Consider the following 57671-nt stretch of genomic DNA (forward strand, 5'->3'; position numbering starts at 1 on the left):
CAGGCTGCTGTTGCGATTGCCGGAGCGGGAAAACACCGGCGCTTCGCCCCAGTCGTTGCCACGCATGACCTGGCGTTTGCAGTTCTGCTCCAGCCACGGGCTGCCATCGGTGGGCACGCCGGCATAGTCTTCGCGATAGCAGTCGGCGACCCACTCATAAACGTTGCCGTGCATGTCGAACACACCAAAGGCGTTGGCCGGGAAGGTGCCGGCCGGGGAGGTGAAGTTGTAGCCGTCGGCGGCACCGTAGGTGTTGGCGTTTTTCGAGATCTGGTAGTCGGCGCCTTCATCGAACGCAAACGGGAAAGACCCGGTACTGCCAGCGCGGGCGGCGTACTCACGAATCGACTCGCTGGGCATGCGATAGGCATGACCGGTTTTCTTCGACAGCCAGGCAATGTAGCCCTCGGCTTCGGCCACGTTCATGCACACGGCCGGGTGGCGCGCGGTCTGTTTGAAGCTGGGTTTGCCGGCGGTGCAGCGACGGCCCGGGCGATCATCGAAGTCGGCGGGGGTGTTGCCGGTGGCGCGCACGTAGGCGTCCCATTCGCCGGCCAGTACCTGGAAGCGACTGATGGCGAAGGGGCGGGTGAAGGTCACTTGATGCAGCGGACCTTCATCGGGCTGGTGGCCGACTTCATCCTCTGGCGTGCCCATGGTGTAGCGGCCGGCGGGCAGCACGACCATTTCCGGACAGTCCTTGCAGTCCTTGAACACCTTGCCGGGGGCAGGCGGGTTCGCGGCCTGGGCGGTGCCGGGCAGCAGGCCGCCGAGCAGTGCGGTCAGCGCCAGGGCCGATAGGGTTCGCAGGGAAGAGGGCATAGGGAGGGTTTTCATAAGTCGTCTCGGTTAAAGGAAAACTGTGCCTCGCAGCGAAGGTTCATGCGGAGCGCTTTTTGCTCAGCACGTCGATAAAACGGTCCACCTCGGCTTCGGTATTCAGCAAGCCGGGGGCGGTGCGGATCACCGGGCCGACGTCGCGGCTGACTGCATCGCTGACAATCCGGTTTTGCATCAGGCGAGCAGCCACCGCATCGCCGTCCTGACCCTTGACCCGGAAGAAGCTGAACCCCGCCGAAAATTTCGGATCGACCGGGGTGACCAGTTCGACGCCCGGTTGCTCCAGCAAGCGCTGTTTCAGGTAGCTGTTGAGCTGATGGATGCGCGCCTGGACGTCGGCCTTGCCCAGTTGCAGGTGCAATTTGAACGCTTCGTCCACGGCCCAGCGATGTTCGAAAGCGTGATAGCCGCCCGGGGACATGGTGGTGGAAAAGGTCGTGGCTTCGGAGAAGGTCGGCACGCTCGGGCTGACGTACTTCAGCTCTTCACTGCGGCTGCAAACGATGCCGGTGCCGCGGGGGCCGAACATCCATTTGTGGGTGCCGGCAATGAAGAAGTCGCAGTTCATCGCCGGGAAGCTCAGGTCTTCGACGCCGAAACCGTGCACGCCGTCGACCACGTAAACGATCCGGTCCTTGTCGTCGCGCTGACGATTATGTTCATCGACGAGTCCGCCGATGACGCTGATCGGCAGCTTCACGCCACTGCCCGAGTGCACCCAGGTCATGCCCAGCACGCGGGTTTCGGGGCGGATGTTGCGGTTGATGGTATCCAGCACCTGATCGGCCGAGATCGACTGTGGCTGCTCGAACAACTGAATTTTACGCACCCGGGTGCCATCGCGCTGGTTGCGAAAATGCAGGATGTTGTTCGTGGAGTAATGCTCGTGAACCGTGGTGAGGATTTCCTGATCGGGGCGCACCTGTACGCCGCCATAAATCATCGCCAGGCCTTCGGTGGTGCTGCCTGTGAGGGCGATCTGTGTCGGTTTGGCCTGCAAATACCGACCGGCCCAGAGCCGCACGTTTTCTTCGCGCTGGTGGGTCACACCCAAGTCCCAGTCCATGGCCAGCCCGGGATTCAGATCGAGAGCGGCGCGGTGACGGGCGATGGCCTCGCGCACGGGTTTGGGGTGGGAGGTCACCAGAAAATTAGCGAAGTGGATGTAGTTCGGGTCTTGGTCGAACAAGTGACGCAATTGCGCCCATTTGTCCCGTGGCTGGGTTTGCATCTGCGCGGCGGCGACCGGTGAGCCGAGGCTGGCACCCAACGGCAGGCCGGCGGCGAGGACCCCGGCCTGTTTCAGAAAGGTACGACGGTCACTCATGGCTTGACCGGTTCCTGGCGAGAAATCAGCGTGGGCTTCGCGGCTTTTTGCACCTGTTCCCAGACTCGCAGGAAGTTACCGCCCCAGAGCTTGGCGATGTCGGCTTCGGAATAACCGCGCTGGATCAGTTCGGCGGTGACGTTGCGGATTTCACCGACATTTTCCCAGCCCTTGATGCCGCCGCCGTCGTTGAAGTCCGAAGCGATGCCGACGTGGTCGATGCCGACCTTGCGCACGGTGTAATCGATGGCGTCGCCGAGGTCCTTGAGCGTGGCCTTGGGCTCTTCTTCGAGAATGGCGTACAGACCGCTGGCGTATTGACCGAGCTTCTGTTCGGACCAGGCGGTAATGATCGGATCGCCCGGCATCAGCGCCATCGCCAGGTTGGGCAATGGCGGCAAATCGAAACGCGTGCGCAGGGCGTTGAGTTTGTCCTGTGTGTCTTGGGTCAGCGGTTTGAGGTATTGCGAGAAACCGACCACCTGCACCACGCCGCCGCTGTTCTTGATCAGCTGCAACTCTTTGTCGCTGAGGTTGCGCGGGATGTCCACCGAAGCCCGTGGCGCCGAGTGCGAGGCCACCATTGGCGTGCGGCTCAGTTGCGCCACTTGTTCCAGGCCCTTGGTCGACATCTGCGACACATCAATGATCACGCCCAGATCGTTGAGGCGTTGCACCGCTTGTTTGCCGATGTCCGACAGCCCATCGAGGGCATCGGGGGAGTCGTTGAAAAACGGCAGCGGTCGTGACGAATCGGCCCAGCTGTTGTTGCCGATGTAGCTGAAACCGAACATGCGCATGCCGCGAGCGGCCCACAGGTCCAGTTTGCTCAGGTCATTGCCCAGCGGGTAGGCGTTGAGCATGCTGATGAAAATCGCAAACTTGCCTTCGCCGTGCAGGCGCCGGAAGTCGTCGGGGGTGTAGGCGATGCCGACCTGATTGGGAAAATCGCGCACCAGGCCGGAGATGATTTTGTAGCGCACTTCCTGCTGGTTGCGTGCTTCTTCGACGAAACCGTCGGTGGGCCTGTGCGGCGCGTTCGGGCCGTTCCACATTTCCGGCCAGCCGAAGACTGTCAGGGCCGCGCCGGACAGTCGGCCACGGTTGGCCTTGATCAGGTCGAACTGGCCGGAACCGTCCTTGTCGGCCTCGTTGCCGTGGGCGCCGAAACTCAGTGGGACGGTGATGTGGCTGTCGAAGGAAAGGATCCGCCCCTGCAGTTCGGTGGCCTGTTTCATGACCTTGACCGGGTAGCCGGGGTTGTCCTTGAACCCGTAATCCCAGACCAGCCAGCCTGCGCCGGCACTGATCGCCAAGGCCAGTGGCAGGCCGAGGTACAGCGCTTTTTTCGAACGTGTTTTTTTCATCGCCATCTCAGTCAGGTTCGCCGCCCCGGTGCAGGCGCAGGGGCCTTTGCTATCTGGGAAGAACGAGTGACCGATGCAGGAATTTAGGTGGCCGTTGAAAAAATCGCAGGCTGCGCCAACTCCTACATTTGAAATGCGATCCCTTTGTAGGAGCTGCCGAAGGCTGCGATCTTTTGATCTTGATCTTTGGTGGCCCCGAAAAGATCGCAGCCTTCGGCAGCTCCTACAGGGGGCGCATTTAAATTTGTAGAGGCAACAAACGTTCTAGCTTGGATAAAGCCTGCTTCATGGCTGACACAGGTAGGGCAATGACGATTTCTCGACGCTGGTTCATGGCGGGCCTGGCGCTCACGAGCGCTGCGGTGCCTGCCGCTTTTTATGCACATCGTGAGCTGACCCGGGAAAAGGAACCGATCACGCCGGGGGAGGCCACGGTCGACCTCGCCAGCACCGCCGGCCAGCAACTCGCCGACAGCTTGCGCGGAATCTGGGACATTCGTTTTGTCGGCAGCGAGGCCGGGCTTGATGGCTTACCGCAGGACGGGCTGGAGCTGTTTCTCGACATCGCTCATCGCGGGAGAGGGTTGCGCGGTTGCCTGGACACCGGCACTCACCTGCGCGGGGAAGGCCAGCCGTGCTATCAGGTCATCGGCGATCTGGCGCCGGCCAAGGGCGCCGAACTGTACTGGCGACTGATGCGCACCGACGCCCCGCTGGTGGCGCCGGTGTATGAGTTCAAGGCAAAACTCGACGAGGTTTGGGCCGCTTTCGGCAACGCCGGCAGCGGCACGTTCAGCGGCCAGGTGCTGAGCCTGAATCGCCCATTGGGTTTGCCCGAACTCGACAACCGCTTTATCGCCATCAAGCGTCGGTTTCCGGAAGCGCGGGAGCGAACTGCCCTCAACCCGGCGTTTCTGGCGTGGCTGGTGTCCCCCGAGCATCGGCTGTTTCATCAGCTCTGGCACGCGTCCCGGGACAAATGGCACAAGCTCTCGGAGAAAAAACGCGAGGCGTTGCGCGGTATCGGCTGGCAACCCGGCCCACGGGACAAGGAGCGTGATGCCCGCGGGCCGCGCAAGGACCGAAACGGTTCGGGCATCGATTTCTTCTTCATGCACCGGCACATGCTCGGCATCGCCCGGTCCATGCAGGATTTGCCCTCATGGCCGGCGTTCCCCTTGCCGCAGCCGGAACTCGAGCGTGATCGCCAGGGCTTCGCGCGTTATTTCGACAATCACGATGGCAATGCCTTGCCGCCGACCTGGTTGACCGAAGGCGACGACGAGTACACCAAGTGGGTCAGTGATATCAAAGCCGCAGAGACCTATCACAGCAACTTCCAGGTCTGGGAGTCGCAATACCGGGATCCGCGTTACCTGTCGAAACTGACCCTCGGCCAGTTCGGCTCGGAGGTCGAGCTGGGCTTGCACGATTGGCTGCACATGCGCTGGGCGTCGGTGGCCCGGGACCCGTCCAACGAGATACCGGTGCCGATGGCCCGGGATCAGGCCGACTTCGCGGCACGCTGGTATGCCCCGGAAAACGATTTTCTCGGCGATCCGTTTTCGTCCCACGTCAACCCGGTGTTCTGGCGTTTTCACGGCTGGATCGACGATCGCATCGAAGACTGGTTCCGCGCCCATGAGCGTTTTCACCCAGGCGAACTGAGCCGCCTGGAGGTCAACGGTGTGCCGTGGTTTGCGCCGGGGCGTTGGGTGGAAGTGGGCGACCCGTGGCTCGGGCCGGACACCCACGGTTGCAGCACGACCCCGGGCCTGCAATCGGGGCGCTCGGTGGAAATGGACCCCGAAACCATGAAGCTGGCGTTGCGCATTACTTTTGGCGATGAAGACAACATGAGCGAGCTGTTGCGCAAAGTGCCGCGACGGCCTTGGTATGCGCGGCATTTGAAGGTCAAGGGGTGGTCGGTTTAATCAGGTAAACCGCGTTATCGTTCTTCGCGAGCAAGCCCGCTCCCACATTTGATCTCCATCGAGCACAAGGTTTGTGTACGACGCAGACCTAATGTGGGAGCGGGCTTGCTCGCGAAGGCGATCTCAAACTCACACTGAGCTAGAGCACCTGCCAGCCCCCACCCAACGCCTTGTACAGCGCAATACTGGCCTGCAACCGCGACAACCTCAGCTGCACATTCATATCCTGGGCGGCATACAGCGTGCGCTGGGTTTGCAGCACCGTGAGCAGGTCTTCGGCGCCGGCCTGGTAGCGACTCTGGGCGATGTCGAAAGCGGTCTGCGCCTGGCTCAGTTCTTCCCCTTGCCACTGACGTTGTTCGTCCAGCCCACGAATGCTGTTGAGGGCTTTTTCCACATCGGCGAAGCCATTGATGATTGCCCCGCGATAGGTTTCCAGCAGTTCCTGTTGGCGCGCCGTGGCTTTGTCGCGGGCGGCGCTGAGGCGACCATTGTTGAAGACCGGCGCCACCAGCCCCGAGGACAGGTTGTAAAAAGTCGTGCGCAGCAGATCCGAAGCGAGGTCGGCGCCGGTGCCCAGGCTGGCGGTGAGTGTCAGGGTGGGCAGCATCGCCGCGCGGGCGACGGTCACATCGGCCTGGGCGGCGGCGAGCTTGGCTTCGGCGCTGGCGATGTCCGGGCGACGACTCAACAACTCACTGGGCACGCCGCTGGCAATCTCCGGCCAGTGCAATTGATCGAACGGCTGCTCCGTCAGTGTCAGCGCCTGTACCGGTTGGCCGAGCAGGGTGGCCAGGGTGATCCGCGCTTCCCGGGCCTGTTGCTGCACCAGCGGCAGTTTGCGTTGCTGTTCGGCCACCAGGCTTTTTTGCTGAGCCAGTTCCAGTGCGGTGGCGCTGCCGGCGTCGTAGCGGGTCTGCACTAATCGCAGCACGCTTTGGGCGTTGGCCAGGTTCAGCTCGGCGATCCGTTGCTGTTCACGCAACGACAAAGCCTGGGTGTAGCTGTTGGCCACGCCGCTTTGCAAGGTCAGTGCCACGGTGGCCCGGTCGAACTCGCTGGCCTGCAAGCCGAGCAGGGCACTGTCCCGGGCCGCCCGTTTGCCGCCCCAGAAATCGATTTCGTAACTGGCGCTCAGTTCCGCATCGTAATAGTTCAGCGAGCGATTATCGGGGCTGACGTCCAGTTGGCTGTAGCCCTTGCCATGCATCAAGCGTTGGCGATTGGCGTTGAGGCCAGCCTTGAGTTCGGGCAGCAGCGGCGCGCCGGCGATGGTGGCGCTGGCTTGGGCCTGCTGCACCCGAGCGACGGCGGCAGCCAGGTCATGACTGCCCACGCTGGCTTGTTCGATCAGGCGATTCAGTTGCGGGCTGCCGAACTGCATCCACCATTGCCGATTGCTGTGTGCAGCGGCTGCGGTGTTCGGCGATTGCCAGGCGGCGGGTGGTTGCAAGCCGCTGTCGGGGCGCGGCGCAGGGTGACTGCAGGCGGCCAGCAACAGGCTGGCGGCCAGAAGGGTCAGGGGCACTTTCATAGGTCGATCATTCACTGGTAAGGGCCGTGACCGGATCGAGCCGGGCAGCCTTGCGGGCAGGCATGAAACCGAAGATGACGCCGGTGACCAGGGCGCAGCCGAAGGCGCCGAGCACGGCGAACAACTGGAACGCGACCGCGACATTGCTCAGCAGCAACACGCCACCGACCAGCAGCGCCAGGCCGATCCCGGCGACACCGCCGACCACCGAGAGCATCACCGCCTCGGTGAGAAACTGGCGCAGGATGTCGCGCTGACGGGCACCGGTGGCCATGCGAATACCGATTTCCCGGGTGCGTTCGCGCACGGTCATCAGCATGATGTTCATGACGCCGATGCCGCCGACCAGCAACGAAATCGCCGCAATCGAACCGAGCATCAATGACAGCGTGCCCTGGGTGCGGGCCTCGGCCTGAATCATGGCGGCGTTGTTGGTCAGTTCGAAATCGCGCTTGCCCTTGTGCTCGCGCAGCATCGTTTGTTCGATCGCTTGCTCGGCTTCCTTGACCTTGCGCGCATCCTTGGCGGCGATCACCACATACTCAGGGTTGCGACTGCCAAACAGACGCACGCTGGCGGCCGAGTAGGGCACGGCGATGCGGTTATCGCTGTCGGAGTCGCCGGAACTGGAACCTTTCTCGGCCAGCACGCCGAGCACCTGAAACGGCACGTTTTCGATCAGGATGTACTGGCCGATCGGGTCGGCCAGGTCTTTGAACAGCTTCTCCCGGACCTTGTGGCCGATCACCGCGACCGCGGCGGCACTGTCTTCATCGGCCTGGGTGAAATAGCTGCCTTGAACCACCGGCCAATTGAAAATGCTCGGGAAGTTGGTGTCGTTGCCGCCCACATAAGCGGTGTGATCGGCGTTGCCGAATCGCACGCCGGCCGTCGAGCCGTTGACCGGCATGATCCGCTGCACCTGGGGCAGGTTGGCGAGCGCGGCGACGTCGTTGAGGGTAATGATCCCGGGCGGCGTACGTGGATTGGGCGCAGCGCCGCTGAGGTAAATGATGTTGGAACCGAAGGCGCCCATCTGCGCCATCACCTGCCGCTTGCTGCCTTCGCCCACCGCCAGCATCACCACCACCGACGCGACGCCAATGACAATCCCGAGCAGCGTCAGGGCGGTACGAAAGCGGTTGATCCACATCACGCGCCACGCCGCCTGAACCGCGTCCACCAGTTCGCCTTTCCAGGCGCCATTGGGCTCGCTGCCGGCGCTCAGGCGCTGGCGCAGGTCCACGGCTTGCAGCGCGCCGGGAGGGGCCGAGCGCGGGGCACCCGAGGGATGTGTGGCAGTGTCGCTGATGATCAGGCCGTCGCGGATTTCGATGACCCGGTTGGCACGCTTGGCCACTTCGCGGTCATGGGTGATCAGGATCACCACGTGCCCTTGACTGGCCAGTTCATCGAGCAGGGTCATGACTTCGGCGCCGCTGTGGCTGTCGAGGGCGCCGGTGGGTTCGTCGGCGAGGATGATGTGGCCGCCGTTCATCAAGGCGCGGGCGATCGATACCCGTTGCTGTTGACCGCCGGAGAGCTGATGCGGACGGTTGCCGGTGCGCGAGCCCAGGCCGAGGCGCTCGAGCAGCACCGCTGCGCGGGCATGGCGTTCGTCCGCCGGAGTGCCGGCATAAATGGCTGGCATCTCGACGTTTTCCTGGGCCGATCCGGACGGGATCAGGTGGTAACCCTGAAACACGAAGCCGAAGGCCTCGCGCCGTAACCACGCCAGTTCGTCACTGCCCAGGCCCGCGACGTTTTCCCCGGCGAACAAGTAGTCGCCGCTGGTAGGGCGGTCGAGGCAGCCGAGGATGTTCATCAGCGTCGATTTGCCGGAACCGGAGGCGCCGACGATGGCGACAAATTCGCCAGCGTGGATCGACAGGTCGATGCCGCGCAGTACTTCCACCAAGGGGCTGTCACCACCGCCGTAGGCTTTGCGGATCTGTCGCAGGTCAATCAGGGGCGTTTGCATTCAGCCTCCGCTGCCGGTGAGCGGAGCGCTCAGCACGTGATCGCCTTCCGCCAACCCGTCGAGAATCTGCGTGCGCAGCCGGTCGCTGATCCCGGTGCGAACCTCGCGGCGTTGAACCTCGCCGTTGGCTGCCACCACTTGCGCCACTTGGCGATCCGCGGCGGTGCCGTTTTGCAGGGCTGCGGTAGGCACCGTCAGCACGTTCTGCGCTTGCCGGGCGACGAAAAATACCTGGGCGGTCATGTCCGTCATCAAGGCGTTGTCGGCGTTGTCGACATCCAGCAACACGGTGTAGAGCACCACTCGTTCACTGCCACTGCGACCGCTGGTGGGGCTGCCCTGCGTCTGTTCGAGCGGGCGCGGTGGCACTGGCAAAATCTGCCGCACGGTGCTGCTCCAGCGTCGGCTGCCACCGCTGAGCGTGGTGAACCAGGCGGTCATGCCGGGTTTGACCTGACCGATATCGGCCTCCGAAACTTCGGCCCATACGGTCATCGGTGACAACCGGGCAATGCGCAATATCAGCGGCGTCTGTTGTTGGGCGTTGAGCGTCTGGCCTTCCCGGGCGCCGACGGCGACCACCGTGCCGGACATCGGCGCGTAGATCCGTGTGTAACCCAGCTCCGCTTCGTCGCTGCGCAAACTGGCCTGGGCTTGACGAATCTGCGCCTGGAACCTGTCGATGCGCGCCTGGGTCGCCCGCACTTCGGCGCGGGCGGTCTGCACATCTTCTTCGCGGGTGGCGCCGCCGGCCTTGAGGTTCTGCTGACGCTGGTATTTTTGCTGCGCCAGGTCGTGCTGGGCGCGCTGCTCTTGCAACTGGGCCTTGAGGTTGTCGATGGAAAAACGTCCAGCGTCGAGTTTGGCTTTCTGGGTCGAGGGATCGATCTCCACCAGCAATTGGCCTTCCTTGACCTGATCGCCGGCCTCGACATGAATCTTCTGGATCTGCCCGGATGCCTGGGCGCCAACGTCGACGTAACGTCGCGGTTGTAGGGTGCCGAGGGCGGTCACGCTGTTTTCGATATCAGCGCGGGTCACGGCGGCGGTGGCAAGTTTCTCACGCCCCGGCGGGATCACTTGCCAGGCGGCCAGGGCCACGGCGGGGATCAGGCACAGGGCGACAAACAGGGCGCGTCGGGTGGGGCGGGGACGTTTCATGCGGGGTTCCAGCCGGAGAAAATCGGCCCGTCGCTCGGCGAGCGCGGCGGTGACCGGCGCCGCTGAACGCTGTCGGTGGACCGACAGACACGGGAAGCTGTCCTGTAAACGAGAACCCCGGAGCAGAATTTAAGCCTTGATACATAGGGTTACAGGACGGCAAATGAGGTTATTTCTCAGGCAAATGGATCCAGTGCTTTAAATCTATATGAGAATTACTATAAATTACGCCCCTTGCGCGCTGCCATCATCGTGCCGCCATCTCTTTATGGCGCACTCTTTATGGCACAGATTGGCCCAAGAACCGGGAGTCATGTTGGAAAACTACTATCGCGAGCTGGTGTGTTTCCTGAACGCCAAGCTAGGCAACCGTCAGGTGGCCGAAGATGTGGTGCATGACGCTTATCTGCGGGTGCTGGAGCGTTCCAGTGACACGCCGATCGAACAACCCCGGGCGTTTCTTTATCGCACCGCGCTCAATCTGGTTATCGATGACCACCGACGCAATGCCTTGCGGCAGGTCGAATCCCTGGACGTGCTCGACAGCGAAGAGCGCTATTTCACGCCATCCCCTCACAACAGCCTCGATCACGGCCAGCGTCTGGACATGCTCCAGCGCGCCCTGGCGGAGTTGCCAAGGTTGTGTCGCGAGAGTTTTCTTTTGCGCAAGATCGATGGCTTGTCGCACCCGGAAATCGCCGAGCAGTTGGGTATTTCCCGGGCGCTGGTGGAAAAGCACATCGTCAATGCCATGAAGCATTGCCGGGTGCGAATGCGTCAGTGGGATGCTCCCTGATCGACCTAGGCACAATGCCAGCCAGTTAAGCCGCGGAACCTGTGGGAGCGGGCTTGCTCGCGAAAGCGGTGTGTCAGGCGACATCAATGTTTACTGTGCCGCCGTCTTCGCGAGCAAGCCCGCTCCCACAGGAATTTCGCTTAACTGACTGGCATTGCGCCTAAGGGGCGTTAAATTTTTTTTCATTGTCCTCGTTCCTATTCAACAGACGATCTGCTGCCGCACAAGGCCGGTCAGGTCACCCAGGCTTTATCCCCGCTGGTCCGGGGTTCATCCAGAGGACACTGGAAATGACACAGGCAATTGCATCGCCCATCGTTCACGACCTGATCGGCGTCGGTTTCGGCCCTTCGAACCTGGCTCTGGCCATCGCCCTGCAAGAGCGCGGGCCGAGCCAGGGCGAGCTGGATGTGCTGTTTCTCGACAAGCAGGCGGACTACCGCTGGCACGGCAACACCCTGGTCACCCAGAGCGAACTGCAGATTTCCTTTCTCAAGGATCTGGTGACGCTGCGTAACCCGACCAGCCCATATTCCTTCGTCAATTACCTCAAGCACCACGGTCGTCTGGTGGACTTCATCAACCTCGGCACCTTCTATCCGTGCCGCATGGAGTACAACGACTACCTGCGCTGGGTCGCCGGGCAATTTACCGAGCAGAGCCGCTACGGCGAGGAAGTGTTGGCCATCGAACCGGTGCTGCACCAGCAGCAGGTCGAGGCACTGCGGGTGATTTCGCGTGATACGCAAGGCCAGCAGCATGTGCGCACCACCCGTTCGGTAGTGGTCAGCGCCGGCGGTACACCGCGCATTCCCGAAGCGTTCAAGGCACTCAAGGATGACGGCCGGGTGTTCCACCACTCCCAGTATCTGGAGCGCATGGCCAAGCAGCCGTGCGTGAACAACCAACCGATGAGCATTGCGATCATCGGCGGCGGGCAGAGCGCGGCGGAAGCCTTCATCGACCTGAACGACAGCTTCCCGTCGGTGCAGGTGGACATGATCTTGCGTGGCTCGGCCCTGAAGCCGGCCGATGACAGCCCTTTCGTCAACGAAGTGTTCTCGCCGGAGTTCACCGACCTGGTGTTCCAACAGGCCAGCAGCGAACGCGAGCGCCTGGTCAACGAGTACCACAACACCAACTATTCAGTGGTGGACATCGACCTGATCGAGCGCATCTACGGCATCTTCTATCGCCAGAAGGTCTCGGGCATCGCACGTCATGCGTTCCGTACCCTGACCACGGTCGAGAAAGCCACCGCCACCGAGCGCGGCATTGAGCTGGCGGTGCGCAACAACGCCACCGGTGAAGTCACGGTTCGCCATTACGACGCCGTGGTGCTGGCCACCGGTTACGAGCGCCAGATGCACCGCAAACTGCTGGCGCCGCTGGAACAGTACCTGGGTGATTTCGAGGTTGATCGCAACTACAAACTGATCACCGACGAGCGCTGCAAGGCCGGCATCTATATGCAGGGCTTCTGCCAGGCCAGCCACGGCTTGAGCGACACCTTGCTGTCGATCCTGCCGATCCGCGCCGATGAAATCGCCGGCTCGCTGTATGACCATGGCAAGTCGCGTGGGCATGGCCGGTCGGTGATGGATTTGTTGTTGGCGACTGCCAGCTAAATCTTCGGCGCCTGCCAGGCCGCTATCGCGGGCAAGCCCGCTCCCACAGTTTGATCTTCAGTCACCAAATCTGTGTTCATTGAAGATCCCTGTGGGAGCGGGCTTGCCCGCGATAGGCCCTCAAAAGCACCACACATCCAGAATCATGAACCCTCCTGAAGAATCCCGCGCTGCAACGGCGCGGTGAATCCCGACCCGTTCCCGGAGAACCACGTCCTGAAGGGATAAGTGACACAGTTTTTAGGAAAGTTCCTACAGAACGCTTCATGGGTCTTGCGTAGTCTTGCCGCCTCACTCATCAGGCATTGACCTGGAGGCACGCGATGACCAACAAAACCTTGCGTATCCTGATCGCCGACGAGCAGCATTTTCACCGGATGAAAACCGAACGGCTGTTCAATCAGCTCGATTACTACCGGGTGGCGCCGGTACAAAGCCTTGCGGAGATGCTGACCTTGGTCGAGTACGGCTGCGAGCCATTTGATCTGGTCGTCATCAATGCCTCACTGGCGGGTGGGGCATTGGACCTGCCTGGGTTCTTCCTCGATAACTGCCAGGTTCGTCACACCTTGATCTACGCTTCGGCGCTGCCGGATTTTGCATCAATTCAACGGCTGATGACGCTCATCGATCCGCCTGCGTGTGAAGCTGCACCCTCCTTGGATCAAGAGCGATATCGGCAACGGATCGGTTGATTTTCGGGGTTGCCGTTCGTCGGTACTATCACTTCTGTCAGGTACATTCTTTCTGCCTTCCGTGCAAAAGTCTTAGCGCAGCCGTTGCGTCCGGTTCGTCGTTATCCGGCGTGCATTGGTGCGCAATCGTCAGGTCTTTGCACAGGGAATTAACATGAAGTCAGTGCTGATTGTGGACGATCATCCGGTGGTACGCGCCGCAGTCAAAATCGTATTGGAGAAGGAGGGTTTCAAACGGATTTATGAGGCGTCCAGCGGTAGCGAGGCGTTGTCGATGCTCCGAGAGCATTCACCCACCCTGGTGGTGCTTGATCTGGTCATGCCCGAGGGCGATGGGCTGGATGTGCTGGACCGGATCAGGGCCAGTGATTGGTCATGTCTGGTACTGGTTTTCACGTCCCTGGATCCGCTGTTTTTTCAAGAGCGTTGCATGCGTGCCGGGGCCATGGCGTATGTCGCCAAGAGCAACGTCCTGAGTCAATTGCAAAAGGCCGTGCATGCGGTCATGACCGGTTACACCTATTTTGCGCGGCTGCCTTCGGGATCGCAGGACGCCCTGCAACGCAGCGAAAAACAGATGATCGACAAACTCTCCAACCGCGAACTGACCATTCTGCAATACCTGGCCCGGGGCACGAGCAACAAGGCGATTGGCGAGCTTATGCACTTGAGTCACAAGACTGTCAGCACCTACAAGACTCGCTTGATCGAAAAACTCGGGGTGAACGCAGCGGTGCACTTGCGGGATTTTGCCAAGCGCAATCATCTGATCTGAATGAGCCTGATCATGCGCATGTTGCTGTTGGCCTTGGCACTGAGCCTTTTAACGCAGTTGCCTGCGGCGATGGCCGACGAGCCACAGCGGTTGCACCTGCTGGGGCGCTCCACGGTGGATGGCTTTCAGGTCAAGCTGGATGAAAAGGACTGGCAATGGCTACGCGATAAACGGGCCCTGCGCCTGGGAGTGACGGGGGCGGATTACCCTCCGTTCGAAGTGACGCGCCACCGCGATGAACTGGAGGGCATCACGGCCGATTACGCCGCGCTGCTGGGGCAACTGCTGCACGTCAACATCGACGTGCTGCGTTATGCCACTCGTGAAGCCGCCATGGACGCTCTCAAACGCCAGGAGCTGGATCTGCTCGGGACATCGAACAACTTCGAGGCGGCCGACCCCGCGCTGACCCGGTCCCGAGCCTATGCCGAAGATCAGCCGATGCTGGTCACTCGACTGGACGAGAGAATGCCCGTCGACCTTGCCGGCAAACGTATCGCCATGGTCGATGACTATTTGCAGGCGCAGACGGTTGAAGAGTTTTATCCCGATGCAAGTTTGCAGCTCTATCCCTCGGCACTCGACGCGCTCGGAGCGGTAGCGTTCGGGCCAGACGATGTGTACCTCGGCGACTTCATCAGCGCCAATTACCTGATCAACAATAATTACCTGAATAACGTTCATCTGGCGGGGCCTTCCGGTCTGGATGCCAACCCGTTCGGCTTCGCCTTGGCGTTGGACAACCCGCGTCTCAAAGACATCATCGACAAGGCTCTGGCGGCGATTCCCATGGATCAGCGGCTGGCCATTGAGGTGCGCTGGAGTGCCGGAAAGGCCAATACGGCGGGTCAACAACAGGTGCGTTTGAGCCCCAGTGAACAACGCTGGCTGGACCGGCATCCGACGGTCACTGTCGGCGCGATCGACAACTTTGCCCCGCTGACGTTCTACGATGCCCAAGGCCGGCTCAGCGGGTTGACGGCGCAGTTGCTGACGCTGATCAGCCAGCGCAGCGGTTTGAGCTTTCAGGTGCAACGCGGACGCTCACTGGACCGGCAAATAGAGCAGCTCCAGGATGACGAGATCGACCTGTTGCCGGTGGTCACCCCCAGTACCGAGCGTGAAGACGCGTTGCTCTTTACCCGCGCCTACCTCAGCAATCCGTTTGTGCTGGTCAGTGCAACTACCCAAGGCAGCCCCAGGACGCTGGACGATCTGGCCGGTAAACGCCTGGCGATTTATCGTGGTCATCCGTTGTTCGGATTTATGCAGACCCGGGCGCCGCAGGTGCGCCTGGTCGAAGTGCAAAGCCCGGCCGAGGGCATGGAATGGGTGCTCAAGGGGCAGGCTGATGCGACGCTCAGTTCATTGATCGTCGCCCGTTACCTGATTGCTCGGCATTACCCTGATCGTCTGCGCGTCAGCAGCACCGTGGGCGATCAACCTGCCCGTATTGCCTTGGCCACCGATCGCGGCGCGCTGGAATTGCACTCGATTCTGAACAAGGCGTTGCTGAGCATTTCGCCTCAGGAAATGGACGACCTGGTGGCCCGCTGGAGCCATGATGTGGTGCTGGATGACAGCTATTGGCTACGCCATCGTCAGGGCATTCTTCAGGCCTTTGCCGCGGCTGGCGCCTTGCTGTTGCTCGCCTTGGGCTGGATCGCCTGGCAGCGCCGGCAGATCCGCCAGCGCCAGCAGTGGTTGCAGCAATTGCAGGATGCCAAGAACGAAGCAGAGGATGCCAACCGCGCCAAAACCACCTTTCTGGCGACCATGAGTCATGAGATCCGCACGCCGATGAGCGCCCTGATCGGCATGCTCGAACTGGCCCTGAAACGTGCCGACGAGGGCGTCACCGATCGGTCCGCCATTGAGGTAGCGTCCGATGCCGCACAACAATTGCTGGCGCTGATCGGTGACATTCTGGACATCGCCCGTATCGAGTCCGGCCATTTGTCCCTGACACCTGAGCGGGCCAATCTTCGGCGGCTGGTGGAATCGGTGTGTGGGGTTTTCGAAGGCCTTGCACGGCAGAATGAACTGGCGTGGCGCATCGATCTGGATGAACACAGCGACTGCGACGTGTTGATCGACCCCACCCGTTTCAAGCAGGTGCTGTCCAATCTGCTGAGCAATGCGATCAAGTTCACCCGGGAGGGCGAGGTCAGCCTGACGCTGCGGGCGACGCCCGTGACGCCGGGGCATCTGGCGGTCAGTGTGCGCATTGAAGACACTGGCATTGGCATCAGCGACGTCGACCGGCAACGGTTGTTCAGCCCGTTCGCCCAAGCCGGCAATAACCTGCAGTCAGCTCGCGGCGGCTCCGGGTTGGGCCTGGTGATCAGCCGCACCCTGTGCGAAATGATGGGCGGCCGGTTACAACTCGACAGCGTCCTCGGGCAAGGCACACAGGTCGACATCAAGCTTGAGCTGATCGCACTGCAACCGTTGCCTTCCATTGAGGCAGTGGATAGCGGGTTGCAGGTGCCGACGCGGCCATTGACGATTCTGGTGGTCGACGATCACCCGGCTAATCGATTGTTGCTTTCACGGCAACTGAGTCACCTGGGACATCGTGTTCTGGAGGCCGTAGAGGGTGCGCGGGGGCTTGAGCTGTGGCGCGAACATGAGTTCGATCTGGTGGTTACCGACTGCAATATGCCCAGACTCAGTGGTTATGAACTGGCGGGTGCAATCCGCGATGACGAGCGCGCCCAGGGATTGCCGTCGACGCTGATTCTGGGCTTTACCGCCAATGCGCAGCCCGAGGAAAAAGTCCGCTGCCTGGAGGCAGGTATGGACGACTGCCTGTTCAAACCCATCCTGCTGGCGGATTTGAGCGCATGGCTGTCGTCCAGATTTGTGAGCGAATTGCCAGAGGCGCTCGAAGAGCAATCCACGCCCGAGATGGACTTGAGTGGCCTGGAGCAATACGTCGGTGTGGACCGCACGCTGCTCGATCACCTGGTGCGCGAACTGGCGGTGACTAACCGCAGTGATCGGAAAAAACTGCTCCAGGCGCACGCCAATGGCAATCGCCCAGATCTGCAAGATTTGGCGCATCGCATCAAGGGGAGTGCGCGTATGGTCCGGGCGGTGCGTTTGATCGAGCATTGCGAGCAACTGGAGCGTGTCATCGATGAGGAGAACATGGTGCTGCTCGACGAAGCCGTCGATCAGCTGCAGCACGCTATGTCATCGCTGGACAGACACTTGAACCAAGGCTGAAGCTCAATCCCACTGCGGCGCAATGCCTTTGGGGCTGGTCAGCCGCTGACCGCGATCCAGGCCTGCGATCAGCGCCATGTCGGCGTCGCTCAAGGTCAGGGTGCAGGCCTGCAGATTGCTTTGCAGGTTGGCGCGTTTGGTGGAGGAAGGAATCACCGCGTGCCCCAGTTGCATGGCCCAGGCCAGCGTGACTTGGGCCGGTGTCGCCTGAAGGCGATCGGCGATCTGCTGGATGAGCGGATCCTTCAGCACTTCGCCGTAGGCCAGGGTCATGTAAGAGGTGATCTGGATGCCTTGGCTTTGGGCGAATTCGACAACCTTGCGATTTTGCAGGTACGGGTGCAGCTCGATCTGGTTGGTGGCGATGTTCTCGGCACCGATGGCAGCAGTGGCCTGTTGCATCAGGTCGACCGTGAAGTTGGACACGCCGATCTGTCGGGTCAGGCCCAGTCGTTTGGCTTCGAGCAGCGCGCCCATGAATTCTTCGACCGGCACCTGATCGTCCGGCGACGGCCAGTGGATCAGCGTCAGGTCCAGGTAATCGGTTTGCAGTTTTTTCAGGCTTTCTTTGAGGCTGTCGATCAACCGGTCTCTGGCAAAGTTGGCGACCCAGATTTTGCTGGTGATGAACAGTTCTTCACGGGCAATGCCACTGGCCGTGATGGCCTGGCCAACCTCGGCTTCGTTTTCGTAGATTTGCGCGGTATCGATGACCCGGTAGCCCAGCTCAAGACCGGTGCTCACCGAATCGATGACCACCTGGCCTTGCAGGCGAAACGTACCAAGACCGAATGCGGGGATAGACATCAATGACTCCAGGGGGTGCAGTGGGAATGAGCGGGAGTATCCCCGGCTCTACCCTTGAGAAAAACCGCTGGTTGGGCAAAGCACTGTTTACCGCAAGTCATGAATGGAGAATTGCTAAGCGCATAAGATCAAAAGATCGCAGCCTTCGGCAGCTCCTACCCGGGATTTTGTTCGACCGCGATATTGCGGCGTACATCGAATCTGTAGGCGCTGCCGAAGGCTGCGATCTTTTGATCTGCTGCTCTTAAGCAATATCACTACGGCTGAATTCCTCGCCCAGAAAGTCGATCAAGGTCCGCACCGACGGCAATAATCCGCGTCGTGAGGGGAAGATCGCATGCACGATCCCGCACTTGGGCGTCCAGCCCGGCACCAGTTCCACCAGTCGGCCGGCGGCAATCTCATCGCGCACCACCACACTCGGCAGGTGGGCGATGCCGATGCCGGCGAGCACCGCGTGACGCAAGGCCAGCAAATCGTCGGTGACCATCCGCGGGGTATGACGAATCAGCGCGCTGGCACCGTCGGCGCCGAACAATTCCCACTGATATTCACGCTGCGCGCCACCCCAATGCACGCTCGGCAGACCGCTGAGATCAGCCGGCGTGGCCGGTGATGACAAGCGCTGCAAAAACGCCGGAATACCCACCAGGCATTGGGTGCTGTTGCCCAGTACCTTCATCACCATGTCGGTGTTTTCCAGCGGTGGAAAGCGCACTCGCAGAGCGATATCGAACCCTTCGTGGATCAGATCGACCCGGCGGTTGGTGCTTTCGATGAACAACTCCACCAACGGGTATTTGAGCATGTAGCGGGTCAGCATCGGCCCGACCCAGGAATTCAACAGCGCGGTCGGGCAACTGATGCGCACCAGGCCCTGGGGTTCGGAGCGATTGCGTTCGATCAGTTCGGCGGCGCTCTCGGCTTCCACGCGCATGGCCAGGCAACGCTGGTAATACGCCTGGCCGATTTCGGTCAGCGAGCAATGCCGACTGCTGCGGTGCAGCAAGCGCACACCAAGGCGTTCTTCGAGCTCGGCAATGCGTCGGCTGAGCTTGGATTTGGGCATGTCCAGCGCGCGCCCGGCCGGGGCGAAACCGTGGTGTTCCACTACTTGGGTGAAGTAGTACAGGGTGTTGAGGTCTTCCACCATCGTTCTCCAAATAGAACGCTAAGGCTGATTTTTGCAGTCTAGCGCAGCAAAGGCTCCGGTTTTAAGCTTTGTCCATCGCGTCACACAACAGATTTGGAGGAAAAGATGAAAAACATCATCGGTATCTACACCAGCCCACGACCTCATTGGGTCGGCGACGGTTTTCCGGTTCGCACGCTGTTTTCCTACGACAACCTGGGTAAACACATCAGCCCGTTTCTGCTGCTGGATCACGCCGGTCCCGCCGAATTCACCCCGACCACCGAGCGTCGCGGCGTTGGTCAGCATCCGCACCGTGGTTTCGAAACCGTGACTATCGTTTACAAGGGCGAAGTGGAACACCGCGACTCCACCGGCAGCGGCGGCAAGATCGGCCCTGGCGATGTGCAATGGATGACCGCGGCCTCGGGGATTCTTCATGAAGAGTTCCACTCCGAAAGTTTCGCCAAGAGCGGCGGCACCCTGGAAATGGTGCAGCTGTGGGTCAACCTGCCGGCCAGGGACAAAATGGCTGAGCCCGGTTACCAGACGATTCTCGACGGTGACATCCCGAGCATCCCACTGAAGAACAACACTGGCAGCCTGCGTTTGATCGCCGGTGAGTTCGAAGGCCATAGCGGCCCGGCGCGCACCTTTACGCCGATCGACGTGTGGGACGTTCGCTTGAACGCCGGCAAATTGCTGACCCTGGATCTGCATGAAGGGCGTAACACGGCACTGGTGGTGCTGCGCGGCACGGTTCAGATCAACGGTGTGGAATTGGTTCGAGAAGGGCAGTTGGCGCTGTTCGAACGCGACGGTGATCAGCTCAGTCTGGAAGCCAATAACGACGCCGTGGTGCTGCTGCTCAGCGGCGAGCCGATCGACGAGCCCATTGTCGGCCACGGCCCGTTCGTGATGAACACCGAGCAGGAGATTCACCAGGCCTTTGCCGACTTCCAGTCGGGGCGCTTCGGCCGGATGCCCGGTTGAAATCTTTGTTGTAACGCTGTGGCGTGCCGGGCTTGGCTGACTACGCTTGCTTGGCCGCGTTTTAACGAAATATCAGAGTTCACTCACGCCGGCCCGTTCGGCATCGATAAAAAGCGAGGATTGACCCATGACTACTTCCTACAAACGTCTCGACAAGGATAACGCCGCCGTTCTGCTGGTGGATCATCAGGCGGGTTTGCTTTCTCTGGTGCGCGACATCGATCCGGACCGTTTCAAGAATAACGTGCTGGCCCTGGCCGACCTGGCCAAGTACTTCAAGCTGCCAACGATTCTGACCACCAGTTTCGAAACCGGCCCCAATGGCCCGCTGGTGCCGGAACTCAAGGCACTGTTCCCGGACGCGCCGTACATCGCTCGCCCAGGCCAGATCAACGCCTGGGACAACGAAGATTTCGTCAAGGCGATCAAGGCTACCGGCAAGAAACAACTGATCATCGCCGGTGTGGTAACTGAAGTCTGCGTGGCATTCCCGGCGCTGTCGGCCCTGGCTGAAGGCTTCGAGGTGTTCGTGGTGACCGATGCTTCCGGCACGTTCAACGAACTGACCCGTCAATCGGCATGGGATCGCATGTCATCCTCTGGCGCCCAGCTGATGACCTGGTTCGGCCTGGCCTGTGAACTGCATCGCGACTGGCGCAACGACGTGGAAGGCCTGGCGACTCTGTTCTCCAACCACATCCCGGACTACCGCAACCTGATGACCAGCTACAACACCCTCACCAACAGCAAGTAAACCCTGGCAGCACATACACACATATCCTGTGGGAGCGGGCTTGTGTGGCGAGGGGGCTTGCCCCCGTTCGAGTGCGCAGCGCTCGCAGGTCTTGGGTCCGCTGCGCGGCCCAACGGGGGCAAGCCCCCTCGCCACACAAGCTCGCTCCCACGGTGTTTTGTGTTGTTCTGAAGACATCAAATCCTCCTACACTGTGCCCATCCGTACTATTGCTGGAGTTGCTTGATGCTGTCACTGCTTACCGATCACCCGTTGCTCAGCGCGCTGATCCTGATCCTGATCGATCTGGCTTTGTGGCGTTTGATCGCGGCCAGCGGCAGCAACTGGAAACTGGCGGTACGGCTGGTAATTTTTTCGTTGTTCAGCGTGCTGCTGTTCAACGAAGGCTTGAACCCCATGGAGCCGGCGCCCTGGGCCGACAACGTGCCGTTGCACCTGGCAGCAACCGGTTTGCAAATTGGCTGGTGGCTGTTCGCCGCGCGCACCCTGACGGTGTTGATCGGTGCGGGGATGATGCAACGGGTCGGACACACCGGGCGCTTGTTGCAGGATCTGCTCGGCGCGGTGATTTTCCTGATCGCGGTCATCGCTGCCCTGGCATACGTGCTCGATTTGCCGGTCAAGGGCGTGCTGGCAACGTCCGGTGCGTTGGCGATCATCGTCGGCCTGGCCTTGCAAAGTACCCTCAGCGACGTGTTCTCCGGGATCGTCCTCAACACTACCAAACCCTATCAACTGGATGACTGGATCTCCATCGACGGCACCGAAGGCCGGGTCATCGACATCGACTGGCGCGCCACGCGCCTGCAAACCGCGCAAGGCAGCATGGCGGTGATTCCCAACTCGTTGGCGGCCAAGGCCAAGATCATCAACTTCAGCCGACCCAGTGACATTTTCGGGGTGTCGATCAGCTTGCAAGTAAGCCCCCATGCGCGTCCGCAAAAGGTGATCGATGCACTGGAACGGGCCGTGCAGGGCTGCCGCCTTCTGTTGAACAAACCGGCGGCGAGCGTGGCGTTGAAAAGCTCTGGCGGCGCCGGTGTGGAATACGAAATCAGCGGGTTCGTGGTCTCCATGGACCAGAAGCGCATGGTGCGTAATCAGCTGTTTGATCTGGCGTTCCGGCACTTGCAGGCTTCGGGTATCAGCCTGTTGTCGAGCGTCGAACCCAATACGCCCGCTACCCTGTCACGGCCGCTGGCGCTGCTGGAAAGCTCGAACATTTTCTCGACCCTGCGTCAGGAAGAGAAAGAAGCCTTTAGCCAGAACATGACCCTGCAAACCTTCCGCGCCGGGGAAATGATCCTGTCAGCGGGGGAGGTCAGCGATCATTTGTTCATCATCGAATCAGGTGTGGTGTCGGTGGAGCTGAGCCGTGGCGGGGTCAAGTTCGAATCCGGGCGCATGGGGCCGGGCGAGGTGATTGGCGAGGCCGGGATATTGTCTGATTCGTCAGTGCCGGCGGACATCAGCGCCAAGACTTTTTGCAGTTTGTACCGGATCGAGAAGGAATACCTCAAACCGTGCCTGGAGGCGCGACACGACATCAGCGAAGCGATGAAGGCGTTACTCGATTTCCGTTTGCACAAGGCTCAGACGTTGACTCAGGAAGTGCCGAAGGTGGTGGCGAAGAAGGGGTTTTTGCAGTGGTTGCGTAGTCGTAGCGGCTGATGTGTTGGTTGCCTGTTCCGGCCCCTTCGCGAGCAAGCCCGCTCCCACACTTGATCTTGGCCGGACACAAAACCTGTGTTCACTGAAGATCTAATGTGGGAGCGGGCTTGCTCGCGAAGAGGCCGGAACAGGCAACCCCCAATGGTCTATTGGCATCCTCAACTTCCCAATAATTGGCTATTTGTTCAACCCCACGTCGGTATTAACGTAGCGCCAATCCCACCCGTGATTGGAGCTCACCATGCAACCTCGTATCGATTTCTACACCGCCTCCCCAGACGGCCTGAAAGCCATGATCGCCCTGGAAACCGCCGTCTCGAAGCTGCCGCTGGAAAAGTCGCTGATCGAACTGGTCAAGCTGCGCGCTTCGCAGATCAACGGCTGCGCCTTTTGCATCGACATGCACACTGTCGATGCCATCAAGGGCGGGGAAACTCCACGCCGGCTGTTTGCCGTGACGGCCTGGCGCGAGGCACCGTTCTTCACCGATCGTGAGCGCGCCGCGCTGGCCTGGACCGAATCCCTGACCCAGCTGAGCTTGACCCACGCGCCGGACGAAGACTATGCGCTGCTCAGCGCCGAGTTCAGCCCCAAGGAAATGGTCGACCTGACCGTGGCGATTTCCACCATCAACAGCTGGAATCGCCTGGCCGTGGGTTTTCGCAAAATGCCTCAGGCGTAACGCCCTGGCTCTAATGCCAGTCAGTTAAGAGCGGCGATCCGACTTGCTCGCGAAAGCGGTATGTCAGGCGACATCAATGTTGACTGTGCTGCCGTCTTCGCGAGCAAGCCTGCTCCCACCTGGATTGCGCGTTATTGAGTCGCTGTTAATCAGCGAATCCCCCTACAGCTATTTCCACCTTTCCCGACTTCTTTCCTGATCGATCCCACGCAAAGTCCCCGCGCCTAATTTTCTGCGCGAGGGATTGCTCATGTTCGACTCCTTATATCCAGCAACTCCGTACTTCTCGGTGCGTTGATGGAGCACGTTACCCGCATCGAGGAGGAACTCGACAACTTTCCGCACACCCTCTCGCTCTATCGCGAACAGCTCAATCACTGGCTCAACCGAGCCGCCGACCAGGCCAGCCACGTGGCGGATCTGCCGTCGCTGATGGGCATGGAACGGATCATCCGGTTCGCAAGCTCCAGCACCGTTGTCAGCAGCGGCGACGACGAGTTTATCTCCACCGTCGTCGAGTGCCCGAAAGGCGGAAAGCTCGAAATCGAGAGCAAGTTCGAATCGGTTTATGACATTCCCGTGGGGGACATTCAGGTCGATGTGATCGCGATGGATGGCGGTAAGTCGACGCCGGTCACGCTCGATAAAAACGGCAAGGGAACATTCCGAGGGGAAGAGGGCAAGTTCTACCGCGTTCACGTTCACAGCGAAGTGACGCCGGAACAAGTTGATGAGCTTTTTTCTTCCTATGGCGGCCTGACCACGAAGCTCGATAACTGGCTGCGTGAGGAATGGCAGACGTTCAAGCCGAAGTGGTCGGAATCATCTTCGGTTGCTGTAGGCAATGGAATGCTTGCGGGGAGTTGGGCGGCGATCGAAGGTGTATGGGACAGCATCAGCCTGCTGTCGGACATCCTCAAGGATCCCGACCGGTTTGCTAAGCGATTGGGTAGCGGTGCCGATCAGTTGCGCGAGCTGGCGGAAAAATCACCGCAGGTGATGCAAAAAATCCAGCTGCTGGCCAGTGACGAAGCGGCCCTGTGTTTGCTGCTGCGCACAGCTAGTCTGTGGCTGGACATGCTGCCACCTAGCGAGATCGCCGGTAAAACCGCTGAAGCGGTCTCGGCGGGCGTGGTGCAATTGCTGATCGACATTCTGATCGGGATTGTCCTGACGTTCGCCGGGGCGGGTGCCGGGATCGCCTATCTGAGCATGCGCCTGGTCAACTACGGCGCTCGAATCATCAATGCCGTAGTGCGCTTTATCAAAGCGATTTTCACGATCATCGACAGTTTCATGAAGTACGTCGACCAGTACAAAGCAGTCGCCGCACGCGGTGTCGCAGCGGGTCTGAAAAAAGGTCGGATGCAGCTGCGCTGGGATGCCAAACGCAACACCACACTGAAAAAAGACGAACACCACGACGACGCCTCGAAACAGGCCACCAACCCCAACGGCGACAGCGCCGATTCCGCCGACAAAACCGCCACCAACAAATGCCCGGTGTCGATGGTCACCGGCGAAGAACTGCTGACCCTCACCGACGGTTCGCTGGACGGCATCCTGCCGTTCGACTTCACCCGGCTCTATCGCACCAGCGCCGCCGAGATCGATTGCGGCCTCGGTTATGGCTGGAGCCATTCGCTCGCCCATCGGCTGGAAATCGAGGGCGACACGGTCATCTGGATCGACCACGAAAACCGCCGCACCACCTTCCCACTGCCATCTATTGAGCGCCCGGCGATCCACAACAGCCTGTCGCACGCCGCGATTTATCTCGGCGATGAGCCCGAGGAACTGATCCTCGTCCAGGCCGGCGACGACGCGCGTTTCTACCACTTTCACAACGGTCGTCTCACGGCGATCAGCGACGCATACGACAACCGCCTGCGCATCACCCGCGATCGCCAGCAGCGCATTCAGCGCCTCGACAACGGTGCCGGCCGCGCCTTGTTGTTACGCTATGACCGCGCTCATCTGATCGCCGTCGACTATCAGGTTTTTGTCCCGGCGCAGACCCTCGCCGAGGCCTGGCACACCGAGCAGACGCTGGTCAGTTACCGCTACGACGAACGCGCTCATCTGATCGAAGCGAGCAACGCCGCCGGGGAAAGCGAGCGTTACGATTACGACGACCGGCACGTGATCCTGCAGCGGCAACTGGCCGGTGGCGCGAGTTTCTTCTGGGCGTGGGAAAGGTCTGGCAAGGCAGCGCGCTGCATCCGGCACTGGGCGTCGTTTGCGCAGATGGATGCGCGTTATGTCTGGGATGACCACGGCAGCGTTACGGTCCTGAACATCGATGGCAGTGAAGAGGTTTACCTCCACGACGACCGCGCGCGGCTGGTGCGTAAGGTCGAGCTGAACGGTGGTGAACAGCTCAAGGCCTATGACGACAACGGCCGGTTGGTGGCCGAGCAGGATCCGCTCGGCGCCGTCACCGAATACCGTTACGACGAAGTCGGACGGTTGGTGGCGCTGATTTCGCCGGAAGACGAGCCAACGGCCTACGAGTATCGCAACGGTTTCCTGCATGCGCGCTATCGCGGCAAAGCGGTGTGGACCTACCAGCGCAATGCCCAGGGCGATGTCACTGAGGCGACCGATCCTGACGGGCAGGTCACCCACTATCACTACGACGAAAAAGGTCAGCTGCTGTCGATCCGCTACCCGGACACCAGCCGACATGTGTTCGTCTGGAATGCCTTGGGGCAGTTGCTCGAAGAGACTTTGCCGGACGGTGGGCAGCGAAAGTTTTCCTACGATGCGCTGGGTCGGCAGACGACCCGTCAGGATGAACACGGCGCGGTCACCCGCTACCAATGGGATGCCATCGGCCGACTGCTCCAGACGACTTTGCCTACCGGCGCCAGCCGCGGGTTCAGCTACAACGCCTACGGCCAGATCACCGCGGAGCGCGATGAACTGGGTCGCATCACCCGCTACGAATACGCCGACGACCTGCACCTGGTCAGCCGCCGGATCAATCCGGATGGAACCCAGCTCCAGTACCGCTACGACAACGCGCAGCTGCTGCTCACGGAAATCGAAAACGAATCCGGTGAAAAATATCGGCTGGACTACACGGCCAACGGCCTGATCCGACAGGAAACCGGATTCGACGGCCGCCGCACCGCGTATGCCTACGACCTCAACGGCCACCTGCTGGAGAAAACCGAGTTCGGCGACGACGGCTCGCAGCTGGTTACGGCTTATGAGCGGGACTCGGCCGGACGGTTGCTAACCAAGACCCTGCCCGATGGCATCCAGGTCAAGTACCGCTACGACTCGCTGGGCCGACTGACCAGCGTCGACGATGGCCACGACCATCCGCTGGAATTCGAGTACGACCAACAGGATCGCCTGATCACCGAGCATCAGGGCTGGGGCACCTTGCGTTATGCCTATGACGCCTGCGGCCAGCTCAACCGCCTGCGCCTGCCAGACGGCAGCAAACTCGATTACCACCACGCCAAGGGCGGCGCGCTGACGGCCATCGACCTCAACGGTGCACGTCTTACAAGCCACACGTACAAATTCGGTCAAGAGCAACAACGCCAACAGGGCCTGCTGCTCAGCGAATACGCCTACGACGACCAAGGCCGTTTGAAGGCCCATGCTGTCAGCCAACAGCAAAAAAGCCTGTACCGCCGCGACTATGCCTACAGCCTCAACGGCAACCTCGACCAGATCGCCGACACCCGCCACGGCCAACGCAGCTACCAGTACGACCCGCTCAACCGCCTGATTCGCGTGCGCCATTCCCGCGACGCCCCACCGGAAACCTTCGCCCACGATCCGGCCGGCAACCTGCTGATGCAGGACCGTCCCGGCGCCGCGAAGGTGATGGGTAATCGTCTGCTCATGCAAGGCGACCGCCACTACGACTACGACGCCTTCGGCAACCTCATCCGCGAACGCCGCGGCACCGCGCAAAAACTCGTCACCGAATACCGCTACGACTGCCAGCACCGACTGGTCGGCGTCACTACCCCGGACGGTCGTTGCTCCAGCTACCGCTACGACGCCTTCGGCCGCCGCATCGCCAAAACCGTCGATGGCAAAACTACCGAGTTTTTCTGGCAGGGCGATAACCTCGTCGCTGAAAGCAGCAAAGAGCATTACCGCAGCTACCTATACGAGCCGGGCAGCTTCCGCCCATTGGCCATGCTCGACGGCAAAGGCCCGAAAAAGGCCTGCCCGTTTTACTACCAACTCGATCACCTTGGAACGCCGCAGGAACTGACGGATTTTGGTGGTGAGATTGTCTGGTCGGCGAAGTACAGCGCCTACGGCAAAGTCACGCGTCTGGCGCTCGGTGGGGGCGAGCAGCTCGATCAGCCGCTGCGGTTTCAGGGGCAATATTTCGACGCCGAGAGCGGTCTGCACTACAACCGGCATCGGTACTATGATCCGGAGGTTGGTCGATACCTGACGCCGGATCCGGTCAAGTTGGCGGGTGGGCTGAACCAGTATCAATACACCCCGAATCCAACGGGATGGGTTGATCCGTTGGGGTTGAGCGGGAACTGTCCGCCACCGAATAAGCCTGGGTGTTCCGCGCCGGATGGTGTTGCTGGTGTCAAGGTGGATGAGGGTGACCCACCGCTGCCGAAGCTGACGACTGAACAGCGGCGCGCGCGGATAGATGAGTTGGCTGAGGCGAATGCCAAGGGGCGGGTCATGGCGATGGAGGATAAATACGACATGCACACTGTTAAAAAGCACAGTTCAGAAATACCTGATGCTGCACTAAAGCAGAGGGCTATTAATGGAGCACACCCTGAAACGGGAAGAGTTCCAGTACCACCAAGAGGAAATTTAAGCTCCCAGTTCGCAAACTGGAGAGTTCATTTTAATGCGTTGAACAAAGCTATGACGAGGGAAAGGCTCGGGCTGGACCCATATACAGGTCGGGATCACAATAATGACCCAATTGTAAGGATGGAGTTGCCTGGTGCGGGTCGCGGTTATCGACCGAACAAAAAAGACAATCCAAATCCCACGCTGAATGATGATTTAGATTGGTTTGAGGTTAAGTTTGATCAGGATAAGGTAGCTTGGCCGTATACGGGTTTTCCCTCGGAGAGAAAGTGATGTTGAAAGATCCCTTTATGAATGAAGATTTTGAACCGAACCTGATGTGGTTTATTGGGGTGTTTAATGTCTATGATCGTGAGGAGACTCGAGGGGAAGAACTCGTAGCCTTTGATCCTGATAATCAGGTTGATAGAGATGTTCTGATCGTTAGGTATAGTTTGAAATTGAGGTGTTTATCTTATCGGCACAAGTTTGTGTTGTTTGAGTTTTTGGCCGAAAAGCTAAAAGATTGTAACTATGACTTTCAAATTTTGTTCAATATAGACGATGTGTATGACTCAAGTTGGCCGCGAACTGAATGGTATGCGCTGAAAGACCCTCGTGGTTTTTTTGAGGATATATATAGATTGGCGAGCGAAGAGTGGAAAGACGATCTTCATAAGGCCAGCCTTGAAGATCAGTCCACATGGTGAAGTCCGTTAATTTAGTGTCTGAAGGATTTTATGACCGCTTCGCGCTCAATCGCGGGCAAGCCTCGCTCCTACAGGACGGCGGTGATCTGTAGGAGCGAGGCTTGCCCGCGATGGCGGTCTCATAGGCCGCGAAATTTCCGGACAAGCTCGTCGGAAGTTTCCTTCAACTCGTAGCGGTTTCCATGAACTGGTGCGAAATGAGCTCCATCGATAGTCTTTGGCAGTCACTGAAAATTCAGTGGCAGGGTGTAGGAACCCTTCAAGACTAGAGAGGACGCTTTGGCGTCGACACCTGAATTTGCGGCCATCAACGTGCGTCCGTAAGATCAGTTGCGGCGGCTGTGCGCGGGCACGCTTCGGTGTGGTCGAGTTCTCTGGTCTCGATATTCCTACCCCGCGTATAGCTGCCACCCAAGCCTGTAGGAAGGCTGATGGTAGCTCCACTTCTACCAGAGGTTTAAAAATGAAAAATCTTCACCCCGATCCACCCTACGAAAAACCAATTCCCCACCCCAAAAACCGCTTCATGGCGCTCACCAGCAACTGCACCGACATGCCCACCCTGTTCGTCGATACCCACGCGCCGCTCGATATCCTGACCGACGCCGCCAGCTATCGAATTCGTGCTGTAACGCAGGTGCTCGAAAATCTGTCCATGCGCGGCTCAGTCGAATGCGATTCGATGATTCTCAGCGACTTTGCTTTGCTCTGCGCCATTCCTCTGCGGGATGGGTGCGATGTGCTGGATGTGATTGGGCGGCGGTTGAGGGCACGGCCTTCGGAGTAGCGGCGGGCGTTGTTGTGGCGAGGGGGCAAGCTCCCTCGCCACAAGAGCAAGATCAAAAGATCGCAGCCTTCGGCAGCTCCTACGGGGGGCCTTCTTATGCTTCTGTGTCGGGAGAGGGGCCGCTTCGCGACCCAACAGGGGCAAGCCTCAATGCGCATCAGCACTCGGCGCGGCCGGTGGTTGTATCTTGCGCATCAAGGGCACCATCGCCGTGGCGAGGATGAAGCAGACCATGATCATCAGGAACGCGTCGCCATAGGTTTGTGTCTGCGCTTCGCGGTAGGTCAGCAGCCACAACTGACGCAGGCTGGCGGTGACGCCGATGTCACCGCTTTGGCCGAGGGCGGCGAAGTTATTGCCGACCTGGGATAGCCACTGATTGAGTGCTTCGTTGGTGCTGTTGAGGTTCTCCGCCAACCGGGTGAAGTGCAGGTTGGTGCGGTCATTGAGGATGGTCGCGCACGCCGCGATGCCCATCGCGCCGCCGAGGTTGCGCATCAGGTTGAACAACCCTGAGGCATGTTTGAGCCGTGCCGGTGCCAACCCGCCGAGGGTCAGGGTTACCGCGGGCGGCACTGCCAGTTGTTGAGCGATCCCGCGCAAGGCTTGTGGCAGCATCAATTCCTTAGCCCCCCAGTCGTGGGTGATCGGGCTGAAATCCCACATCGACAAGGCGAACAACCCAAGGCCGATCATCATGACCCAGCGCAGGTCAATGCGGTTGGCCAGAAAGGCGTACAGTGGAATCGCCAGAATCTGGAACACCCCGGTGGAAAAAACCGCCAGGCCAATATCCAGCGCGCCGTAGCCACGTACACGACCGAGAAACAGTGGCGTCAGGTAAATAGTCGCGAACAGGCCGATCCCCGTGACGAACGAAAAGAAACAACCGAGGGCGAAGTTGCGGTCTTTCAAGGCACGCAGATCGACGATCGGATTGGCCACGTGCAAGGTCCGACCGATGAAAGCCAATCCGGCCAGGCCGCTGATCCAGGCGGTGGTCAGGATCGTGCTGTCGCTGAACCAGTTGAAGCGTGGGCCTTCTTCGAGGGTGTATTGCAGGCAACCGAGAAACACCGCCATGAACAGCATGCTCAGGTAGTCGGCACCCTTGAGCAGCGACAGTTCCGGCTGGTCGATTTTCACCAGCATCGGCACCGCCACCGCGACGAAAATTCCCGGCACCAGGTTGATGTAGAACAGCCAGTGCCAGGACGAAATGTCGGTGATCCAGCCCCCGATCACCGGCCCCAGCGTCGGTGCCAGCGAGGCCACGGCACCGATGGTCGCGGCGGCGATTACCCGTTGTTTACCGGTGAAGAAAAAGAACGCGGTGGTGAACACCAGCGGGATCATCGAACCACCGAGAAACCCTTGCAAGGCGCGGAAGGCGATCATGCTCTGGATGTTCCAGGCCGCGCCGCAGAGCAGGCTGGCTAAAGTGAAACCCACCGCCGAAGCGCAGAACAACCAACGGGTCGAGAACACTCGGGACAGCCAACCCGACAGCGGAATCACGATGATTTCGGCGATCAGGTAACTGGTCTGTACCCATGCAGTTTCGTCGGTGCCAGCCGAGAGCCCGCCGCCGATGTCACGCAGCGACGCCGAGACGATCTGGATATCCAGCAGCGCAATGAACATGCCGATGCACATCGTGGCGAAGGCGAACACCTTGGTCGCCGTCGCCATGTTGGCGGCGTCGAACGGCAGCGCGGGGGCGGCGAGGGCGCGACTCATGGTGTGCTGGCCACGGTCGGGGTTTCAGGCTCGGCGCGGGTGTCCACTTCGGCAGTCACCGACAAACCGGGGCGCAGGTGACCGAGCACGCCGTCAGCGGGATCGAGCAGGATTCGCACCGGCACTCGCTGGACAATTTTGGTGAAGTTGCCAGTGGCGTTTTCCGGTGGCAGCACGCTGAACTGCGAACCACTGGCCGGCGCAAGGCTGTCCAGATGACCGTGGAATTCACGCCCCTTGAGCACGTCTGCATGAACGATCACACGTTGGCCCGGCGTCATCCGCGACAGCTGATCTTCCTTGAAATTGGCATCGACCCACAGCCCGCTGGCCGGCACCACCGACAACAGTTGCGAACCGGCCTGGGCATAAGCGCCGACCCGTGCCCGGCGATTGCCGATCACGCCGTCGACGGGGGCTTTCAACTCGGTGTAACCGACATTCAATTGCGCCAGATCACGCTCGGCCCGCGCCTGGATCAACGCGGCGCGCGCTTGCTGCTTCTGGGTTTCAATCACGTTCAATTGGCGTTGCGCGGCCAGCAATTCGGCTTGGGCTCGGGCACTCTGCGCCTGTGCAGTCTTGAAGGTGGCGTCGGCCCGTTGCGCGCTTTCCACCGAGACGGCATTGCTGTTCACCAGGCGTTTGTAGCGGGCGTTATCGTCCCGCGAGCGCGCGGTTTCGGCACCCGCGGCATCGATGCCGGCGCGGGCCTGGCCGATCACCGCGTGTTGCAGTTGTTCGGTGGCGTCGAGGTTGGCGAGTAACGCTTCTTCGGCAGCCACCGCACCTTCGGCCTTGGCCAGGTTGGCGCGATAGTCACGGGCGTCGAGCCGAATCAGCACATCGCCAGCCTTGACCTTCTGGTTGTCGGTGACCAGCACTTCTTCGATATACCCCGCGACTTTCGGCCCGATCACCGTGACGTCACCACCGATATAGGCATCGTCGGTTTCTTCGATGAAACGCCCGGCGGTCCACCAATGAGCTGCGTACAACCCGATAAACACTAAGGCAGCGATGGCTGCCGTCAGCAAGACCAGCCTTTTAAGCAGGGGAGGCTTGGGTGTGCTCACCGGGACAGCAAGGTCGGGTTCAAGGCTGGGCATGCTGGTCATGAACGGCGCTTTATTACATCTGTAATATGACGTAGGTAATATTAACTGACAATTGTTTTCTGCTGCCGATCGTCAGGTGCTCTTGGAATAGTGAGGGAAATGATTGGCTTCTATCACTGCTTGACTCTTTATCAGACGCTCTGAGGAATGATTTGCCGGCCTTAATAGGAAGCATTACTATTCACGCCTCCTCCCCACAGCACACCGCAATGACCCCCAAGCTGCCCCGCAGACACGGCTTTTTCGAGCATTACGAAGAGTTGATCGGCACCTGGACCCGTCGCCTGAGAAATCGTCAGCAGGCCGAGGACCTGGCCCATGACACCTTCGTGCGGGTGCTTGAGTCTGATTCGGCGGCGGTGCAACAACCTCGGGCGTATTTGCACCAGACCGCGCGCAACATTGCGGTGGACGGTTATCGGCGTGAGGATCGGCGGGGCGCCATGGAGTCGGAGGCGATCGATCACAGTGTGTCGTCGTCCGGCGACCCGGAGCATTTCATGCACGCGATCCAGTTGGCGGATTCCATCGAACGGGCGCTCACCGAGCTGCCGGTCAACTGTCGCAAGGTGTTCGTCTGGCAGAAGATCGAAGGCCTGACCCAGGCCGAAATCGCTGAGCGCCTGGGGCTGTCCAAGAACATGGTGGAAAAGTATATGATCCGCACCCTGCGGCATTTGCGTGATCGCCTGGACGGGTTACAGCCATGATTCGCCGCGCCTTTTCATCCCCGGCCAAACAGGACTTTCCATGATGGATACTCGTGATTGTGCGTGCGGGCAAACAACGGTTCGCGATGACGCGGCGCGGTGGTTTGTGCGTTTGCAGGAACCTGCCGTCAACGCCGAAGATCGGCGAGGCTTCGAGATCTGGCTGGACGAACACCCTCAGCATCGCGACGAATATCAAATGCTCCAGAGCCTGTGGGCGGCAACAGATCTGCTGCCCGCCAAGCGTTTGCACGCCTTGTGCGAAACCCCGCCGGCGCGCCGCACACGTCATCCGCTGGTGCGTTACGCGGTGGCCGCCAGTGTGTTGGCGGTGGCGCTCGGCCTGGGGTTGTTCAGTGGCTTGAACCCTCCGGCGACCTACACCGCTGAATATTCCACGGCCCTTGGCGAGCGTCGTCATGTGGCGTTGCCAGACGGTTCGGTGATCGATATGAACAGCCGCAGCCGGGTGCAGGTGCGCTATGAAAAAGATCGTCGCGGCATCGAGTTGACGCAAGGCGAGGCGATGTTCAGCGTCGAGCACGACAGCAGCCGACCGTTCGTGGTCGAGGCGGGCAGCGGCAAGGTCACGGTCACTGGCACCCGTTTCGACGTACGTCGCGACAACACTGAAACCCGGGTCGCGGTGGAGCAGGGCACGGTCAAGGTTCAAGGTAGCGGCGCCGATTTCGTCAGCCTCACCGCTGGCCTTGGCACTCGCGTCGATGCTCTGGGGAAGGTGGCCGCGGCCTATACGGTCAACTCTGCCGAACTGACCGCGTGGCGCAACGGCAAACTGGTATTCAACAATGCCAGCCTCAGCGAAGTGGCCGAAGAAGTGTCGCGTTATCGGGCAAAACCACTGACGGTCGGTAGCGCCAAAGTGGGCGATCTGCGCCTGACCAGCGTGTTCAAATCCGACAACACCGACGCCTTGCTCAAGGCCTTGCCGAGCATTCTGCCGGTAGCCATTCGCACCCTCGATGACGGCAGTCAGGAAATAATTGCCCGATAGATTCAGGTTTTTTTCGAGTTCTTCGTCTTCTTGTCCAACTGCAACTGGTTTGCATTAACAGCCGCACACTCTTGCGATCCACAGGACAATGTTCGACGTGAAAAAAACCACCGCTAAAAATAACAAATCATCCTGGTTGCCCCTCGCTCTCGCCCTGGCGGTCAGCTCGGCGCTGCCCCAGGCGTTCGCTGCCGATGCCATTCATATTCAGGCGCAGCCGCTGGGTCAGGCCTTGAGTCAGTTGGGTCAGCAAACCTCGCTGCAGGTTTTTTTCAGCCCTGAACTGGTGGCCGGCAAACAGGCTCTGGCAGTCGATGGCAATCTCTCGCCGGAACAGGCTTTGCGCCAATTGCTGCAAGGCAGCGGTCTGGAATATCAGATCGATGAAGGCTCGGTGACCCTGATACCAGCCCCGACTTCCGCCGCCAACGGTCCGCTGGAGTTGGGCGTGACCGACATCAAAGTGGTCGGCGACTGGCTCGGTGATGCCAACGCCGCCGTGGTGCAAAACCATCCCGGTGCGCGCACGGTGATCCGTCGTGAAGCCATGGTCGAGCAGGGCGCCATGAACGTTGGTGACGTGCTGCGTCGCGTACCCGGCGTGCAAGTGCAGGACGCCAACGGCACCGGCGGCAGCGACATTTCCCTGAACGTTGGCGTGCGTGGCCTGACCTCGCGCCTGTCGCCACGCTCCACCGTGCTGATCGACGGCGTGCCGGCCGCCTTCGCCCCTTATGGGCAACCGCAGCTGTCCATGGCACCGATTTCTTCCGGCAACCTCGACAGCATCGACGTGGTGCGCGGCGCCGGTTCCGTGCGTTATGGGCCGCAGAACGTCGGTGGCGTGATCAACTTCGTCACCCGCGCGATCCCGGAGAAAGCCACCGGCGAAATCGGCACCACCCTGGAAACCACCCAGCGCGGCGGCTGGAAACACATCGACACCGCGTTTCTCGGTGGCACCGCCGATAACGGCATGGGCGTGGCGCTGTTGTATTCCGGCGTGAACGGCAACGGTTATCGCAAAAGCAACAACAGTAATGACATCGACGACGTGATCCTCAAGACCCATTGGGCGCCCACCGATCAGGACGATTTCAGCCTCAATTTCCATTACTACGACGCCAGCGCCGACATGCCCGGTGGCCTGACGCAGAAGCAGTACGACGCTGATCCGTTTCAGTCCGACCGCGACCATGACAACTTCAGCGGCCGCCGCAAGGACGTGTCCTTCAAGTGGATTCGACAGATCGACGACCGCACCCAGGCCGAAGTGCTGACCTACTATTCCGACAGTTTTCGTGGCAGCACCATCGCCGCTCGCGACCAGAAAACCCTCAGCTCTTATCCGCGTACTTACTACACCTTCGGCATCGAACCGCGTGTGTCCCATGTGTTCGATCTGGGCCCGACCACTCAGGAAGCCAGCGTCGGTTATCGCTACCTGAAAGAGGGCATGCATGAAGAGGCGAGCCGTCTGGCGCTGGTGAACAATCAGCCGGTGGTCACCAAAACCTCCGATGGTCATGTGTTCCAGGATCGCACCGGCGGCACCGAAGCCCACGCTGTGTACATCGATGACAAGATCGACGTCGGCAACTGGACCGTGACACCCGGCATCCGTTTTGAAAGCATCAGTACCGAATGGCACGACCGGCCGGTGCTCGACACCGCCGGCAAACCTGTGCAGGAAAAACGCCGCAGCATCGACAGCAACGAACCGCTGCCGGCCCTGAGCGTGATGTATCACATGTCCGAGGCCTGGAAGCTGTTCGCCAACTACGAAACCTCGTTTGGCAGCCTGCAATATTTCCAGCTCGGTCAGGGGGGCTCGGGTGACAACACCGCCAACGGCCTGAACCCGGAAAAGGCCAAGACCTACGAGATCGGCACGCGCTACAACGATGACGTCTGGGGCGGGGAAGTGACGCTGTTCTACATCGACTTCGATAAAGAACTGCAATACATCAGCAACGATGTGGGCTGGACCAACCTCGGCGCCACCACGCACCAAGGCCTTGAAGCCTCGGTGCATTACGACATGGCGGCGCTGGACCCACGGCTCGACGGCCTGACCGCCAACGCCGGTTTCACCTACACCCGCGCCGTTTATGAAGGCGAGATTCCAGGCTTCAAGGGCCGCGACCTACCGTTCTATTCGCGTCAGGTGGCGACCGCCGGCCTGCGTTACGACATTAACCGCTGGACCTACAACCTCGATGCCTTTGCCCAATCCAAACAGCGCTCGCCAGGCACCGCGGTGAACGCTGATGGCAGTTTCAGCGGCAACTACATCACTGAAGGCAGCGCGGACGGCCAGTACGGCGACATCCCGGGTTACGTCACCTGGAACGTGCGTGGGGGGTATGACTTTGGCTCGCAACTGTCGAACCTGAAAGTCGGCGCAGGGGTGAAGAACATTTTCGACAAGCAATACTTCACCCGCTCCAGCGACAACAACTCGGGGATGTACGTCGGCGCACCACGTACATTCTTCGTGCAGGCCAGCGTCGGGTTCTGATCGACCGAGTTAACTTCATCGCGGGCAAGCCCGCTCCCACAGGATCTGTGTCGTACACAAAATCTGTGTCCGCTGAAGATCTCTTGTAGGAGCGAGGCTTGCCCGCGAAGACGGACATCCAGCCGAAAAAGCCGTCGCCTGACCCAACGCTTTCGCGAGCAAGCCCGCTCCCACATGATCTTTGGCGTACACAAATGCTGTGTTCACTGAAGATCCTTGTGGGAGCGAGGCTTGCCCGCGATGCTTTTAAACCTTCAACACCTTCCCGCCAATCGCCACGGCCACCAGCAACACCGCCATCAACCCAAAGGCAAAACTCAAACTGCTGCCATGGGCGATAAAGCCGATCACCGCAGGCCCGGCGAGAATCCCTGCATAACCCAGGGTGGTAATGGCCGGCACGGCAATGCTTTCCGGCATGACGGTCTGTTTGCCCACGGCGGTATAGAGCACCGGTACGATGTTCGAACAGCCAGCGCCGAGCAGCGCATAACCCACCAGTGCCGCTTCCCAGCTCGGTGCGAATGTCGCCAGCGCCAGGCCCGCCGCGGCCGTCGATCCACCGAACACAATCACTCGTGTAGCACCGAGGCGCCGGACAATCGCATCGCCGGTCAAACGCCCGACAGTCATGGTCAACGCAAACGCCGCATAACCCAGCCCTGCATACGCCGTGTCGATCCCGCGCTCCTGCGCCAGGAACACCGCGCTCCAGTCGAGCGCCGCACCTTCGGCCAGGAACACGATGAAACACATCCCGCCGATAAACAGCACGATGCCATGCGGCACGGCAAACGCCGGGCCGGAGCTTTCGCTGCCATAGGGCAATAGATGCGGCGCGGCCTTGAGCAACGCCACCACCAGCAGCACGATCACCACCAGCATCGCCCCCAGTGGCGACATCCCCAAGCCGAGCAGCGCGCTGACACCCGCCGCGCCGACGATTCCGCCAAGGCTGAACAACCCATGAAACCCCGACATCATGGTCTTGCCGCTGGCTCGCTCAACGATTACCGCTTGCAGGTTCACCGTCGAATCCACCGTGCCCAGGCCCGCGCCGAACATGAACAACGCCGCAATCAATGCCGGAATCGTAGACACCGTCGCCAACAGCGGCAGTGCCGCACAGATCAACAAAGTCCCGCCGCTCAACACCCGACGGCAGCCGAAACGCGTCGCCAGAATACCGGCCATGGGCATCGCCAGAATCGAGCCCACTCCCAGACACAACAGCAACAGTCCTAGGGTGCCTTCATCCAGCCCGGCCCGCGCCTTGGCGTAAGGCACCAGTGGCGCCCAGGCCGCGATGCCGAAGCCTGCGATGAAAAAGGCGATGCGGGTGGACATCTGTTCCAGACGTCCGGGGACGAAGGTGGCTTGGGTGTTGAGGTTGGTCATATCAATCCTTGGCAAAAAACGTCGCGTCCCCAAGGGACAGTGAACAACCGCAAAGGGTTCGCTCAGCACGTCCGGGTGGAATCGCAGTCAGGCAGGGTGACATCCTTGCACAGCCGGCCGCTGTTTCGCGATATCGTCGACGCATCAATTGTTCATAGAGGGGGTGCCATGACGCGGATGTACGATGCTCGAGGGAATATCTACGCGGTCGTGATGCCTGATGCGCTGCGCGGTTGCGGTATCGACCTGCCTGAACAAGCCAGCCTGGCCGCGCAAAGCCGTGGGGCCTGGGCGTCGTCGGCCATCGAGGCGTTCTGCGGCTGGGTCCCCGGTACACAACCGCCCGGCAGCAAGGCACATCGCTGCGATGGTTTGCTGGTGGGGCCGTTTCAATCGTCGCCGCCTTTTGACCTGTTGATCGTCAACACCGACGGCACCCTGGCCGAGCGCAGTGGCAATGGCCTGACGATTTTTTCCCAGGCCCTTGGCGAACAAGGGCTGATGCCGACGAAAGAGGCCTGTCAGCTGCGGGTTCATCACGACAAGAGCGATGCGCTTTCGCCGGTGGAGACCTCAGTGAAACCCGCTGAAATCGATGGTGTGCAAGGGTTCTGGCTGGACTTGGGGCGGCCATCATTCGGGCCTGAAGCGGTGGCTGCGCAAGGCGTTGAACCCGTGACGTTGAACGGTCGAGAAGTCAGTCATGTGCGGCGATTGTCGGCGCTCGATCCTGCCTGGAACCGCAGCCAGTTCGTACGCATCGGTAATCCCCACTGCGTGACGTTGGTGACAGGTGCCGATGCGTTGCCGAGTAACGCGCAGATGCGCGAGTCGGCGTTGGCCAACGGATTGACCCGCATCGCCTACGCCCTGCCGATCGGGGCAGGGCAGCCGTGTGCGGCAGGGGTGAACCTGCAATGGGCGATGCTTGAATCCGAGGGACGAATCGTTGCGCGGGTGTTCGAGCGCGGCGAAGGGCCGACCGCGTCGTCAGGCACCAGCGCCAGTGCGGTGGCGTGTGCGGCGTGGCGCGTGGGATGGGTTACGGCGGGGGAGGTGAAGGTGGTCATGCCTGGCGGCACGGCGCCGATTTTGCTGGAAGAATTGGATGGCGAATTGAGTCGGGTCAGGTTGTTTGGTACGGCGCGGTTGATGGGTTGAATTCAAGATCCTCTTCGCGGGCAAGCCTCGCTCCTACAGGTTTTGTGTCGTTCGCCGACAATGCGAACGGCTCAAATCCGTAGGAGCGAGGCTTGCCCGCGAAGAGGCCTGCACAGTCAGCGAAAACTCAGAGTTGATCCGCCCATTCCACCACCGGCATCTGCCGCTTCATCAACACCTTACCCCCGCGAACCGAGTACAGCGGCAAACCCTGACTACGAATCACCTCATAATCGCTGTCCGCCGATAGAATCAGCAGGTTCGCCGGCCGCCCTTGCTCCAGCCCATAACGATCGCCCAGGTTCATGGCCTTGGCACTGTTGTCGGTCACCAGATCCAGCGCGCTCTGCAGATTGCGATAACCGAGCATATGGCAGATGTGCAACCCAGCCTCGAGCACCCGCAGGATATTGCCGTTGCCCAGCGGATACCACGGGTCGACAATCGAGTCCTGACCGAAACACACATTCATCCCCGCTTCGAGCAACTCATTCACCCGGGTCACGCCACGGCGTTTCGGGAAGCTGTCGAAGCGTCCTTGCAGGTGAATGCTTTCGGTCGGGCAGGAGACAAAGCTGATCCCCGAATGCCCGAGCAGCCGAAAGAGCTTGGCGCAGTAGGCGTTGTCGTAGGAGCCCATGGCCGTGGTGTGGCTGGCGGTAACGCGCGAACCCATGTCGCGGCTGCGGGCCTCTTCGGCCAGCACTTCAAGGAAGCGCGAGTGCGGGTCGTCGGTTTCGTCGCAATGCACGTCCACCAGGCAACCGGTGCGCTCGGCCAGGTCCATGAGGAACTTCACCGAACTGACGCCCTGATCCCGGGTGTATTCGAAGTGCGGAATACCCCCGACTACATCGGCGCCCAGGCGGATCGCTTCTTCCATCAGCTCCCGACCGTTGCGGTATGACTCGATGCCTTCCTGAGGGAACGCGACGATTTGCAGGTCGATCAGGTGGCGGCTTTCCTCGCGGACTTCGAGCATCGCCTTGAGCGCCGTCAGTTCCGGGTCGGTGACATCGACGTGGGTGCGCACATGCTGAATGCCGTGGGCGGCGAGGGTCTGGATGGTCTTCTTGGCGCGGGTCTTGGTGTCTTCCTGGGTGATCGTTGCCTTGCGCTCGCCCCAGCACTCGATGCCTTCGAACAGCGTGCCGCTCATGTTCCAGCGCGGCTCGCCGGCGGTCAGGGTGGCGTCGAGGTGAATGTGCGGCTCGACGAAGGGCGGCACCACCAGATTACCGCTGGCATCCAGGTCATCAGGCCCCAGGGACGGGGCTTCGGTTTGCCGGGCGATGCTGTGAATCAGGCCGTTTTCCAGGTGCAACTCATGCAGGCCTTCTTGGTTGCGCAGGCGGGCGTTGATGATATGCATCAGGCGAATCCTTCTAGAGATCTTGTAGTGGTGCGTCGGCGGTACGGGCACCCAGTACCCCGGTCAATAGCACATACGTTAGCGCGGCTACGGCAATCCCTACCAGCGGCGCGACCCACGGCGAGCTGAAGGCGGCGACTGTGCCGACCGCATAAGCGCTCAGCCCCGGCCAATTGAACGCGGGCAACCGTGTATCGGCCAGGCGTGGGTAGCGGCCCCGATAGCGGAAGAAAAAGTCCGCCATGATCACCCCACCAATCGGCGGAATCACCGTGCCCAACAGAATCAGGTAAGGCACCAGCATGTCATACATGCCCAGCAGTGCCAGCAGCGTACCGATCACCGCGCCGGCCAGGGTCACGGTTCTGCGCCGGCCGGTACGCAGCAGGTTGCAGCCGGCGACGGCGAAGTTGTAGATGGTGTTGTCCTGGGTGCTCCAGATGTTGAGTAGCAACATCGCCATCGCGGCCATGGCGAAGCCTTGCAACAGCAGCACTTCGACCACGTCCGGTTGCTGATAGACGATGGCGCCATAGGCACCGATCAACACCATCAGACCGTTGCCGACGAAGAAGCCGATCAGGCTCGCCAGCACCGCAACTCGCGCTGAACGGGAGAAGCGTGTCCAGTTGGTTGCTTGCGTCGCACCGCTGACGAACGTGCCGAACACTAGGGTAATGGCGGTCGACCAATCCAGCGTTCCGGTCGGAACCACCGTGAGCAAGCCCTCGAGCCCGCCGACCTTTACTGTCGCGACCCACATCGACAACATCAGCAGCAACATCATGGCCGGCACGGCGATGTACGACAGAATCTCCAACCCGCGATAGCCAATGTACGCCGTGGCACAGAAGCCCAGGCCGAACAGCACCATCAGCCCCAGAACCGTGCCCCCGCTCAGTTCGAAATACTTGCCCAGCACCACCGCCGCCGTCGCGGTGCCCCAGGCGTACCAGCCGATCTGGGTGAAACCGAGGATCAAATCGCTGAGTTTGCTGCCCACTTCACCGAAGCAGAAACGTCCCATCAGCACCGAGTTGAGGCCGCTCTTGAAGGCGATGTAGCCCAGCCCCGCGGCATAGATCCCCAGTAGCAGATTGCCGACGATAATCACCGCCATCATCTCGCCGAAACTGAACGCCACGCCGAGCTTGCCGCCAGCAAACATGGTCGCGGTGAAGAAGGTAAAACCCAGTAGCACCATGGCGGTGGAGGCAAGTCCCTTGCGGGCATGCATCGGGACTTCGCTGAGGGGGTAATCGTTGCCCGAATCGTTCTGCGTCATGTGGCGTTCCTTGCTGGATGGAGGACGCGGGGGGGGGTGCAGTGCTCGTGCCAATGGCGCGAGGGTGATGTTATTTATAGACGAGCAGGCGGATTTGGCCCGAGGAGGGCACGAAAGCGGTGCGGGGTTGAGTCAAATTGGAACATTTGTGGCGTTGCTGGAATTGCCAGGATCGCAGCCTTCGGCAGCTCCTACACCGATCCCTGTAGGAGCTGCCGAAGGCTGCGATCTTTTGATTTTTAATCACCCTGCCAATGGTAAAAACCGCAATATCGCCGCCACAATCGCTTCCGGCGCATCCTCCTGAACCAGGTGCCCGGCATTCGCAATGGCGTGAAATTGCGATCCCGCAATCATTTGATGCAGCGTCCGGCCGCGCTCGATGGGAATCCACTGATCGTCCTCCCCCCAAAGAATCTGCACCGGGCAGCGAATCGTCGGGTACAGCCCTTCGACCTCGCGGGTATAACGTTCATCCATCTGCGCGATCTGCCGGTAGAACGCCGCTTGCCCGGGGTCTCCCAGCCAAGGCCGCACATAGGGCGCCAGCTCATGATCGGGAATCTCGCGCTTGATCGCGCCGCGAATATAGGCCGGCACAATCGCCTGCTGAATGTAATCGGGCAGTCCACTGAACGCCGCTTCATGCTGACGCACATGCTGCACGAGCGGTGACCCCCAGGGCGATAGCGCCACAGGGTCGATCAGCGTCAGGCTGCGGTAATCCTTGCCATTGAGCAGATGCGCGCGCAACGCGGTGGCGCCGCCGAAATCGTGGGCCACCACGTCTGGCCGTTCCAGGCCCCAGTGCTCCAGCAATTGCGCCAACAGTTGGTTTTGTACGCCCAGCGACACATCGCCTTCCGGCTGTGCGGATAGCCCATAGCCCAGCAGATCAAAATAGTGCACGCGGTGCGTGGTGATGAAGTGCGGCGCAATCCGGTGCCACACATAAGAAGAGAAGGGCGTGCCATGCACGAACACCAGCGGCGGACCGTCGCCACGCACGGCGTAGCGCACGGAGTGCCCGTTGAAGCGATAGGTCTGAGCCAGCGGCCAGTCAGCCATGGATGCGTCCTCTTGGCATGTGCGAGCCAAGAAGCATAGGCATAAAAAAACAGCCATTGAAGGCTGTTTTTATATTCACTGACGAAACGCAGTTTCCCTGTGGGAGCCCTGTGGCGAGGGGGCTTGCCCCCGTTTGAGTGCGTAGCACTCACAAGATCTTTGGTGTATCAGAGATTTTGGGGCTGCTTCGCAACCCAACGGGGGCAAGCCCCCTCGCCACAGGTCGCTCCCACTGGGATTTACATTGGGCTTTAGATCGGTTTACTCACCGCGATAGATGCAACCGCTGGTGCAGGTCTCATGGATGCGAATCGCACTGAGTTCCGGCAGCAGGGGCTTCAATTCATTCCAGATCCACTTGGCCAGCACTTCGCTGGTCGGGTTTTCCAGGCCGGGAATGTCGTTCAGGTAGTTATGGTCCAGACGCTCGTAGAGCGGCTTGAAGATCGCCTTGATTTCCGAGAAGTCGCGGATCCAGCCGGTGTGCGGATCGAGGTCGCCGCTCAGGTGAATCGCCACTTTGAACGAGTGACCGTGCAGACGACCGCACTTGTGGCCGTCCGGCACGTGGGGCAGGCGGTGGGCGGACTCGAAGGTAAATTCTTTGAAGATTTCCACAGTGATGTTCAGCTCTGTCAGGTGGCGATCGCCGCGGCGATATGGGCAGGTGGCGAGTTTACCAGAGCTCTGGGCAAAACACTGACTAAAGGGTCAGCAAGCGCTCGCCGAGGCGACCGTTGGCGGTCAGTTCGAGGAATTCGTCACCCAGCCTGCGGCTTTCATCCATCGTCGCGCGCCAGTATTTCTGCCGGCTCGGGGCGTCGCCCATGAAGCGCTTGAAGTCGTTACGGTCCGGTAGTTTGCCGTAGGGCAGGCGCGACAGGTATTCCTTTGACGGCGCCAGCAACAGAACATCCTGCAAACGCGCCGGGCAGGCGCGGCGCCATGGCAGGGTCTTGTCGAACCAGCCGGGGATCACCCGATCGGTGAAATGCGGATAGAGCACAATGTCGTTGCCGCTGTAGGGCAAGTCGAGGTGATAGTCCAGCAGTCCGCCATCGCGGAACGTCCCGGCGCCTGCGCCCGGCAGGTCGCGCACGCCTTGCATGACCATCGGGATCGAGCCCGAGGCGAGCAGGGCCTGGCGCAGGTTGCCGGCATCCAGCGCAACGAAGCGCGACGGGAAGTCATTCAATGCGTTGACCGGTGGCGCCAGGCGCGGGTCGTGGATGATCAGCCGCTCGAAATGCCGCGACAGCCGCGCCCGCCCACGCAGGTTGTCGGCGATCACCGACGACAGGCCCAACCCCAACCGACCGCGATGATCGTCCGCCAGCAAGCCGTGGCTTTTGACCACCATGATGTTCAGTCGGTAATGGGCATTATCCAGAATCGATGCATCGCGGCCGTCGAGCAAGTCATCGAGCATGCACCGGGAGCTCTGGCTGATCTGCGCCATGGTCACACCCTTGGCGAAATTCTGCTCGGTGTACAGATGACCGAGGCGGCGGATGCCTTCGGCGGCGTCCGGCAGGCAGGCGCTGGCGAACCGCCAAGAACCCACCGAGGCGCCGATCAGCGAACGCTCCCGGGGCGCCGCCGGCAGCCATTCGCCGAACAGCGCCAGGTCCAGCCCCTGAATCCCCAACGCTTTCGGGCCACCGGCGGCGCCCGGCAACGTACCCACATCGGCGGCGCTCAAGCCATTTGCACGGATGCGCGCCAAGGCACGCGGGCCGGCCTTGAGGGTCAGGGAAGGGAACTTGATGTGGATCGCGGGCATAACCGGTCTCGATGTCTGGCGTGCGGGGGATTATGTGGGAGCGGGCTTGCTCGCGAAAGCGGTGTAACAGTCGACATTTTTGTTGAATGTTGAACCGCCTTCGCGAGCAAGCCCGCTCCCACAGGTTTTGTGGATGTCTGCGATATTGTGGTGCTATCACTGATGATGGCAATTCAGTTTCAGTTAAGTTCGAATCACTAAGGTAGCTCTCGTAGCAACACATAAAAAAATACGGAGACATCCATGAAAATCCTGACTGCCCTGTTCACCGCCTCCATCATCGCCATGACCGCCAGCATCGCCCACGCTCGCGACCTGGGGCCCGACGAAGCCCTGAGACTGCGCGACGCTGGTACCATTGTGTCCTTCGAGAAGCTCAACGCCACGGCATTGGCCAAACACCCCGGCGCCACAATCAGCGAAACCGAGCTCAAAGAGGAGTACGGCAAGTACACCTACCAAGTGGAACTGCGCGACCCGCAGAGCCTTGAGTGGGACCTGGAATTGGACGCTGTCAGCGGGCAGGTTCTCAAGGATCATCAGGATACGTAATGAAGGTGTTTTGTTTAAATCGACGCGCCAGCAGTCGAATGGCGCTGGCGTTCCTGGCTTTTTGCTCGGTGGTCATGGCCCGTGACCTGGATCAGGACGAGGCCCTGCGCCTGCGCCAACAAGGTGTGATCCTGCCGCTGGGGCAGATGTTGCAGCAAGCGCTGGACCGCTATCCCGGGGCCAAGCTGCTGGAAGCCGAGCTTGAGGAAAAGCACGGCGTCTACATTTATGAAGTCGAGCTGTTGACCACCGAAGGCGTGGTGCGCGAGCTGGACCTCGATGCCACCACCGGCCAGTTACTGAAAGACAAGGAAGATTGATCGATGCGTTTGCTTCTGGTGGAAGACCATGTGCCGCTGGCCGACGAACTGATGGCCGGCCTCAACCGGCAGGGTTACGCCGTGGACTGGCTGGCCGACGGTCGCGACGCGGTGTATCAGGGCAGCAGCGAGCCTTATGACCTGATCATCCTCGACCTCGGCCTGCCGGGTTTGCCGGGGCTCGACGTGCTGGCGCAATGGCGGGCCGGCGGCCTGGCCACGCCGGTGCTGATCCTCACCGCGCGCGATTCCTGGGCCGAGCGGATCGAAGGCCTCAAGGCCGGCGCCGACGATTACCTGACCAAACCGTTCCATCCCGAGGAGCTACACCTGCGAGTCCAGGCACTGTTACGTCGCTCCCACGGTCACGCCAATCAGCCAACGCTCAAGGCCGCAGGTTTGCATTTGGATGAAGGTCGCCAGTGCGTGACCCGCGACGGCGCCGACATCCAGCTCACTGCCGCCGAGTTTCGCCTGCTGCGCTACTTCATGCTGCACCCCGAACAGATCCTTTCCAAAAGCCATCTCGCCGAACACCTCTACGACGGTGAAACCGAGCGCGATTCCAACGTGCTGGAAGTCCACGTCAACCATCTGCGACGCAAGCTCGGCCGCAGTGTGATCGAAACCCGTCGCGGTCAGGGTTACCTGTTCGGCGGGCAAGCCCGGTGAGGTCGATCCAGCGCCGCTTGAGCCTGGGCCTGATCAGCGTGATGGTGATCTTTGGCCTGGTGCTGGCGCAAACCAGTTTATGGCTGTTCGAAATGGGTTTGCAGCGCTACCTCGAAGCCGGGCTGCGTAATGACAGCGAAAACCTGCTGGTGGCGCTGGTGCGTGGACCGCAGGGATTGCAACTGGATGAGCGGCACTTGGCGCCGGCCTATCAGCGACCGTTTTCCGGGCACTATTTTCGCATCGACTTTGCCGACAGGCATTGGCGTTCCCGCTCACTATGGGATCAGGATCTGCCGCAGCTAGACCATGTCGGCCTGCACAGCAACCTGCAACTGGGGCCGGAAGGGCAGCAGCTGCTGGTGTTGCGTTCGGACTATCGCCGGTTGGGCCAGGCGATTTCCATTAGCGTGGCACAGGATTACACCCCGATACGTGAGAGTTTCTGCCGCATGCAAGAGGTCGGTCTGGGGCTGGGGCTGGCGGGGTTGTTGTTGATTTTGCTGTTGCAACGAGTCACCGTGCGCCGCGCCTTGCGCCCGCTGGAAAAGGCCCGCGAGCAAATCGCCCAGTTGCAGCAGGGGCAGCGCTCGCAACTCGACGAAGAAGTGCCGCTGGAGCTGGAACCGCTGGTGGCGCAGATCAACCATTTGCTGGCCCACACCGAAGACAGCCTCAAGCGCTCGCGCAATGCGCTGGGCAATCTGGGCCATGCCTTGAAAACTCCACTGGCGGTGTTGTTGAGCCTGGCTTCCAGCGAAAAACTCGATGCTCATCCGCAGCTGCGCAAAATCATGCAGGCACAACTGGAACAGGTTCAGCAGCGGCTCAATCGTGAACTCAACCGCGCCCGGCTGTCCGGCGACGCACTGCCGGGTGCGTTGTTCGATTGCGATGCCGAGCTGCCTGGGTTGCTGGCCACGTTGAACATGATTCACGGCGAACACCTCGACCTGAGCTACCGGGCCCCGGCCGGTTTGCAACTGCCATGGGATCGCGAAGATCTGCTGGAATTACTTGGCAACCTGCTGGACAACGCCTGCAAATGGGCGGATGCGGAGGTGCGGCTGAGCGTGGTCGAAACGGCAGAAAGGTTTGAGCTGAGCGTGGAAGACGATGGACCGGGGATTCCCGAAGACCAGCGCGCTCAGGTGTTCAGCCGCGGTACCCGGCTTGATGAACAGACGGATGGGCATGGGCTGGGGTTGGGCATCGTGCGCGACATCGTCGACACATGGGGCGGGGTGTTGAAGTTGCAGGAAAGCGAGTGGGGCGGGTTGCAGGTGACGATCGAGTTACCCAAACGCTGAGTTCGATACTGTGGCGAGGGGGCTTGCCCCCGTTGGGCTGCGAAGCAGCCCCAAAATTTCTGATACACCAAAGATCTTGTGAGTGCTACGCACTCAAACGGGGGCAAGCCCCCTCGCCACATGCCGCTTCCACATCTGGATCTTCGGTGGACGCGGAATCTGCATCACACCCGAAACTGATCCATCAAGCTCTGCTGCTGATTCGCCAAACTGTTAAGCGACTGACTCACCCGGGCCGATTCATTGGCCTGCCCCGACAGTGATTCGGTGACATCCCGAATGGTCGCCACGTTGTTATTGATCTCTTCAGCCACCGCGCTTTGCTCTTCAGCCGCACTGGCAATCTGCAGGTTCATGTCGCTGATCACCGTCACCGCATCACCAATCTGCTTCAATGCCGTCACCGCTTGACCGACCTGCTCGACACTGCCCTGAGCCTGGCGATGGCTATTGTTCATCGAACTCACCACGTCCTGAGTACCGCTCTGCAACTGCTCGATCACCAGGCGGGTTTCTTCGACAGACTCTTGAGTGCGCCGCGCCAGGTTGCGCACTTCATCGGCCACCACGGCAAAACCGCGTCCGGCTTCCCCGGCACGGGCGGCTTCGATGGCGGCATTCAGCGCCAAGAGGTTGGTCTGTTCGGCGATGGCACGAATGACCTCCAGCACCGAACCGATTTTCTCGCTGTTCGCTGCCAGGCCTTCGACCTGCACCATGGCCGCGCTCATGTCGGCGGCGAGGTGGTCGATGCTGGTGGTGGTGCGGTCGATCACGGTCAAACCCTGACGGGTTGCCTGATCGGCGTCGCGCGCCGCGTGTGCCGCCTGTGCGGCACTGCGGGCGACGTCCTGGGCGGTGGCGCTCATTTCATGGGACGCGGTGGCAACCTGATCGACCTGACGGTATTGCTGTTCCATGCCGGCGCTGGTCTGGGTGGCGATGGCGGACGACTGGTCCGCCGTGCTTCGAGCGTCCTGCACCGAGCGCTTCACTTCGGCGATGATCGGTTGCAGCTTGTCGAGGAAACGGTTGAACCAACCGGCCAACTGGCCCAGTTCATCCTGCTTGTCGTAGGCCAGGCGCCGGGTCAGGTCGCCTTCGCCGCTGGCAATGTCTTCCAGCATGCGGGCCACGCCGAGGATCGGTCGGGTCACGCTACGCGCCATTAGCCATACCAACAGCAGACCGACAAGCGCCGCCAGCACACCCAGGCACAGTTCGATCAGCGTTCCGGCGGTGTTGCTGTCGTCGAGTTGTTTTTTCAGCGTTTCGGCAGGGCCGACCAGGACCTTCTCCGGCACGTCGAGCAACACCCCCCAGGATTTACCACCGGGAATCGGCTGGAACGGCGACAGCACTTTCAATTGCTGGTTGCTGTGCAGACTTTCGGTCTTGCTGCTGGTGGTCAGCCGGCGGAGCAGTTCGGCTCCGTCGGTGGTGTCCACGGCGTCCAGGCGTTGGCTGAGTTTGCTGGGGTCCCGGCTGTAGCCGGCGAGCAAGCCGACCGGGCTGACGATGCTGACGCTGGTCTGGCCGTCATAGAGTTTTTTACTGGCGCTCAGGCTGATCGCTTGCAGACTGTTGAGGTTGATGTCCACCGACAAAGAGGCGATGACTTTGCCGTTGACCATCAGCGGGAACACGATGCTGGTCATCAGCACGTTCTGGCCGTCGATCACATAGAAGTAGGGTTCAATCACGCACGGCTTGAGCGTGGTGCGCGGGCACGTGAACCAGGCGTTGGCCGGCTCGCCGCTGGGGCCGGTGCTGGTGTCGGCCATGTCACTTTCCGGCAGGGCCATGGAGGTCACCTTGCCAGGTACAGGTTGCGACCAGTACAGGGCGAAACGGCCCTTGTCGTTACTGCCCAGCTCCGCCTGACCGGCGAACAGTTCGTCCTTGTTGTCCAGCGCATTGGCTTCGAACACCAGCGACAGGCCGAGCAGTTCCGGGTTGGCTTGCAGGGCTGACTTGACCTGCCGGGTCAAGTCTTCACGCAGGTCGAAGGCATCGAGAAAGCGCTTCTCGGCCTGATCGCGCAAAAACAGCACCTGCCGCGAGAAACCATGGCCATATTGATAGGCGTCCATGAACTGCTGACGAATGCCCAGCGCCTGGACTTCACCCTGGGACTCAATGCGCGCCTGGGCGGCTTCGGTCAGCATCTCCATGCTTGAGGCTTTTACCAGCGCGGAGCTGTGCTCCATGCGATACAGCGAAAGCCCTACCAGCAGGGTCACGATACCCGCCAGGCACAGCCCGGCCAGCAGGGTGATTTTCCATTGAATGGAAAGTTGTCTGAGCGACATGGGAACGTCCTTTTATTCTTTATTCGATAAATATCTGAGACTTTGCACTGTAGCGGCCGTGATTTGGCTTTCTTTATGCTCCCCTATGAATACCGAATTACCCCCGTAGGAGCTGCCGAAGGCTGCGATCTTTTGATCTTCGGCGTCATCAAGGGCGCAAAAATCAAAAGATCGCAGCCTTCGGCAGCTCCTACACGGGACCGTGCTCCGGCTTTGACACCGAGGCGACTCTGCGGCACAGTGCGCGCCCTCTAATAAAACCCTTTTCTCCATCCGCTGGCGGCGCTCCTACAGACTGCCGGCCGGACTCATTCCGTTTGGCGGTGATTGCCTCACCGCGCTGCTTTTGAGGTAACAACAATGAATGCAGTAATTGCCGCGGTCGGCATCATGCTGATACTCAGCCTGTCCCGCGTGCATGTGGTGATCGCGCTGATCGTGGGTGCGCTGGTCGGTGGCTTGACCGGTGGCCTGGGCATCGACGCGACCCTGAAAGCCTTCAACAATGGCCTCGGCGGCGGGGCGACGGTTGCGTTGTCCTACGCTTTGCTCGGCGCATTCGCGGTGGCCATCGCCAAGTCCGGCCTGGCCCATGCGCTGGCCGACAAAGCCCTGGCCATGGTCGATCGCCAGCGCGCCAACGGTGGCGGAAACGTCAAATGGCTGCTGATCGGTTTGCTGTGGGTGGTGGCCATCGCCTCCCAGAACATTTTGCCGATTCATATCGCCTTTATTCCGTTGCTGGTTCCGCCTCTTCTCTATGTGCTGACCAAGCTGCAACTGGACCGTCGATTGATTGCCTGTGTCATCACCTTTGGTTTGATCACGCCGTACATGTTCCTGCCCGTGGGCTTCGGCAACATCTTCCTCAATGAAATCCTGTTGGCCAACGTCGCCCGTAGTGGCGTGGACATCAGTGGCATCAACGTCACCCATGCCATGGGCATTCCGGCACTGGGCATGGTATTTGGCCTCGCGGCAGCGTTCATCAGCTACCGCAAGAAGCGCGTTTACGACCTGGAAAAGATCGAGCAGGTCGAACAGGTCGCGGTGCAGTACAACCCGTTGAGCCTGATGATCGCCGGTCTGGCCATTGCCGCCGCGTTCATTGTTCAGTTGCTGCTGGACTCGATGATTATCGGGGCGCTGGCGGGTTTTCTGATTTTCTCGGTGTCGGGGATTGTGAAGTGGCGGGACACCGATGACCTGTTCACCGAAGGCATGAAGATGATGGCGATGATCGGCTTCATCATGATCGCCGCGTCCGGTTTTGGCGAAGTGATCAAAGCCACCGGGCAAGTGCAGACACTGGTCGAAACCTCGGCCTCGTGGATCGGCCACAGCAAAGCCATCGGCGCGTTGCTGATGTTGCTGGTGGGCCTGTTGGTAACCATGGGCATCGGCTCATCGTTTTCCACCGTCCCGATTCTGGCGGTTATTTTCGTACCGTTGTGCGTGCAACTGGGCTTCAGCCCGATCGCCATCGTGTGCATCGTCGGCACCGCCGGCGCACTGGGCGATGCCGGGTCACCCGCGTCGGACTCGACCCTGGGCCCGACCTCCGGTCTGAACATCGACGGCCAGCATCACCACATCTGGGACACCGTGGTCCCGACCTTCCTGCACTACAACCTGCCATTGCTGGCGTTTGGCTGGGTAGCGGCGATGGTTCTCTAAACCATTTCCTCTGAACACTGGAGATCAAGTGTGGGAGCGGGCTTGCTCGCGAAGACGGCAGCACATCCAGCATTGATGTGACTGGGTAGACCGCTTTCGCGAGCAAGCCCGCTCCCACAGGGGATCAATGTGACCCTGGCTCAACTTTTGATCTGGCCTGCCGTTAAAACCTTTAACCACGCCAACAAAATCAAAAGAGTGAACGTCATGCGCATGAGCCTGAAGGCTAAAGTCCTGTCCCTTGCCGTCCTCCCGGTGCTGCTCTTTGCGCTGGTCATCAGCCTGACCACGTTGTTCATTCTGCAGGAGCAGGCTCGCAAGGAAGTCGAGCAAACCCGTCAGCGCCTGCTCAGCGATGCCAAGGCGACTCTGCAAAGTTACGTCGCCGTGGCCATGACCACGATCAAACCGCTCTACGACGCGGCCGCCCCCGGCGATGACGCGGCGCGGGCGCAGGTGATCAAGTTGCTGTCGAGTATCACCTACGGCAAGGACGGCTACTTCTTCGGCTACGACTCCAATACCGTGCGCCTGTTCAAGGCCAACAGTCCCGAAGGCGTGGGCCAGAGCTTCAAGGACAACCGCGACCCGAACGGCGTCTACGTCAACCGTGACCTGGTGAAAGTCGCGAAGGACGGGACCCACTACCTGCAATACAGCTCGACGCTGCCCGGCAACACCCAAGTGCTGGTGCCCAAACTCGGCTACACCGAATACCTGCCGAAGTGGGACATGGCGGTCGGCACCTCGGTCAACCTCGACGGCATCGAAGCGCAAGTGGCGGTGGTTGAGGCCAAGGTCCAGGAACGCATGCAAGGCGTGGTGCTGAGCATTGTCGGGATTGCCGTGGTGGTGCTGCTGGTGATCGCTGCTGCCGGGATGCTGCTGGCCAACACCATTTTGCGTCCGCTGAACCTGATGAAAGCCAACCTCGACGACATCGCGGCGGGCGAGGGCGACCTGACCCGGCGTCTGTCCATCACCAGCCAGGATGAACTCGGCGAACTGGCCGGCTCGTTCAACCGTTTCGTCGATAAGATCCATGGGTTGGTACGGCAGATTACTGAAATGACCTCGCAACTGACCGGGCTGGTGAATCAGGTCTCCGATCAGGCCCAGCGCTCGGATCAGGCCATGGAGCGCCAGCGTCACGAAACCGATCAGGTGGCCACGGCGATCAACGAAATGTCGGCGGCGGCCCAGGAAGTGGCAAAAAGCGCGCAAAACGCGGCGGTCGCTGCCCAGCAGACCGACGAAGAAGGCCAGGCTGCCAAGCGCGTGGTGGCAGGCAGCATTGTGAAGATTCATGCGTTGGTGAACGACATTCGCAGCAGTGGTGTGTCCCTCGACAGCTTGCAGAAAGACGTGTCGTCGATTGTCAGCGTACTCGGGGTGATCCGTTCGATTGCCGAGCAGACCAACCTTCTGGCGCTCAACGCCGCCATCGAAGCGGCCCGCGCCGGTGAGGCCGGGCGTGGTTTTGCGGTGGTCGCCGACGAAGTGCGGGCATTGGCCAGTCGCACACAAATCAGCACCCAGGAAATCCAGGGCATGATCGACCGCTTGCAGGCCGGCACCCAATCGGCAGTCGAGGCCATGCGCCGCTCCAGCGAGGCCGGTGACGGCACGTCGGCCCAGGCCAACGAGGCGGGGGCATCTCTGGATGCCATGGCCCAGCTGATCGGCACCATCAACTCGATGAACGCCCAGATCGCCAGCGCCGCCGAAGAGCAAACCGCCGTGGCCGAAGAAATCAACCGCAGCGTGCATCAAATCGCCGTGGCCGTAGACAGCGTCGCCGACGAAACCCAGCTCGGCGCCCAGACCTCGCGCAGCCTGGCCGACCTTGGTCAGCGCTTGGGGAAACTGGTCGGGCAATTCCGTATCTGATTGATGTTGCTCGTGTAGCGAGGGGGCTTGCCCCAATGCCGGTAAGTCAAGAAATTTGAGCAACGGAAATCCTGTGGGAGCGTGGCTTGCCCGCGAAGGCGTCGTGTCATTCAACATTGATATCGACTGACACTACGCCTTCGCGGGCAAGCCACGCTCCCACAGGTTCTGCATCGCGACTACCCTCATTAGTAAGCAAACACCGTCCAAGCGTTTGTTTGAACCCGTTTGTGGAACGGGCGGTCATTTGCTTCAGGTGTCGCGCACCCGCGACACCTTGACGACCACAACAATGGAGTCAGACTCATGATCGACAGTGAAAGTATCTGCGACTGCCCCAAATGTTCCTGCAAACTGGGCGAACATCCGATCGCGCGTCACGGCAAGCACTATTGCTGTGAAGCCTGTGCCAAGCACCACGAACATGGCGAAGAATGTGCCAGCAAGGGCTGTAAGTGCGCCCAACGCTGACAGTTCATCCAAAAAAAGTGGAGCCTGATCGGGCTCCACTTTCATTTCAACTGGCCGGTCGCCAGGTCACATTCTCGATGCCGAATTTTTCCGCCAGCGGTTTGCTGGTCTTTTGCACCCGTTCACGGCCAAAGCGCGGGATCCGCCCGACTCCGGCGTCGCAACTGGCCCAGTGCCAAGCCTCTGCATTGTCCATTTTGTCCAGGCGGATAATGAAAGACTTGGGCTGGCCATGAAGGGTGTATTCAATAACGAAAAGTTTTGCATTGTTCATAAAGCCTGTATTCCTCCCTGTAGTTATAGAGGGATCGCGAGGCGCGGGGAAAATTCAGTCGAATTGTCGGACGGTGACAGTGACTGGCGACAGCCGGACGCCTCGTGATCATGGAGCCTTCCTTGACCCCCAATGATCCTAGCCTATGGCTGCGCCGCCTGATTTGAACATGCCAGGGGTTGTTGCCGTAATCCGATTAAAGTGGGAGCGGGCTTGCTCGCGAAGGCGGCTTCACATTCACATCAACATCGACTGTCAGTCCGCCTTCGCGAGCAAGCCCGCTCCCACATGGGGAGGTGTTGTCAGATCAGGCTTCGGGCACACCTTTCTCCCAAGCCGACCAGTTCTGCAAAATCTCCTGCACCAACGGATTCCCGGTGCGGTACAGGTTCTCCAGCGCCGGCACAAAACCGCCTTGATCGGCGTATTTGAGCAGGTTATCCACCTCACTCTGGCCCGGCGCCGGCCGGTCGAAGTCGGAACCGGCGCGCACCACCGCCAGGCGCTGGACATCCACCAGCCCCTCGCGGCTGGCGCGCAGCAGCGCCTCGTAGGTTGAGTTGTCTTCCTGTTGAGTCGTGCAATAGACCCCTTCGTTATTGGTCAACAGCTTGGTCCAGACTTCTGCCCGCTCACTCAACCGCGTCCCGGAAAACCAGGTATTGCCCGCCAGTGTGTCGCACTGGGTCACCACCGGTGGCTGATTGGCTGGCGCAGACGGATACTTCAAGCGCCATATCGCTGATTCCTTGCTCTCGCTCAGCTGGACCTTGTGGCTCAGGGCGAACGCCTTGGCCTGCAACTTTGGATTGAGTTCGAACACTTCAGTCTTGTAGTCCAGCGGTGGCTTTTCGTTCGGGCCTTTGGTGTTGATACCCAGGTAACCGGTCGGCCAGTCTTTCGGCGCGTCCCGGGAGTCCAGCTCCCACTGGGTGCCGAACTCCACCAGGTAGTGTGCCCACGCGGTGGTGCCGATGGTGCCGTGGTGCGGGCTGATGCCGGCAATCCCGGCGATCAGGAAGTAACTTTTGCGCAGGTCGAATTTCGGTGACAGCGCCAGGGCCAGGGTCGAGGCTGCGGCATTGGTCTGGCCCATGCCGGTGACCATCAGGCACACCTGTTGGGTGTTGCAGCGGATATTCGGGTATTCGGCGGCCAGGCCCGGTACGCGCACTTCTTGCTTGAGCTCCAGGCGATCGATCCAGTTCTGCGCCTCGGGGGCGAACATGGTGATCAGCATCACTTTCGGCTGGATCGGCGCGTCGCCAGCCCAGGCAGCAGAAGAGAGCAGAGTGCCGCAGGCCAGGGGCAGGGTTACGGACAGGGAAAAGGAAAGACGCGTCATTGCATTCATAAAACCTCCTGATTCAAATGAACCTTAAAACTGATAACCGACACCGGCGTAGTAGCCCCAGCCGTTGGAACGGGCGCGGAAGTCACCGTCGCCGAAATTCAACTCGCTGCCGTCGTCCCAGTTGCCGCCGTTGTGGAAGTAACGGCCGACCAGGGTGAAACGCAAGTGGGTGAAGGCGTAGAGCAACACGTTGGTGGCCACGGTGGCGTTGGCGGTGCGGGCCGGGTTGTCCTTGTGCAGGTCGGAGCCGAAGTCGAAGTTGGTGAAACCGATGTAGGTCAACGACGCGCCGTTGCTGAAACTGCTGATGGGCACGATGTATTTGAGCTGGGCGCGGTAGCCGTCCCACGAATACTCGTTGCTGGCACCGTAGTTTTCCCACTGGTAGCGGCCGTAGAAGTTGGCCGACAAGTTGACCCGCGAATGGGTGTCGATGTCGGTACCGAGGCCGCTGTACAGCGTGTTGGCGCGATTGGCGCTGTTGCTGCCGTGGTCATAGATCCAGTCGAACGCCACGTACCATTCCTTGAACGGCCCGACGGCCAGGCTACGGCCGGCCAGGTAGTCGATGGAAATCCGTGGTTCGTGCTCCATGAACACCGGCGAGCCATGGTCCCAGACACCTTTGTCATGGCTGTTGCCAATGTCGAAGATCTTCGGAATGTCGATGTAGCCGTACAACTCGAACGGCCCCTTGCGGCCGAAGTACTCATATTCCAGGTAGATATCGTCGGCCGGTTGCGGGCCGAAGCTGATGTCTTTGCTGCCGATGACGGTCAGGTCCTGGTTGAACCAGTCCGACAGGTAGGGGCCTTTTTTCGGCGGGCTGGCTTCAGGGCTGAGGGCTTCGCCCTGGGCGGATTCTTCGGCGGTGGCCGGTTGGGCCAAAACGTGGCTGCTGAGTAGTCCTGTAACGCTGGCCAGCAGCAAGGAAACAGCCAAAGTGCGCGAGCAAGTCACGCGGCTGGAGGTGCAGTGCATTAAAAATCCCTTTTTGTGCGGATCGAAAGCCCGGTGGTGCGGGTTTGCGCGGTCAGGTGGCGAACAGGCCGGTATCGGCGACTCGCAAACGTTTGCACAAGGCATACCAGTTTTGTTCAAAGCACGGAGAAATCTAAGGAATTGACGGTTTAACTGTCCTTTCGGTCAAGTAATTCGGAGGGATAGGCAGAACGAGTGATATTCAGGGCGAAAGGGATCTGGCGGTATATGCACCAAAGTGGTGTCGACTGCTCCCTGTAGGAGCTGCCGCAGGCTGCGATCTTTTGACTTTGGGCGATTTCAACTCTGCCGAAGATCAAGATCAAAAGATCGCAGCCTTCGGCAGCTCCTACAAAATGGGGTTGCTGTAGAATCCTCGGCATTGACTTCACAAGGTGCACCCCCGATGAGCGAGCCGATTCGTCTGACCCAATACAGCCACGGCGCAGGTTGTGGCTGCAAGATTTCGCCCCAGGTGCTGGAAGTGATTCTGGCCGGCAGCGGCGCGCAAAACCTGGACCCGAAACTCTGGGTCGGCAACGCCTCGCGCGATGACGCGGCGGTGTATGCCATCGACGAAGAACGCGGCGTGGTGTCGACCACCGACTTTTTCATGCCGATCGTCGATGATCCGTTCGACTTCGGTCGCATTGCCGCCACCAATGCCATCAGCGATATCTACGCCATGGGCGGCGATCCGTTGATGGCGATTGCGATTCTCGGCTGGCCGGTCAATGTGCTGGCGCCGGAGATTGCCCGGGAAGTGATTCGCGGCGGGCGTTCGGTCTGTGATGAGGCGGGGATTCCTCTGGCTGGCGGCCATTCCATCGACGCGCCAGAGCCGATCTTCGGCCTGGCCGTGACCGGGCTGGTGGAAAAGCGCCACATGAAGCGCAACGACACCGCCACTGCCGGTTGCTTGCTGTACCTCACCAAACCCTTGGGCATCGGCATCCTCACCACGGCCGAGAAGAAGGGCAAGTTGCGCAATGCCGACATCGGCCTGGCCCGCGACTGGATGTGCACCCTGAACAAACCCGGCAGCCGTTTCGGCAAACTCGACGGCGTGACCGCAATGA

45 protein-coding genes and 2 pseudogenes (2 of these 47 cut by a window edge) are annotated in these 57671 nt (G+C 60.4%); 26 read left to right on the forward strand and 21 right to left on the reverse strand.

Features of this window, described 5'->3' with window-relative positions:
- The 3 genes in view from pvdO to pvdM are tightly spaced (at most 43 nt apart) and all read right to left on the reverse strand, a layout consistent with a single transcriptional unit that may run on beyond the window.
- Positions 1 to 837, reverse strand: the 5' portion of a protein-coding gene (pvdO, locus tag TU81_RS23530) for a dihydropyoverdine dehydrogenase (protein ID WP_048396742.1). Its footprint begins 51 nt before the window's first position; the window shows 837 of its 888 coding nt (coding positions 1-837); its start codon is at positions 835 to 837; its stop codon lies off the left edge, out of view.
- Positions 838 to 880: 43 nt separating this feature from the next.
- On the reverse strand, positions 881 to 2167 hold the full coding sequence (gene pvdN / locus TU81_RS23535) for a pyoverdine-tailoring periplasmic protein PvdN (RefSeq protein WP_048396744.1): 1287 nt from the start codon (positions 2165 to 2167) through the stop codon (positions 881 to 883).
- Positions 2164 to 3534: a pyoverdine-tailoring dipeptidase-like protein PvdM gene (gene pvdM, locus TU81_RS23540; protein ID WP_038982326.1), complete on the reverse strand. Its 1371-nt coding sequence runs from the start codon at positions 3532 to 3534 to the stop codon at positions 2164 to 2166. Before pvdM ends, pvdN begins: the two co-directional genes overlap by 4 nt.
- A 308-nt stretch (positions 3535 to 3842) precedes the next feature.
- Between pvdM and pvdP the strand changes: the two genes are divergently transcribed.
- On the forward strand, positions 3843 to 5468 hold the full coding sequence (gene pvdP, locus TU81_RS23545; RefSeq protein ID WP_038982327.1) for a pyoverdine maturation tyrosinase PvdP: 1626 nt from the start codon (positions 3843 to 3845) through the stop codon (positions 5466 to 5468).
- 139 nt (positions 5469 to 5607) lie between these two features.
- Here the strand turns inward: pvdP and TU81_RS23550 are convergent, their stop codons facing one another.
- Genes TU81_RS23550 through TU81_RS23560 form a run of 3 tightly spaced genes read right to left on the reverse strand, consistent with a single transcriptional unit; the run spans position 5608 to position 10144 of the window.
- A complete protein-coding gene (locus tag TU81_RS23550) occupies positions 5608 to 7002 on the reverse strand; it encodes an efflux transporter outer membrane subunit (protein WP_048396747.1) in 1395 nt (464 codons plus the stop codon).
- A gap of 7 nt (positions 7003 to 7009) precedes the next feature.
- The gene (locus tag TU81_RS23555) at positions 7010 to 8983 is read right to left on the reverse strand and encodes a MacB family efflux pump subunit (protein WP_048396749.1); all 1974 of its coding nucleotides are present in this window, start codon (positions 8981 to 8983) and stop codon (positions 7010 to 7012) included.
- Positions 8984 to 10144 carry an efflux RND transporter periplasmic adaptor subunit gene (locus tag TU81_RS23560; protein WP_038982330.1) on the reverse strand — a complete coding sequence of 387 codons (1161 nt, stop codon included), beginning with the start codon at positions 10142 to 10144 and terminating at the stop codon, positions 8984 to 8986.
- Positions 10145 to 10457: 313 nt separating this feature from the next.
- Here TU81_RS23560 and TU81_RS23565 point away from each other — a divergent pair, with 313 nt between their 5' ends.
- The 5 genes from TU81_RS23565 to TU81_RS23585 all read left to right on the forward strand — a co-directional run bounded on the left by TU81_RS23565 (position 10458) and on the right by TU81_RS23585 (position 17269).
- Complete coding sequence (locus tag TU81_RS23565) at positions 10458 to 10940, forward strand: sigma-70 family RNA polymerase sigma factor (RefSeq protein ID WP_038982331.1); 483 nt, start codon at positions 10458 to 10460, stop codon at positions 10938 to 10940.
- Positions 10941 to 11230: 290 nt separating this feature from the next.
- A complete protein-coding gene (locus tag TU81_RS23570; protein WP_038982332.1) occupies positions 11231 to 12568 on the forward strand; it encodes a lysine N(6)-hydroxylase/L-ornithine N(5)-oxygenase family protein in 1338 nt (445 codons plus the stop codon).
- A 323-nt stretch (positions 12569 to 12891) separates the two neighbouring features.
- Positions 12892 to 13263, forward strand: a complete 372-nt coding sequence (locus TU81_RS23575; RefSeq protein WP_038982333.1) for a hypothetical protein — start codon at positions 12892 to 12894, stop codon at positions 13261 to 13263.
- A gap of 154 nt (positions 13264 to 13417) precedes the next feature.
- On the forward strand, positions 13418 to 14038 hold the full coding sequence (locus tag TU81_RS23580; RefSeq protein ID WP_048396751.1) for a response regulator transcription factor: 621 nt from the start codon (positions 13418 to 13420) through the stop codon (positions 14036 to 14038).
- Between the two features lie 12 nt (positions 14039 to 14050).
- The gene (locus tag TU81_RS23585) at positions 14051 to 17269 is read left to right on the forward strand and encodes an ATP-binding protein (RefSeq protein ID WP_231983820.1); all 3219 of its coding nucleotides are present in this window, start codon (positions 14051 to 14053) and stop codon (positions 17267 to 17269) included.
- Positions 17270 to 17272: 3 nt separating this feature from the next.
- Here TU81_RS23585 and dkgB read toward each other — a convergent pair whose 3' ends face one another.
- Both dkgB and TU81_RS23595 read right to left on the reverse strand, forming a co-directional pair.
- Entirely contained in the window at positions 17273 to 18076 is an 804-nt protein-coding gene (dkgB, locus tag TU81_RS23590; RefSeq protein ID WP_038982336.1) for a 2,5-didehydrogluconate reductase DkgB, read from the reverse strand.
- A 244-nt stretch (positions 18077 to 18320) separates the two neighbouring features.
- A complete protein-coding gene (locus TU81_RS23595; RefSeq protein ID WP_038982337.1) occupies positions 18321 to 19229 on the reverse strand; it encodes a LysR substrate-binding domain-containing protein in 909 nt (302 codons plus the stop codon).
- Between the two features lie 105 nt (positions 19230 to 19334).
- Here TU81_RS23595 and TU81_RS23600 point away from each other — a divergent pair, with 105 nt between their 5' ends.
- The 7 genes from TU81_RS23600 (at position 19335) to TU81_RS23630 (ending at position 29608) form a co-directional block, all read left to right on the forward strand.
- Positions 19335 to 20201 (forward strand): pirin family protein, encoded by an 867-nt coding sequence (locus TU81_RS23600; RefSeq protein WP_038982338.1) that lies wholly within the window; start codon positions 19335 to 19337, stop codon positions 20199 to 20201.
- Between the two features lie 127 nt (positions 20202 to 20328).
- Positions 20329 to 20955, forward strand: a complete 627-nt coding sequence (ycaC, locus tag TU81_RS23605; protein ID WP_008011497.1) for an isochorismate family cysteine hydrolase YcaC — start codon at positions 20329 to 20331, stop codon at positions 20953 to 20955.
- A gap of 225 nt (positions 20956 to 21180) precedes the next feature.
- Positions 21181 to 22626 carry a mechanosensitive ion channel family protein gene (locus TU81_RS23610; protein WP_038982339.1) on the forward strand — a complete coding sequence of 482 codons (1446 nt, stop codon included), beginning with the start codon at positions 21181 to 21183 and terminating at the stop codon, positions 22624 to 22626.
- Positions 22627 to 22867: 241 nt separating this feature from the next.
- Positions 22868 to 23308 carry a carboxymuconolactone decarboxylase family protein gene (locus TU81_RS23615; protein WP_048396755.1) on the forward strand — a complete coding sequence of 147 codons (441 nt, stop codon included), beginning with the start codon at positions 22868 to 22870 and terminating at the stop codon, positions 23306 to 23308.
- 297 nt (positions 23309 to 23605) lie between these two features.
- The gene (locus TU81_RS23620; RefSeq protein ID WP_048396757.1) at positions 23606 to 28405 is read left to right on the forward strand and encodes an RHS repeat-associated core domain-containing protein; all 4800 of its coding nucleotides are present in this window, start codon (positions 23606 to 23608) and stop codon (positions 28403 to 28405) included.
- A complete protein-coding gene (locus TU81_RS23625) occupies positions 28405 to 28821 on the forward strand; it encodes a hypothetical protein (protein ID WP_038982342.1) in 417 nt (138 codons plus the stop codon). The genes TU81_RS23620 and TU81_RS23625 overlap by 1 nt, the downstream gene beginning before the upstream one ends.
- A 463-nt stretch (positions 28822 to 29284) precedes the next feature.
- Entirely contained in the window at positions 29285 to 29608 is a 324-nt protein-coding gene (locus TU81_RS23630; RefSeq protein ID WP_038982343.1) for a hypothetical protein, read from the forward strand.
- A 147-nt stretch (positions 29609 to 29755) separates the two neighbouring features.
- On the opposite strand, the gene TU81_RS23635 is transcribed toward TU81_RS23630, so the two are convergent.
- Together TU81_RS23635 and TU81_RS23640 are read right to left on the reverse strand one after the other, a co-directional pair.
- Complete coding sequence (locus TU81_RS23635; RefSeq protein ID WP_048396759.1) at positions 29756 to 31348, reverse strand: DHA2 family efflux MFS transporter permease subunit; 1593 nt, start codon at positions 31346 to 31348, stop codon at positions 29756 to 29758.
- Positions 31345 to 32466: an HlyD family secretion protein gene (locus TU81_RS23640; RefSeq protein WP_048396761.1), complete on the reverse strand. Its 1122-nt coding sequence runs from the start codon at positions 32464 to 32466 to the stop codon at positions 31345 to 31347. The genes TU81_RS23635 and TU81_RS23640 overlap by 4 nt, the downstream gene beginning before the upstream one ends.
- A gap of 209 nt (positions 32467 to 32675) precedes the next feature.
- Here TU81_RS23640 and TU81_RS23645 point away from each other — a divergent pair, with 209 nt between their 5' ends.
- The 3 genes from TU81_RS23645 (at position 32676) to TU81_RS23655 (ending at position 36712) form a co-directional block, all read left to right on the forward strand.
- Positions 32676 to 33176 carry a sigma-70 family RNA polymerase sigma factor gene (locus TU81_RS23645; protein WP_007907700.1) on the forward strand — a complete coding sequence of 167 codons (501 nt, stop codon included), beginning with the start codon at positions 32676 to 32678 and terminating at the stop codon, positions 33174 to 33176.
- A gap of 40 nt (positions 33177 to 33216) precedes the next feature.
- Positions 33217 to 34191, forward strand: coding sequence for a FecR family protein (locus TU81_RS23650; protein ID WP_048396762.1), 975 nt, complete (start codon positions 33217 to 33219; stop codon positions 34189 to 34191).
- Positions 34192 to 34288: 97 nt separating this feature from the next.
- Complete coding sequence (locus TU81_RS23655; RefSeq protein ID WP_048396947.1) at positions 34289 to 36712, forward strand: TonB-dependent siderophore receptor; 2424 nt, start codon at positions 34289 to 34291, stop codon at positions 36710 to 36712.
- Between the two features lie 246 nt (positions 36713 to 36958).
- On the opposite strand, the gene TU81_RS23660 is transcribed toward TU81_RS23655, so the two are convergent.
- Positions 36959 to 38110: an MFS transporter gene (locus tag TU81_RS23660; RefSeq protein ID WP_048396764.1), complete on the reverse strand. Its 1152-nt coding sequence runs from the start codon at positions 38108 to 38110 to the stop codon at positions 36959 to 36961.
- Positions 38111 to 38278: 168 nt separating this feature from the next.
- On the opposite strand from TU81_RS23660, the gene TU81_RS23665 reads away from it, so the two are divergent.
- Entirely contained in the window at positions 38279 to 39271 is a 993-nt protein-coding gene (locus tag TU81_RS23665; RefSeq protein ID WP_048396766.1) for a diaminopimelate epimerase, read from the forward strand.
- A gap of 127 nt (positions 39272 to 39398) precedes the next feature.
- Here the strand turns inward: TU81_RS23665 and codA are convergent, their stop codons facing one another.
- From codA to TU81_RS23690, 5 genes are all read right to left on the reverse strand, one after another.
- Positions 39399 to 40643 (reverse strand): cytosine deaminase, encoded by a 1245-nt coding sequence (codA, locus tag TU81_RS23670; RefSeq protein WP_038982351.1) that lies wholly within the window; start codon positions 40641 to 40643, stop codon positions 39399 to 39401.
- Positions 40644 to 40656: 13 nt separating this feature from the next.
- On the reverse strand, positions 40657 to 41928 hold the full coding sequence (gene codB / locus TU81_RS23675) for a cytosine permease (protein ID WP_048396768.1): 1272 nt from the start codon (positions 41926 to 41928) through the stop codon (positions 40657 to 40659).
- A gap of 243 nt (positions 41929 to 42171) precedes the next feature.
- Complete coding sequence (locus TU81_RS23680; protein WP_048396770.1) at positions 42172 to 42996, reverse strand: alpha/beta fold hydrolase; 825 nt, start codon at positions 42994 to 42996, stop codon at positions 42172 to 42174.
- 261 nt (positions 42997 to 43257) lie between these two features.
- Positions 43258 to 43614 carry a 6-carboxytetrahydropterin synthase QueD gene (gene queD / locus TU81_RS23685; RefSeq protein ID WP_003173033.1) on the reverse strand — a complete coding sequence of 119 codons (357 nt, stop codon included), beginning with the start codon at positions 43612 to 43614 and terminating at the stop codon, positions 43258 to 43260.
- Between the two features lie 85 nt (positions 43615 to 43699).
- The gene (locus TU81_RS23690) at positions 43700 to 44779 is read right to left on the reverse strand and encodes a hypothetical protein (protein WP_048396771.1); all 1080 of its coding nucleotides are present in this window, start codon (positions 44777 to 44779) and stop codon (positions 43700 to 43702) included.
- A 243-nt stretch (positions 44780 to 45022) separates the two neighbouring features.
- Here TU81_RS23690 and TU81_RS23695 point away from each other — a divergent pair, with 243 nt between their 5' ends.
- The 4 genes from TU81_RS23695 to TU81_RS23710 are packed head-to-tail and all read left to right on the forward strand — an operon-like array spanning position 45023 to position 47633.
- The gene (locus tag TU81_RS23695) at positions 45023 to 45331 is read left to right on the forward strand and encodes a PepSY domain-containing protein (RefSeq protein WP_038982355.1); all 309 of its coding nucleotides are present in this window, start codon (positions 45023 to 45025) and stop codon (positions 45329 to 45331) included.
- Positions 45331 to 45651, forward strand: a complete 321-nt coding sequence (locus TU81_RS23700; protein ID WP_038982356.1) for a PepSY domain-containing protein — start codon at positions 45331 to 45333, stop codon at positions 45649 to 45651. The genes TU81_RS23695 and TU81_RS23700 overlap by 1 nt, the downstream gene beginning before the upstream one ends.
- Before the next feature lie 3 nt (positions 45652 to 45654).
- Positions 45655 to 46323, forward strand: coding sequence for a response regulator transcription factor (locus TU81_RS23705; protein ID WP_038982357.1), 669 nt, complete (start codon positions 45655 to 45657; stop codon positions 46321 to 46323).
- Positions 46320 to 47633 (forward strand): sensor histidine kinase, encoded by a 1314-nt coding sequence (locus TU81_RS23710; protein ID WP_048396773.1) that lies wholly within the window; start codon positions 46320 to 46322, stop codon positions 47631 to 47633. Before TU81_RS23705 ends, TU81_RS23710 begins: the two co-directional genes overlap by 4 nt.
- A gap of 164 nt (positions 47634 to 47797) precedes the next feature.
- Here the strand turns inward: TU81_RS23710 and TU81_RS31210 are convergent, their stop codons facing one another.
- Together TU81_RS31210 and TU81_RS31215 are read right to left on the reverse strand one after the other, a co-directional pair.
- Positions 47798 to 48553, reverse strand: a complete 756-nt coding sequence (locus TU81_RS31210; RefSeq protein ID WP_390176103.1) for a methyl-accepting chemotaxis protein — start codon at positions 48551 to 48553, stop codon at positions 47798 to 47800.
- Positions 48554 to 48655: 102 nt separating this feature from the next.
- A pseudogene (locus TU81_RS31215) lies at positions 48656 to 49945 on the reverse strand (HAMP domain-containing protein); the annotation flags it as partial.
- A 360-nt stretch (positions 49946 to 50305) separates the two neighbouring features.
- Here TU81_RS31215 and TU81_RS23720 point away from each other — a divergent pair.
- The 4 genes and pseudogenes from TU81_RS23720 (at position 50306) to TU81_RS29825 (ending at position 53983) form a co-directional block, all read left to right on the forward strand.
- Positions 50306 to 51622 (forward strand): Na+/H+ antiporter family protein, encoded by a 1317-nt coding sequence (locus tag TU81_RS23720; RefSeq protein ID WP_048396777.1) that lies wholly within the window; start codon positions 50306 to 50308, stop codon positions 51620 to 51622.
- Positions 51623 to 51835: 213 nt separating this feature from the next.
- Positions 51836 to 52654: pseudogene (locus TU81_RS31220) on the forward strand (cache domain-containing protein); the annotation flags it as partial.
- A gap of 102 nt (positions 52655 to 52756) precedes the next feature.
- Complete coding sequence (locus TU81_RS31225; RefSeq protein WP_390176104.1) at positions 52757 to 53512, forward strand: methyl-accepting chemotaxis protein; 756 nt, start codon at positions 52757 to 52759, stop codon at positions 53510 to 53512.
- Between the two features lie 306 nt (positions 53513 to 53818).
- Positions 53819 to 53983: a metallothionein gene (locus TU81_RS29825; RefSeq protein WP_046049906.1), complete on the forward strand. Its 165-nt coding sequence runs from the start codon at positions 53819 to 53821 to the stop codon at positions 53981 to 53983.
- Positions 53984 to 54029: 46 nt separating this feature from the next.
- Here TU81_RS29825 and TU81_RS23735 read toward each other — a convergent pair whose 3' ends face one another.
- The 3 genes from TU81_RS23735 to TU81_RS23745 all read right to left on the reverse strand — a co-directional run bounded on the left by TU81_RS23735 (position 54030) and on the right by TU81_RS23745 (position 56592).
- On the reverse strand, positions 54030 to 54257 hold the full coding sequence (locus TU81_RS23735) for a DUF6555 family protein (RefSeq protein ID WP_008071169.1): 228 nt from the start codon (positions 54255 to 54257) through the stop codon (positions 54030 to 54032).
- A gap of 307 nt (positions 54258 to 54564) precedes the next feature.
- Complete coding sequence (locus TU81_RS23740) at positions 54565 to 55611, reverse strand: purine-nucleoside phosphorylase (RefSeq protein ID WP_048396781.1); 1047 nt, start codon at positions 55609 to 55611, stop codon at positions 54565 to 54567.
- A gap of 24 nt (positions 55612 to 55635) precedes the next feature.
- Complete coding sequence (locus TU81_RS23745) at positions 55636 to 56592, reverse strand: nucleoside-specific channel-forming protein Tsx (RefSeq protein ID WP_048396783.1); 957 nt, start codon at positions 56590 to 56592, stop codon at positions 55636 to 55638.
- A gap of 406 nt (positions 56593 to 56998) precedes the next feature.
- On the opposite strand from TU81_RS23745, the gene selD reads away from it, so the two are divergent.
- Positions 56999 to 57671 carry the 5' portion of a selenide, water dikinase SelD gene (gene selD / locus TU81_RS23750; RefSeq protein ID WP_038982365.1) on the forward strand. 362 nt of this gene lie beyond the right edge of the window, so 673 of the gene's 1035 nt are visible here — the first part of the coding sequence; it begins with the start codon at positions 56999 to 57001; its stop codon lies off the right edge, out of view.

Origin of the sequence: Pseudomonas lini, assembly GCF_001042905.1 — a bacterium.
Taxonomy (GTDB): domain Bacteria; phylum Pseudomonadota; class Gammaproteobacteria; order Pseudomonadales; family Pseudomonadaceae; genus Aquipseudomonas; species Aquipseudomonas lini.

Excerpts from the sequence above, each read along its gene's own strand:
- pvdN (WP_048396744.1), bottom strand. The coding sequence starts at position 2,167 with ATGAGTGACCGTCGTACCTTTCTGAAACAGGCCGGGGTCCTCGCCGCC.
- pvdM (WP_038982326.1), bottom strand. The coding sequence starts at position 3,534 with ATGAAAAAAACACGTTCGAAAAAAGCGCTGTACCTCGGCCTGCCACTG.
- pvdP (WP_038982327.1), top strand. The coding sequence starts at position 3,843 with ATGACGATTTCTCGACGCTGGTTCATGGCGGGCCTGGCGCTCACGAGC.
- TU81_RS23550 (WP_048396747.1), bottom strand. The coding sequence starts at position 7,002 with ATGAAAGTGCCCCTGACCCTTCTGGCCGCCAGCCTGTTGCTGGCCGCC.
- TU81_RS23555 (WP_048396749.1), bottom strand. The coding sequence starts at position 8,983 with ATGCAAACGCCCCTGATTGACCTGCGACAGATCCGCAAAGCCTACGGC.
- TU81_RS23560 (WP_038982330.1), bottom strand. The coding sequence starts at position 10,144 with ATGAAACGTCCCCGCCCCACCCGACGCGCCCTGTTTGTCGCCCTGTGC.
- TU81_RS23565 (WP_038982331.1), top strand. The coding sequence starts at position 10,458 with ATGTTGGAAAACTACTATCGCGAGCTGGTGTGTTTCCTGAACGCCAAG.
- TU81_RS23570 (WP_038982332.1), top strand. The coding sequence starts at position 11,231 with ATGACACAGGCAATTGCATCGCCCATCGTTCACGACCTGATCGGCGTC.
- TU81_RS23575 (WP_038982333.1), top strand. The coding sequence starts at position 12,892 with ATGACCAACAAAACCTTGCGTATCCTGATCGCCGACGAGCAGCATTTT.
- TU81_RS23580 (WP_048396751.1), top strand. The coding sequence starts at position 13,418 with ATGAAGTCAGTGCTGATTGTGGACGATCATCCGGTGGTACGCGCCGCA.
- TU81_RS23585 (WP_231983820.1), top strand. The coding sequence starts at position 14,051 with ATGCGCATGTTGCTGTTGGCCTTGGCACTGAGCCTTTTAACGCAGTTG.
- dkgB (WP_038982336.1), bottom strand. The coding sequence starts at position 18,076 with ATGTCTATCCCCGCATTCGGTCTTGGTACGTTTCGCCTGCAAGGCCAG.
- TU81_RS23595 (WP_038982337.1), bottom strand. The coding sequence starts at position 19,229 with ATGGTGGAAGACCTCAACACCCTGTACTACTTCACCCAAGTAGTGGAA.
- TU81_RS23600 (WP_038982338.1), top strand. The coding sequence starts at position 19,335 with ATGAAAAACATCATCGGTATCTACACCAGCCCACGACCTCATTGGGTC.
- ycaC (WP_008011497.1), top strand. The coding sequence starts at position 20,329 with ATGACTACTTCCTACAAACGTCTCGACAAGGATAACGCCGCCGTTCTG.
- TU81_RS23610 (WP_038982339.1), top strand. The coding sequence starts at position 21,181 with ATGCTGTCACTGCTTACCGATCACCCGTTGCTCAGCGCGCTGATCCTG.
- TU81_RS23615 (WP_048396755.1), top strand. The coding sequence starts at position 22,868 with ATGCAACCTCGTATCGATTTCTACACCGCCTCCCCAGACGGCCTGAAA.
- TU81_RS23620 (WP_048396757.1), top strand. The coding sequence starts at position 23,606 with ATGGAGCACGTTACCCGCATCGAGGAGGAACTCGACAACTTTCCGCAC.
- TU81_RS23625 (WP_038982342.1), top strand. The coding sequence starts at position 28,405 with ATGTTGAAAGATCCCTTTATGAATGAAGATTTTGAACCGAACCTGATG.
- TU81_RS23630 (WP_038982343.1), top strand. The coding sequence starts at position 29,285 with ATGAAAAATCTTCACCCCGATCCACCCTACGAAAAACCAATTCCCCAC.
- TU81_RS23635 (WP_048396759.1), bottom strand. The coding sequence starts at position 31,348 with ATGAGTCGCGCCCTCGCCGCCCCCGCGCTGCCGTTCGACGCCGCCAAC.
- TU81_RS23640 (WP_048396761.1), bottom strand. The coding sequence starts at position 32,466 with ATGACCAGCATGCCCAGCCTTGAACCCGACCTTGCTGTCCCGGTGAGC.
- TU81_RS23645 (WP_007907700.1), top strand. The coding sequence starts at position 32,676 with ATGACCCCCAAGCTGCCCCGCAGACACGGCTTTTTCGAGCATTACGAA.
- TU81_RS23650 (WP_048396762.1), top strand. The coding sequence starts at position 33,217 with ATGATGGATACTCGTGATTGTGCGTGCGGGCAAACAACGGTTCGCGAT.
- TU81_RS23660 (WP_048396764.1), bottom strand. The coding sequence starts at position 38,110 with ATGACCAACCTCAACACCCAAGCCACCTTCGTCCCCGGACGTCTGGAA.
- TU81_RS23665 (WP_048396766.1), top strand. The coding sequence starts at position 38,279 with ATGACGCGGATGTACGATGCTCGAGGGAATATCTACGCGGTCGTGATG.
- codA (WP_038982351.1), bottom strand. The coding sequence starts at position 40,643 with ATGCATATCATCAACGCCCGCCTGCGCAACCAAGAAGGCCTGCATGAG.
- codB (WP_048396768.1), bottom strand. The coding sequence starts at position 41,928 with ATGACGCAGAACGATTCGGGCAACGATTACCCCCTCAGCGAAGTCCCG.
- TU81_RS23680 (WP_048396770.1), bottom strand. The coding sequence starts at position 42,996 with ATGGCTGACTGGCCGCTGGCTCAGACCTATCGCTTCAACGGGCACTCC.
- TU81_RS23690 (WP_048396771.1), bottom strand. The coding sequence starts at position 44,779 with ATGCCCGCGATCCACATCAAGTTCCCTTCCCTGACCCTCAAGGCCGGC.
- TU81_RS23695 (WP_038982355.1), top strand. The coding sequence starts at position 45,023 with ATGAAAATCCTGACTGCCCTGTTCACCGCCTCCATCATCGCCATGACC.
- TU81_RS23700 (WP_038982356.1), top strand. The coding sequence starts at position 45,331 with ATGAAGGTGTTTTGTTTAAATCGACGCGCCAGCAGTCGAATGGCGCTG.
- TU81_RS23705 (WP_038982357.1), top strand. The coding sequence starts at position 45,655 with ATGCGTTTGCTTCTGGTGGAAGACCATGTGCCGCTGGCCGACGAACTG.
- TU81_RS31210 (WP_390176103.1), bottom strand. The coding sequence starts at position 48,553 with ATGGAACAGCAATACCGTCAGGTCGATCAGGTTGCCACCGCGTCCCAT.
- TU81_RS23720 (WP_048396777.1), top strand. The coding sequence starts at position 50,306 with ATGAATGCAGTAATTGCCGCGGTCGGCATCATGCTGATACTCAGCCTG.
- TU81_RS31225 (WP_390176104.1), top strand. The coding sequence starts at position 52,757 with ATGGAGCGCCAGCGTCACGAAACCGATCAGGTGGCCACGGCGATCAAC.
- TU81_RS29825 (WP_046049906.1), top strand. The coding sequence starts at position 53,819 with ATGATCGACAGTGAAAGTATCTGCGACTGCCCCAAATGTTCCTGCAAA.
- TU81_RS23735 (WP_008071169.1), bottom strand. The coding sequence starts at position 54,257 with ATGAACAATGCAAAACTTTTCGTTATTGAATACACCCTTCATGGCCAG.
- TU81_RS23740 (WP_048396781.1), bottom strand. The coding sequence starts at position 55,611 with ATGAATGCAATGACGCGTCTTTCCTTTTCCCTGTCCGTAACCCTGCCC.
- TU81_RS23745 (WP_048396783.1), bottom strand. The coding sequence starts at position 56,592 with ATGCACTGCACCTCCAGCCGCGTGACTTGCTCGCGCACTTTGGCTGTT.